Annotated in this window: 37 protein-coding genes (2 of these 37 cut by a window edge); 24 read left to right on the plus strand and 13 right to left on the minus strand. The window is 46.3% G+C overall.

Features of this window, described 5'->3' with window-relative positions; genetic code table 11:
- From L3C95_RS18310 to L3C95_RS18325, 4 genes are all read right to left on the minus strand, one after another.
- Positions 1-248, minus strand: partial view of an SDR family oxidoreductase gene (locus L3C95_RS18310; RefSeq protein WP_236389636.1) — the 5' end (the start) only. The gene continues 532 nt to the left of window position 1, outside the view; 248 of the gene's 780 nt are visible here — the first part of the coding sequence; its start codon is at positions 246-248; its stop codon lies beyond the left edge, outside the window.
- 55 nt (positions 249-303) lie between these two features.
- A complete protein-coding gene (locus L3C95_RS18315; protein ID WP_236389638.1) occupies positions 304-645 on the minus strand; it encodes a HopJ type III effector protein in 342 nt (113 codons plus the stop codon).
- A 144-nt stretch (positions 646-789) separates the two neighbouring features.
- Complete coding sequence (locus L3C95_RS18320) at positions 790-2,661, minus strand: amidohydrolase (RefSeq protein WP_236389639.1); 1,872 nt, start codon at positions 2,659-2,661, stop codon at positions 790-792.
- A gap of 250 nt (positions 2,662-2,911) precedes the next feature.
- Positions 2,912-4,909 carry a cellulase family glycosylhydrolase gene (locus L3C95_RS18325; RefSeq protein ID WP_236389641.1) on the minus strand — a complete coding sequence of 666 codons (1,998 nt, stop codon included), beginning with the start codon at positions 4,907-4,909 and terminating at the stop codon, positions 2,912-2,914.
- Positions 4,910-5,288: 379 nt separating this feature from the next.
- On the opposite strand from L3C95_RS18325, the gene L3C95_RS18330 reads away from it, so the two are divergent.
- Entirely contained in the window at positions 5,289-5,516 is a 228-nt protein-coding gene (locus L3C95_RS18330; RefSeq protein ID WP_236389643.1) for a hypothetical protein, read from the plus strand.
- A gap of 35 nt (positions 5,517-5,551) precedes the next feature.
- Here the strand turns inward: L3C95_RS18330 and L3C95_RS18335 are convergent, their stop codons facing one another.
- Positions 5,552-6,835 carry a hypothetical protein gene (locus L3C95_RS18335; protein WP_236389644.1) on the minus strand — a complete coding sequence of 428 codons (1,284 nt, stop codon included), beginning with the start codon at positions 6,833-6,835 and terminating at the stop codon, positions 5,552-5,554.
- A gap of 116 nt (positions 6,836-6,951) precedes the next feature.
- On the opposite strand from L3C95_RS18335, the gene L3C95_RS18340 reads away from it, so the two are divergent.
- The 3 genes from L3C95_RS18340 (at position 6,952) to L3C95_RS18350 (ending at position 11,228) form a co-directional block, all read left to right on the plus strand.
- Entirely contained in the window at positions 6,952-7,461 is a 510-nt protein-coding gene (locus L3C95_RS18340; RefSeq protein WP_236389645.1) for a hypothetical protein, read from the plus strand.
- Between the two features lie 120 nt (positions 7,462-7,581).
- Entirely contained in the window at positions 7,582-8,118 is a 537-nt protein-coding gene (locus L3C95_RS18345; protein WP_236389646.1) for a hypothetical protein, read from the plus strand.
- A gap of 326 nt (positions 8,119-8,444) precedes the next feature.
- A complete protein-coding gene (locus L3C95_RS18350) occupies positions 8,445-11,228 on the plus strand; it encodes a pre-peptidase C-terminal domain-containing protein (RefSeq protein WP_236389647.1) in 2,784 nt (927 codons plus the stop codon).
- Between the two features lie 92 nt (positions 11,229-11,320).
- Here L3C95_RS18350 and L3C95_RS18355 read toward each other — a convergent pair whose 3' ends face one another.
- Entirely contained in the window at positions 11,321-12,169 is an 849-nt protein-coding gene (locus tag L3C95_RS18355) for a hypothetical protein (RefSeq protein ID WP_236389648.1), read from the minus strand.
- Between the two features lie 215 nt (positions 12,170-12,384).
- On the opposite strand from L3C95_RS18355, the gene L3C95_RS18360 reads away from it, so the two are divergent.
- The 11 genes from L3C95_RS18360 (at position 12,385) to L3C95_RS18410 (ending at position 22,888) form a co-directional block, all read left to right on the plus strand.
- Entirely contained in the window at positions 12,385-12,948 is a 564-nt protein-coding gene (locus tag L3C95_RS18360; protein WP_236389649.1) for a Crp/Fnr family transcriptional regulator, read from the plus strand.
- 121 nt (positions 12,949-13,069) lie between these two features.
- Positions 13,070-13,459 carry a RidA family protein gene (locus L3C95_RS18365; protein ID WP_236389651.1) on the plus strand — a complete coding sequence of 130 codons (390 nt, stop codon included), beginning with the start codon at positions 13,070-13,072 and terminating at the stop codon, positions 13,457-13,459.
- A 330-nt stretch (positions 13,460-13,789) separates the two neighbouring features.
- Positions 13,790-14,410, plus strand: coding sequence for a hypothetical protein (locus tag L3C95_RS18370; RefSeq protein WP_236389652.1), 621 nt, complete (start codon positions 13,790-13,792; stop codon positions 14,408-14,410).
- A gap of 346 nt (positions 14,411-14,756) precedes the next feature.
- Positions 14,757-15,311 carry a hypothetical protein gene (locus L3C95_RS18375; RefSeq protein WP_236389653.1) on the plus strand — a complete coding sequence of 185 codons (555 nt, stop codon included), beginning with the start codon at positions 14,757-14,759 and terminating at the stop codon, positions 15,309-15,311.
- A 271-nt stretch (positions 15,312-15,582) separates the two neighbouring features.
- Positions 15,583-16,089, plus strand: a complete 507-nt coding sequence (locus L3C95_RS18380) for a hypothetical protein (RefSeq protein WP_236389654.1) — start codon at positions 15,583-15,585, stop codon at positions 16,087-16,089.
- On the plus strand, positions 16,086-16,925 hold the full coding sequence (locus tag L3C95_RS18385) for a tetratricopeptide repeat protein (RefSeq protein ID WP_236389655.1): 840 nt from the start codon (positions 16,086-16,088) through the stop codon (positions 16,923-16,925). Before L3C95_RS18380 ends, L3C95_RS18385 begins: the two co-directional genes overlap by 4 nt.
- A 65-nt stretch (positions 16,926-16,990) precedes the next feature.
- Positions 16,991-18,457, plus strand: a complete 1,467-nt coding sequence (locus tag L3C95_RS18390; protein WP_236389656.1) for a hypothetical protein — start codon at positions 16,991-16,993, stop codon at positions 18,455-18,457.
- Between the two features lie 259 nt (positions 18,458-18,716).
- The gene (locus tag L3C95_RS18395; RefSeq protein ID WP_236389659.1) at positions 18,717-19,997 is read left to right on the plus strand and encodes an epoxide hydrolase family protein; all 1,281 of its coding nucleotides are present in this window, start codon (positions 18,717-18,719) and stop codon (positions 19,995-19,997) included.
- Positions 19,998-20,169: 172 nt separating this feature from the next.
- The gene (locus tag L3C95_RS18400; protein ID WP_236389660.1) at positions 20,170-20,613 is read left to right on the plus strand and encodes a hypothetical protein; all 444 of its coding nucleotides are present in this window, start codon (positions 20,170-20,172) and stop codon (positions 20,611-20,613) included.
- A 345-nt stretch (positions 20,614-20,958) separates the two neighbouring features.
- Positions 20,959-22,218 carry an AAA family ATPase gene (locus tag L3C95_RS18405; RefSeq protein WP_236389662.1) on the plus strand — a complete coding sequence of 420 codons (1,260 nt, stop codon included), beginning with the start codon at positions 20,959-20,961 and terminating at the stop codon, positions 22,216-22,218.
- Entirely contained in the window at positions 22,205-22,888 is a 684-nt protein-coding gene (locus L3C95_RS18410; protein ID WP_236389664.1) for an RloB family protein, read from the plus strand. The genes L3C95_RS18405 and L3C95_RS18410 overlap by 14 nt, the downstream gene beginning before the upstream one ends.
- 7 nt (positions 22,889-22,895) lie before the next feature.
- On the opposite strand, the gene L3C95_RS18415 is transcribed toward L3C95_RS18410, so the two are convergent.
- Together L3C95_RS18415 and L3C95_RS18420 are read right to left on the minus strand one after the other, a co-directional pair.
- Entirely contained in the window at positions 22,896-23,396 is a 501-nt protein-coding gene (locus L3C95_RS18415; protein ID WP_236389667.1) for an RICIN domain-containing protein, read from the minus strand.
- 21 nt (positions 23,397-23,417) lie between these two features.
- The gene (locus L3C95_RS18420) at positions 23,418-24,383 is read right to left on the minus strand and encodes a hypothetical protein (RefSeq protein ID WP_236389668.1); all 966 of its coding nucleotides are present in this window, start codon (positions 24,381-24,383) and stop codon (positions 23,418-23,420) included.
- A gap of 563 nt (positions 24,384-24,946) precedes the next feature.
- Here L3C95_RS18420 and L3C95_RS18425 point away from each other — a divergent pair.
- A complete protein-coding gene (locus L3C95_RS18425; RefSeq protein WP_236389669.1) occupies positions 24,947-26,548 on the plus strand; it encodes a tetratricopeptide repeat protein in 1,602 nt (533 codons plus the stop codon).
- Between the two features lie 115 nt (positions 26,549-26,663).
- On the opposite strand, the gene L3C95_RS18430 is transcribed toward L3C95_RS18425, so the two are convergent.
- Positions 26,664-27,881: an alginate lyase family protein gene (locus tag L3C95_RS18430; protein WP_236389671.1), complete on the minus strand. Its 1,218-nt coding sequence runs from the start codon at positions 27,879-27,881 to the stop codon at positions 26,664-26,666.
- 856 nt (positions 27,882-28,737) lie between these two features.
- Here L3C95_RS18430 and L3C95_RS18435 point away from each other — a divergent pair.
- From L3C95_RS18435 to L3C95_RS18450, 4 genes are all read left to right on the plus strand, one after another.
- Positions 28,738-29,451: a hypothetical protein gene (locus L3C95_RS18435; RefSeq protein WP_236389673.1), complete on the plus strand. Its 714-nt coding sequence runs from the start codon at positions 28,738-28,740 to the stop codon at positions 29,449-29,451.
- 49 nt (positions 29,452-29,500) lie between these two features.
- Complete coding sequence (locus L3C95_RS18440) at positions 29,501-30,226, plus strand: hypothetical protein (RefSeq protein WP_236389675.1); 726 nt, start codon at positions 29,501-29,503, stop codon at positions 30,224-30,226.
- 325 nt (positions 30,227-30,551) lie between these two features.
- Positions 30,552-34,091, plus strand: coding sequence for a hypothetical protein (locus L3C95_RS18445; protein ID WP_236389677.1), 3,540 nt, complete (start codon positions 30,552-30,554; stop codon positions 34,089-34,091).
- Positions 34,092-34,120: 29 nt separating this feature from the next.
- Positions 34,121-46,063 carry an Ig-like domain-containing protein gene (locus L3C95_RS18450; RefSeq protein ID WP_236389680.1) on the plus strand — a complete coding sequence of 3,981 codons (11,943 nt, stop codon included), beginning with the start codon at positions 34,121-34,123 and terminating at the stop codon, positions 46,061-46,063.
- Between the two features lie 120 nt (positions 46,064-46,183).
- Here the strand turns inward: L3C95_RS18450 and L3C95_RS18455 are convergent, their stop codons facing one another.
- From L3C95_RS18455 to L3C95_RS18465, 3 genes are all read right to left on the minus strand, one after another.
- Positions 46,184-47,446 (minus strand): M57 family metalloprotease, encoded by a 1,263-nt coding sequence (locus L3C95_RS18455; RefSeq protein ID WP_236389684.1) that lies wholly within the window; start codon positions 47,444-47,446, stop codon positions 46,184-46,186.
- Positions 47,447-47,993: 547 nt separating this feature from the next.
- Positions 47,994-48,860, minus strand: a complete 867-nt coding sequence (locus L3C95_RS18460) for an EamA family transporter (RefSeq protein ID WP_236389689.1) — start codon at positions 48,858-48,860, stop codon at positions 47,994-47,996.
- Between the two features lie 259 nt (positions 48,861-49,119).
- Positions 49,120-51,516, minus strand: coding sequence for an ABC transporter permease (locus L3C95_RS18465; protein ID WP_236389690.1), 2,397 nt, complete (start codon positions 51,514-51,516; stop codon positions 49,120-49,122).
- Positions 51,517-51,738: 222 nt separating this feature from the next.
- On the opposite strand from L3C95_RS18465, the gene L3C95_RS18470 reads away from it, so the two are divergent.
- Positions 51,739-54,261 carry a glycosyl hydrolase 115 family protein gene (locus L3C95_RS18470; protein WP_236389691.1) on the plus strand — a complete coding sequence of 841 codons (2,523 nt, stop codon included), beginning with the start codon at positions 51,739-51,741 and terminating at the stop codon, positions 54,259-54,261.
- A 64-nt stretch (positions 54,262-54,325) separates the two neighbouring features.
- Here the strand turns inward: L3C95_RS18470 and L3C95_RS18475 are convergent, their stop codons facing one another.
- Entirely contained in the window at positions 54,326-55,606 is a 1,281-nt protein-coding gene (locus L3C95_RS18475; protein WP_236389693.1) for an alpha/beta fold hydrolase, read from the minus strand.
- 180 nt (positions 55,607-55,786) lie between these two features.
- On the opposite strand from L3C95_RS18475, the gene L3C95_RS18480 reads away from it, so the two are divergent.
- The 3 genes in view from L3C95_RS18480 to L3C95_RS18490 are tightly spaced (at most 51 nt apart) and all read left to right on the plus strand, a layout consistent with a single transcriptional unit that may run on beyond the window.
- Complete coding sequence (locus tag L3C95_RS18480) at positions 55,787-56,743, plus strand: NADP-dependent oxidoreductase (protein ID WP_236389694.1); 957 nt, start codon at positions 55,787-55,789, stop codon at positions 56,741-56,743.
- A gap of 27 nt (positions 56,744-56,770) precedes the next feature.
- Positions 56,771-57,223, plus strand: coding sequence for an ester cyclase (locus tag L3C95_RS18485; protein WP_236389695.1), 453 nt, complete (start codon positions 56,771-56,773; stop codon positions 57,221-57,223).
- Between the two features lie 51 nt (positions 57,224-57,274).
- Positions 57,275-57,671, plus strand: partial view of a helix-turn-helix domain-containing protein gene (locus L3C95_RS18490; protein WP_236389697.1) — the beginning only. It continues 509 nt past the right edge of the window; 397 of the gene's 906 nt are visible here — the first part of the coding sequence; its start codon is at positions 57,275-57,277; its stop codon lies off the right edge, out of view.

Consider the following 57,671-nt stretch of genomic DNA (forward strand, 5'->3'; position numbering starts at 1 on the left):
TGAATATCCACTTCGGCGGAATTACGTGGATTGCTTGCACAGTGAATAATGACATCAGCATTCGCCGCAGCCTCCTGTAAACCTGTTCCCAACGCAAGATTACCAAAAGCAGCTATTGCACCTTCCTCAACAACGGCATTTTCCCTTGACGTTAAAATAACCGGCGCATACTTCTTCCCGATCAATTGCTGCGCGATCTGTTTTCCTAGTGTGCCCGTGCCTCCGGTTATTAAAATATTCTGTTTCATAGTTCGACTGATGATGTGATTAAACGCAATAGCTTTTCACGCCGGCCCTCATAAACTATTTCGCAACCAATGCCTGTCCCTCAAACACCACTCCTGACCAGCCATGCTTCATAAATTGCCTGATATTCTGGTGATCAGCGGCCTCCGGGCTATTTAATACAGCCTGGTAATGCTCTGCAAATAAATATAAAGTATCTTCTTTACTCAGGTTATTTATCTGCGCGAAAGCAAACACCTTTGCGCTACCCTGATTCTGCGTAGCCTCATTATATGCCTCCCCATTCTTAAAAGCCGTAGGCTGATGCTGGTACCTGGCTTCTATAAATTCAATCACCTCTTTGAACGTGAGTGTATTCTCTTTTAATTTTCCGATCAACGTAATTAGTTCCCTTTCCATTCAGAATAACATGTTTTAAATTAATATCAGATCTTATTTAACGGGTCAAAAATAGAAATTTATTTCAGCGATGGAAACAGAATTTTTATGCATAAAAAAGGAGCCATTGCCCGAAAACAATGACTCCTTTTTATAAACTCACGCTTATATCACACTCATCTTCTTCACATCCTGCTTGCTATAAACCTGCAATCCTCCTACCCATGTCTCCAGCACTTCAATATTCCGCATATGCATATAAGGATCCTTCATGGTAAGCGGATCCTGCTTCAGGATCACAAAATCAGCAAAATGGCCTGGCTTCAGCGAACCGGTCCACTGGTCTGCATAACACTGCCATGCTGCGTCACAAGTTACTGCTGTTAATGCCTGCTCCGCTGTAATACGTTCCGCCGCATGCAAGGCTTGTTCTTCCGGATCGGCCTCCATTATCCGTGTAATTGACTGCTCCATCATTCTTAGAGGTCCCAGCGGACTTACCATATGATCGCTATGCAGTGTTATCTTCATTCCTTCCTTCAGTGCAGTATTACAAGGATCAAGGATAAGGGTCTTGTCCCCGAAAATAGCTTCTTTAAAAGCATATCCCCAATACCCAACATGACCAATCAGGAAGCTCGGAGATATCTCCATTTCCTTCATCGTTTTCAACTGGTCTTTAGTTATTAAAGAGCAATGTTCTATTCTGTTGCGTACACCAGGTTTTTCCTTCGATATATATTCCTGATACACCTGGATAACAAACTGAATGGCCAGGTTACCATTGGCATGGATCATCAGCGGCCAGCCTTTTTTTGTCATGATAGTATGTATCAGGTTCTTATAATCCTCCGGCACTTTCAAAGGTCTCGGATTCTCTCCGAAATTGAAGATACCATAGTTATCTTTAGGATTGCATAAATAGGCCTCAGACTGATACCCTGTCAATCCCTGGTTCGAGCCGTCTGTAATTACTTTTACATGCCCGATGTATACATCCTTGTATTCAGCAGGAGGAGTGTAGTCGGGTAAGCGTTTCGCAACATCTATTGAATCAACTATCTGTGCAGCGCCTATCCGCACTGCACGCTTGTGTACGAGTAAATAGGCGTCAAGTAACTCTTTCTGCTGACTGGTCATCCCGGCATCATACACAAAGGTGGTTCCCCTTTTATTGACCGTCTGGAAAATCTCCTTCAGGTGTTTAAATGTCTCCAGGAACATGGCGTCCATCTGTGGCTTGGGGATTGTTATGAGGGCAGGCTGCATATTGGCTGATTCCTGCAATTGTCCATGTGTGTGCTCCCGGTAATCTTTAAACTCAGGATACTTTTTCCGCAAATGCTTGTTTTTCTCATTGTAGTAAATTGCCTTCAGCGCGGGGGTATTTACATACAGCGTATGCATGGAGGCACTCATTATCATTAAAGGCACCTCTTCGGTAATAGCATCCAGCCGGTCAATATCTACAGTTATTAATTCCTTATTACCTTGTTGCAAAGGCATTAAAGCAGGATCGAGGCCTGCTCCGAGAATCCAGTGGCCCGGCTTCACATAAGGTATCTCCTGTTTAATGATCTCACTAACCATGTGCATATCATATCCCTGACGTAGATCCTGTTGATCAAATCCGCCTACATCCAGCCATCCCATTAATATGGCGGTAGGTATCAGATGAACATGTGGTTCAATAAGACCGGGCAGTAACGTGTGCCCATGTGGCAACACCCTGGAACTAAAACCAGGATGATGTTGTTGCATAAACTCCTTTACATGTTGTTCGGTACCGGTAACAACCACATTGCCATCTGCAAAGCCGATGGCAGGTACAGTTTCAACAGAGCCATTGATCATCGGCCTGATAGTTCCGCCGCTGATCATCAGCTTTTGGGGCTGTTCTTCTTTAACTTTATTCTTTGCTGTTGGTAGTGAGGCAAAGTTTTCCTTAGTAAAAAGCTCTTCTTTTAATATTGTCAGTATCGGATTGTTACAGGCACAATGCGTGCACGAATCATGGTGTACATGTTGGTTTTCCATATTGTTTGAGGTTTTGGTTGCATGATCAACGCTCCGGGAAAATCAACTTTATCCGGAACATTTCAGAAATTGAGGCTAAATCTAACTTAATACAACTGATGATATCAAATTGTTCACTGACCAGCGAATATAACTTGCGTGTAGGTATTGAAAGAAGAGTGGGAACAGCAAATTGAACAGTTGGGGCAGAATACAAAAAATAAAGAGCCCATATACATCTCCCATCAGAAAGACGTATATGGGCCGGTGTTTATTCTTTCACTATCTTCTTTGTCGTTTTTTTATTCCCGCTGATAATTTGTATGATATACATACCTGCGGGTAATTTGCTGACATCCATGTTATAAGTACTTCCGGATGTTGATCCGGACAAATACACCTTTCCATTCATGTCGTGAACACTGATCTGGCTCTTTTGCTGATGACCGGCAGGCATAGTGATCTGCACCTGATCGTGTGTGGGAACAGGATACACGGTGATGTCCTGCAGCTTATTCTTAACAACAGCAGCCGCCACGTTTGCCTGTCTAGCACCGGCAGTGCCATATACTTCAAGTTCATAGATCGAATAGCCATACTCCGATCCGCGTGCGGTTCCGTAGATGCGAACATATCTTCCTGTAGCAGATAAACCGGCATGATCGTTACTGAGCGATGTATTCCCCTGTATGGTTTTTACAGTCGTCCAGTTAGTGTTGTCGGTTGACACCTGTAACAGATAATCCCTTGCATAGGCAGCTTCCCAGTTTATTTTAACCTGAGAGATCGTGTAGTTACTGCCCAGGTCTACGGAGATCCATTGAGGGTCTGCATACATGGTGGCCGACCACCGTGTAGCGCTATTTCCATCAACCGCATAATTGCCTTCAAGTCCGGGTTCTTCCACAGAAGATACAGTCACCGGTTTATTCAGGGCAATGTTTGGCGTAGATACCCGCGTGCCATATACTTCCAGCTCGTAAATGGAATAGCCGTAGGTGGTACCGCGGGCAGTGCCATACATACGAACATATCTTCCTGTAACAGATAAACCGCTATGATCATTACTAAGCGATGTATTCCCCTGTATGGTCTTCACTGTTGTCCAGTTAGTATTATCTGTTGATACCTGCAACAGGTAATCTTTTGCATACGCAGCCTCCCAGCTTATTTTTACCTGTGAGATAGTATAGTTACTACCCAGGTCAACCGTGATCCACTGAGGGTCTACATACGACGCAGAGGCCCAGCGGGTAGATGTATTGCCGTCCACTGCGTACGCGCCAACGAGCGTAGCGTCTTCGATTGATGACACAGTAACGGCTTTACCCAGGGCCAGGTTATTGCCGGAAGAACCGAAATCATCAGCAGGACTCTTCATGTTGTTGCGGATGAAAACACCCGCTTCCTTCAGTTTATTCGTTGTCCATACGTTACCTGAACAAGTGCCACTGGTCCATACAGCACCAGTGAGCGGATTATCGCTATAGTTCCAGTTGGTCCAGCTGATCTTTTTATTCCGCAGCAGGTCCAGATATCTTTGACTCATGGCAAAGTCATTGGGGCCATCACCTGATGATTCCTGTGTACCAAATTCCGTTACGAAAATAGGCAGGCGATCAGAAGCCCAGTCCAGATGGTTCAGGTAAGAATCCTGGTGACTCTTCGCATAAAAGTGAAAGGTGTACATGATATTAGGATAGTTTAGCGGACTATTTATAATATCCTGTGCAGTACTGCCCTCTGACAGTCCAAGTGAGGACCATGCTCTTGTACCGACACAAATAACAGCGTCGTTATCAATAGCCCTGATCACGGGAATAACCTGGTCTGCATAGCTCTTTATACTTGCCCAGCTTACACCATTCGGTTCATTACATATTTCATACAGCACGTTATTATTATTCTTGTAGGTGTTGGCAATATCTGTAAAGAATGTGATGGCCCTGCTGGTGTTATAATTGGGATCGCCGGGAGTGAGCATATGAAAATCAATCAATGCATACAATCCCCGGGCTGTAGCCTTATTCACAAATTGTTTAACCAGGGAAGTGTAATAGGATGGATTCGTCTCGTAGCCATCTTCCTGGACGTACATAGATACACGTAATATATCTGCACCCCAGTCACGGGTAAGCGTATCCAATGACGCATCTGTGATACACCCCGCGTACCATTGAATGCCATGGGTGCTCATGCCCCGCAACTGAATAGGATAGCCATTCTGGTTACAGAGTTTTGTACCAACTACTTTAAGCTGGCCGTTCATTGACACCGGTGTTTGTGAATAGCCGCAGACGGCCGAAAGAAGGCTTACTAATAGGATAACTGGTTTGATTAAGGAGTTTTTCATTCTTGTATTTATTTTGATTATTTAAGGGACATAGGAGGCTCAGGTTGAAAATTGCCGATAGCACTGCTCACGTTAAATGATGATATGGTATAAAGCCGCAATAATGGTTATATAAAACAAATATATGATGTAAATTGAAGACACCTCTACTCATTTTAAGGCAATAAACAATGAGTACTTCCAAACCTTCGGCATTCTTTCCCTTTTCGTCTACACATTTACCTCCTAAATCTACAGCCCATGTTTCGGGCGCTGCCAATCAATAGCTTTGTACTGAATCAAATGTGAATTTATCATGAAAGCATCTACAGAAAGAAAGATTATCCGCTGGTTGCATATTCTCCTGAGCATACCCATCCTTGGCTACATTTATGGGCCGGTATCCACCATGCCTGCGGCTGCCAATGCAGTTCGTTTTGTTTTCCTTCCTGTTGTGGTACTGAGCGGGTTCTTTATGTGGAAACGGCACTGGTTCAGGAGAAAATCAGTTAACAGACAGGTACCCCGGGTCCGGCAGGCCTGATATCAGCGGCGGACGTTAGAGAAGCACATTCGCAATTATTGAAAGTCGTTTTCATAGACAACTTTACCATCAGGGCCTGTGAGCGAAATATCGTCGATTTCAAAAAGGCCGTTTGCACTGAATATCAGCCCGGTAATGAGGCCGGACGATTTTGTATAAGATCTGCTGAATATTTCTTTCTGATCTATATAGAACCGGGCTTCCTTATTTTTCACATTCACTTCAATATTATGCCATTGGCGAATATCACAACCAAAAGCAGACAGGTCGGTAGTTTTTCCGCTCATGTAATGCTCTCCCACATTTGCATCGATAGTACCGGTGCAGCCGGGAAGCGTTGTAAAGAAATATAATGAATTGTGCTGACCGCATATTTCCTGCATGATCATCGGGCACATGACATTTTTAAGTGCCGTAAACCGCATTCTCGCCCGGAACCGGAAGTCATCGCTATCCGCCTTAAATACTTCCGGAAAGTAAGTGTACGTATAAAAGTTTTCCTGCTGAGGATCTATTTTGCTGTTAACTATATCCTCGCGCGTCAGGGTTAATTTACCCTCTTTCACCGGTGTGGCAGCATGGATATAAGTGGGTAGTCCCCGGAAAAGCTCCGGTTTGCTGAAAAAGAACCAGTCGTTCGTCGGGATGCTTACATCAATGGTTTTGACCACCTTATTATTGACGATCAGCTTTGCATTATGATAACCCGGTTCATAGTATATATCAGTTAACGTATGACTATTTTTATCAATTCTCACCCTCCTGTCCCTATCCCATGACTGCTGGATAAAGAAACTGTCACCATCCACCTTGCTGACGTCATATGTAAATACCACTGTGTTGGGAATATCGTTGCTGGTGATCTTCCTGACTGAAAAAGAAACATCCTTTTCATTGACCGTATCAGTTTTCGAAAAATAGGTGTACGATACGATCATCAGGAAAAGAAGAACGGCAGCAGGAATAAACCATTTATAAGACACCCGGCGTTTCCTGCCTTCGGTTACCTCGTCCGGCAACGGCGGCGCTTCTTCCCCGGCACTATTCATCTTTTCTTGTTGCCTGCTCCTGAAATCCTGCCAGCTCTCATACCCAAGGTAAGTACTGATAGCATTCAGGGTAGCTACCTGTGGTAAGCGGTTGAACTGTCCGTTTAACAGTCGCTTGATAGTGGACACACTGATGAGGATACCTGTGTTTTTCTCGATTTCTCCGGATAGGTGCTCAAAATCCCGCTGCCGCAGTGATTCCGGATCAGAAAAGCCTGATTTACAGACAATTTCCAATAGGCAGATCTTTATCAGTTCCTTATCATTCATGTCAGATTGATTGCAGTTTGAACAACTTTGAACGGGTTTTGAACGAGAAATTAATACGTGGTCACCGATTTTTGGAAGTACGAACCAATTAAAAATAACGATTAAAATTGTAACCAATGAACCGATTCTGGAAAGCGGTACTCCTTACTACCCTGATCGCGGGTACGCTGGATATCATTGCAGCCCACGTTGATCAAACCATTCGCACAGGGGCATTCCCTCACAGGATGTTTTATGTAATAGCCGGGGGCGCTATCGGGTTAAAAACCGCCTTAAACGGAGGTCCCCTCATTATCGCACTGGGCGTTTTCATCCACTATTTTATCTCTTTCTCCTTCACGCTTTTCTTCTTCCTGCTTTATCCTGCAATCAGCAAGGTGTCGTCCAATAAATACCTGAATGGCTTACTATACACCATATTTGTATGGGTGATGATGAATTTCATTGTGTTACCGCTTACCGCACTTCCTTCCCGACCATTTGTTTTTAATATACATCAGGTAACAGGTTTTCTGGTCCTGGCCGTCGTATTTGGCACGCCTATATCATTATTGGCTGCTAAATACTATACATCGCAAATAGCTGAGGGTACAATACACAGCAGACAGCAGGCAGGGCTCATTTAAAGGTAACAACCACGTCTGGTGGCCCTTACTCCGTATGTGAGCACTTGCCTGCTCATGCTGAAATATTTTTAACGGCCGATTTCTAATACATTTCATATTTTCATACTATAATTAACCGAAATGAATGTATTAATCCGCCTTCAGTTGATCCTTTCGATAGTTGTTTGTCTAACCTGTGCAAAAACCTATGCTTCGCAGGGAACAATACAAACAAATACAGATACCTCAGCCGCTATAGCTGCTATCAGAACAACCTATAGAAACATAAACACCGCTCCGCTCACCACACAATTATTTAAGTACGAGTCTGCCGGTTGCGCCGAGGATGGACAGGTCAAATATTTCTTTAACCAGAAAAAAGAGATCGTAAAGATTGTGGAATCAGGTAGTATAGGCGATGGTTCCTGGAGCCGCGAATTTTATTTCGAGGCGGGCAAGCTCATTTTCAGTTATGAGTTCCAGATCGGCGGACCAGCTGATGGTCCGGATACCAAAAGCGAGTTCCGTACCTATGTAAAAGGTGACCAGGTACTGCGTTTTATGGACGGTAAGAATATTCTCCCTGCCGCTGAGAAATCAGCCGATGCATTAAAGGTCTCTTATAAGCTTATTAAGGCGTATACAACCAAAAAGTTTGCGGAAGCCCTGTGTGAGTAAGTAACGCTCTTTTTCAGGATGTAATGAACGAAAAGAAGGTGTTTTCAGCAATGGAGACACCTTCTTTCTTTTTGACTAGAATAAGGCTGCGCCAGGGCCTCATACAGATAAATGACTACCCGACGCCATCATACCGGATAAAGGCAGCCGTTCAACTCCCCCCCTCTCCTCCCTTCCCCAAACAGACATGATATACCGCAGCAGTGCTCTCCGTTAACTTCGCATAGCATACCAATTGAGGCACCGTGTTCTGACAAACCCTATTATAACCCATCCATCCCAGGAAAATATATGCTGTCTCTTTTAAAACCCTAAAACACCTCATTATGAGAAAACCGTTATTCTTACTGTTATGGTTGCTGTTTGCATGCCATATATCCAACGCCCAGGTGAGCAGAGGCGGAAGACCCTATAGTTATTCAGCAACGTTGACAGAACAGATCACTACCAAAACTATCCCTTCATTATCACAGGAAAATCTCAGAAAAGAAGATGTGCAGCGCGAAAAACAGGGATTACCTTTACGCGTCGGTATTATCGTGCCGACAGACTATTCATTGAATAATACAGGCACCTGGAGCACATTGTCCAATGGCGACCGTATATGGCGACTGAAGATCGATGTACAGGGGGCTTTGGCTACTTCCCTGTATTACAACAACTTCCATTTACCGCAAGGCGCCTCATTGTACATCTATAATGAAGACCATTCGCAGCTGATCGGTAGTTATACAAGCGCCAACAACCAGGAGGGCGGCCTGTTTGCTACTGAAATACTCAAAGGCAATGCCTGTATCATAGAGTATTATGAGCCAGGTGCAGTAAGAGGCAGAGGCCATTTCACCATCAGCGGCGTGAACAACATCTATAGTGAAAGGATCCCGGAAGCAAGACATAACCAGCAGAAAGACTTCGGAGATGCCGGTAGCTGTAATGTGAATGTGAACTGTCCTGAAGGCGCCAACTGGCAGAATCAGAAACGCGCTGTAGCCCGGATCTTACTGAGACTGGGTGGCGCAGCTTACCTGTGTTCAGGCGCCCTGGTAAATAATGCGCGCAGCGATTGCAAGCCGTATTTCCTGACTGCCAATCACTGCGGATCTGATGCCTCTGCTTCAGACTTTAGTCAGTGGATATTCTATTTCAACTATGAGGCCCCTTCGTGTGCCAATCCTGCCAATGAGCCGGTGAGCAACACTATCACCGGTTGTGTGCAGCGTGCCAGATCGGGCGATACCGGAGAAGCAGATGGATCAGATTTCCAGTTGCTGCAATTCACTTCATCTATTCCTGCCTCTTACAACGTATACTATGCAGGTTGGAATGCTAATGATGTAGCCAGCCCCAGTGGTGTGACTATCCACCACCCTGCAGGCGATATCAAGAAGATCTCCACTTATACCACTCCGCTTACAAACGACAACTTCAATACAACAGGTCCTCCCTATACTCACTGGAAAGCAGTATGGGCACAGACACAAACTAACTGGAGCGTAACCGAGGGTGGATCTTCCGGTTCTCCCCTGTTCAATAGCGCAGGACAGATCGTAGGACAGTTATCCGGAGGTCCTTCCAGCTGTACAGCATCTGCAGCTAATAAGAATGACGAATACGGTAAAATGTCTTACAACTGGACCTCCAACGGTACCGATATATTACACCAGTTGAAACCCTGGCTGGACCCTGACAACACGGGTATACTATCGCTGGCAGGCACCAACTATCCTTGCGGTGATACTACTGATCAATCCTGCACAGATCTTTACGAGCCTAATAATACACTGGCAACAGCCTATACTATCGTAACTGATACTGATATCAGGGGAACTATCAATACCCCATCTGATACAGATTACTTCAAGGTAGTAGTGACGGATAGCTCTTACCTGGGAGCCTACCTTGATAACCTGGGCGCTAATTTTGACCTCCGCCTGCTATCGGCTACAGGTAGTCAGCTAGCCAGTTCACAGAACACAGGCACCACTCCTGATTCTCTGTTTTCAATCGTCGCGGCAGGTACATATTACATACAGATATACGGCCGTGATGGTGCTGTATATGACAGTATCTGTTACAGACTGCATACGTCTTCATATATAATAGGAGGATGTACCGATCAGCTGGAAAGCAATAATACCCTGGCAACTGCAGGTGCCATCTTCACCGGTTCTACACTCACGGCCCTGATCGCATCTGCCAGTGATGTGGATTATTACCGCATTACAACCACAGGTACCAACACTATCACAGTCAACCTCTCTAATCTGCCGGCAGATTACGACGTCCGGTTACTGTCTTCTACAGGAACTCAGCTGGCTGTATCACAGAATGGTGGTACCAGCGCAGAAACGATCACCTATAACAGCGCAACCGCTGGTACCTATTACGTATATGTATATGGTTACAATGGTGCATTCAGTGCCAGCAAATGCTACCATTTACTGGTTACCGCCACTCCTTCCGTTGCGTGTACAAACACCTTCGAGCCAAACAATACGCGGGCAACAGCTGCAAGCATCGGCGTAAACACGGAAATCAGTTCACAAGTTGCCACTTCAACAGATATTGACTGGTTTAAGTTCACGACTACCACAGCACAGCCACATATTGAAGTATTGCTCAGCAACCTGCCGGCAGACTACGATGTCTATCTGTACGATTCTACCGGCACACTGCGGGGCAGCTCTGAAAACGGCAGTACCAGCAGCGAGAGAATTGTGTATAACAATGGTCCGGTAGGTGCTTATTACATACGGGTAGTTGGCTATAACGGTGCATCCAGCACCAGCGTATGCTACAAGCTGACCGCCAATATCAGCAGTACACCGAAAAGCGCTGCCGTAAGTAAAAACAGTAAAACCATTGGCCGCGAACTGCATGTATACCCGGTACCATCAGCAGGTAAAGTCTATACAGAACTGAACAGCACAGGCAATAAACTGCAATATATTACTGTGACAGATATGACCGGTAAGGTAGTGTTTACTAAACAGTACAGGGTTGTATCAGGTTATAACCGTCTTGAAATAGTATTACCATCGTCTTTGCAGAATGGTATCTACATTATTTCCGATGGCACGAATGCAAGGAAAATAGTATTGCAGCGATAATATTTTAGACGGATGGATGGAAGAAAAGGCGGTTCAGCAATGGACCGCTTTTTTTTTAAAGCTACTAATATTTCATATCCCCTCCCTGATCGTCATCTGGGTAAACGCCTTAATAGCTTTTCAATGCGATCAGCTGTTTTAGGTCCATTGTCAGTAACTTGCGCGGCAAATGCACGAATGTCTTCAACATCGGCCGGTACTTTGCTATAGTCCAGGTGTCCAAGAACGACTAATGTATTATAAATGCCATTCTGATTGTCCTTATGGCCGCTGGCATAACTCAATAACGATGGAACTAATTGCGGGGATTCAGCATAATTTGTCATGAGATCATTATAGGCCGCACCGCGAACAGAAGCCTTTGCACTAAACAGCTCTTCTATAACAGTATTTAAGGGCTTCCGCGCAACAGTCCGCACCCGCGAAGAGGGACTGGATGAGCGTAAATCAATGGCGGTAGCGTTGACATCTTCTCTGAGTACCTTCAGCGCCACATTTGAGCCCAACTGGGCGTTATCCAGTTCATCTGAGATCTTTTCAATGTTCCTGGTATTTCGCGCAAAAATGCTATCCAGCCGTCTTACTTCCATCCCTAGCGAATCACGTTTTTGACTGAGCTGCCGTACTTCCAGGTTGGCCAGATCCTTTTTCCTTAAAGCACTGTCTAACTCGTTCTGTGCTTTGACGCTTTTAATCTCATACAAAACACCTTGCGTTATTACACCGCTTACGGCTACAAAAATAGCGACCAATCCTGTCCAGGTACTGATTTTCTTATACTCAGACTTGTTCAGCTCTCTAACTTTTAGTTTAAGTTCTTCTATTCTCAGTGATTGCTCTACTTTATCTAAGGGGTTGTCTACGTTAGTCGTTTCTGCTTTCTTGATGTTTATGTCGGCAACAGGAGGCTCAACGTTGAAATTGTCAGTTTTATCAACCATAACCTTTTCTTTACAATTTAAATTGGGCAAATAATACTGGCAATACCAACTAGTTGGTATTTTTATCCGTTCACATGCCATGTATGTGGGCGCCAGCATTCGCCCCATATTGAACCGGCAGGAAAAAGTGTTGAAAATCACACCTGATTTATATTACTTTGCCATTGCAATTATCCGATAATACGGTAAACCTGAACTCATGCAGGCTTTAACTTATGCAGGAAAAACTGAGAGAACATATAGAAAAGATCATACCGCTCACTGACGATGAGTTTGCGCTCGTGTTGACTCATTTCACTTCCAAAAAGTTCAGGAAACATCAATTTCTTATTCAGGAAGGGGATGCTGTAAAGTACGCTTACTTTGTACTTTCCGGGCTTTTAAAGCTTGTATATACTGATGCTTCAGAAAAGCAGCACATTGTATCCTTTGCAATGGAAGACTGGTGGGAAAGTGATTATTATGCCTTTTATACGCAGACTAAAGCCACTATGTCTTTAGAATGTCTTGAAGATACGGAAGTCCTTTGCCTTTCCTTTGAAGATTACAAAAAACTGTGCAATTCGCTACAGAAGATGGAACGTTTCTTTCTTGAAAAGACTAACGCTGGCTTTCTCGCAGCACAGCGCCGCATCATATCCCTGATAACATCCAACGCCAAAGAGCGTTATGAACAGCTCCTCAAACAATACCCGGCACTTATTCAGCGTGTGCCCAAAAGCCTCCTTGCTACCTATCTGGGTGTTTCCCGCGAAACCCTGAGCAGATTATCCTCCTAGTGTGACAAACATCACTTTTTATTCGTGCGGTTTGTCAAAAATTAAGTCCTCCGGTATTCGGAATTTTGACCCGTAAATGTCAAACACAGTGCCGCATTGGCACAAACAAAAACCGAATAAAATGGAAATAAGAAACATTAACCCATGGAAATGGCAGGACGCTCGTAGTTATTCGCAGGCTGTTGAAGTAAAAGATGTACAAGGTACCCTGTATTGTTCAGGCCAGGCCGCTATAGATGCTGATGGGACATCAAGTAATGCGGATATGAAATCCCAGTTAATTCAGGCAATACAAAACCTGGAGCAATTAATCACTGAAGCTGGGTACGAATGCAAAAACATTGTGCGGCTCAATATCTATACGACTGCCACAGATGAGCTTTGGCCTAACTTTCCCATTCTGCAGGATTGGATCGCAAAGCATGGCATCAGGCAAGCTGTTACTATGTTAGAAGTGAAAAGCCTTTTTGAAACGTTAAAGGTCGAGCTGGAAGCTACTGTAGTAAAGTAATTGCAAAGAACTGCTAACAGAGACGGGGCTGACCAGATAAGTAATGGCCAGCCCCGTCTCATGCTGATCACCCATGAACACCTTTGAGTCATATACGAAGTCTTCAGTCAACTTCTAGGTCAGCTCAGCTTTTCTAAATCAGGAGTATGATTGACAACATATAGCCCGATGTCTATGTACGGATGCGCACGTTAACCGTTCACTTCTGAACAGTTTTACATGCTTCCTGCAGCACACATTTCCGGCCATTGCGGCTTTGTAAGACAGGCATAGTCATTGCGGCCGGTAAGAACCCTGGCAGCTTATCGCCCGGACATAAATTCAATGACTATGAAAAAAATTCTCCTTTTACTATTATGTCTCTGGTCCTTACACTCTTTTGGCCAGGGACAGGCTAACTTCAATCCGGAAACATGGAAAGCACCCTACTCTTTGCCTCTTGAAGGGTGGGATATTGAGCGTTTCCCAATACCCATTGATTTTGCCCCCTCTATCCCTTATAAAGGCGTCGAGGATATCCGTTTTACAAAAGGCTGGGGCGAAGCTGGCAGCCCGGAATACTGGTCGTATTCCTTTTTATGGTATCTGGAAGGGTCACAGCAGATCAGTGCTGAAACTATTGATAAAAACTTAAACGCCTATTATGATGGTCTGATTGGCAGGAATATCGAAAAACGCAATATCCCTGCCGACATGGTCACTAAAACAGTTACCCAGGTAAAGAAACTGGGAAAACCACAAGGCGGTGATGAAGCTACTTATTCCGGCACAGTCAGCATGCTGGATTATATGGCTAAAAAACCTATGGTGCTTAATTGCGTAGTGCATGTTATTAAATGTCCCGGAATGACTAATACGCTTGTTTTCCATCAGCTATCTCCACAACCGCTCACTAGTCCGGTTTGGGCTAAAATGAAAGAACTGAGAAAGCAGTTTGATTGTAAGAAGTAATACCTGTTCAAAATAACTGCTCCGAATGCACTATCGCATATAGTGATATTGCTCAACAATTTAAGCGGTTGTCATCCCATAAAATAGCAGATATAATTGCAGGATATTACTTCTACCGCCGACCTACTGGTTCACCTTCATAAATATCTCACCTTACCGGGAAAAGGGCTCAAAAATGAGTCCTTTTTGTTTTATATTCGCCCCGGTTTACCATGTGAACGTTTGAAACAGTGACCCTACAGCCATCTGAGCACAGCAACAACTCCTGTCTCAGCATTGTTAACTGTCACCCAATGTGCCAACAAAAATGTTTACTTAATATAAACATATCTAAATACTGACTGTAATGTCACAACTGAATTCTTTATACGTAAGATTAAAAATTTCAAAAGATAACCTGGAACGATTCTTTCAAGCCAAACCGATAGAAGCAGCTGTTGATCAGGATTGGACAGCATGGTGGGATAGCCGCGACATGTACAGCAAGGAACCGCTGTCGAAGATCTATTTTTATGAAAAAGACACCAACCGTGACATATTGCAAATCACGCCCAATGATGCCAGAATTGGAAAAGATGAGCAAATGGAGGAAGGTGATGAATATTGGACATTCTGCGTTGTATTCTTCAGTGAAAATTACACAGAAAGCTTAGCCATGTTCACCTGGCTAAGAAGTATTGCGCCCTACATGGAGGCCGATGGAGAGGGTGTTGCCCTGCTTTACGACTTCTTCTGGGGAAGTGGAGTGGTAATGGCACATTTAGCGTTTAAAGGGCAAGAAGTATCTTTCAAATTGACTGCAGATACTTCAGCACTTGATCCTGCGTTACTGGAAACAGCAAATAATACATTATCGACCGCCTTCGACGCTGTCAGTGCATATTATGGCGAAACCGATTAGCAGGCAGCAGCAATATCACTATTGGACATCCGTAGCTAATAAAAAATACCAACATAGCATTAAAAAGGCTGTCTGAAAAGTTGAGCAGCCTCTTTTTATTCGGGTACCTGGCGGAATCAGGCAGTCATTTAAGTGGTTCTGAGAACGTTCGTTTATTTTTACGCCTTCTCTTTGCTTTACTAAGCCTGCCTTAAAAAAATAACTGCATTTTCTACTTCGACAGAATAGAGTTATTTATATTTATGTATAAGTCCCATTTACCTTCCCCGCTATGTATCAACTGAAAAGCATTATACTATCCTTTCTCCTTTTGTGCATTTTCATACATGCTATCGCGCAAAAGCAGACCTTTCCGGACAATGTAGGTGATATTCCCTTCGATAGCCTGCAGGATGATCCCGGATTTGTTGTATGCAATCCTAAACAGGTGTTCCAATACTACAATACAGCATCATACTACAAAGACCACAAAAAGGAGATCGTAAAATACCTGCTTGATAATTTCAGCACACAGAATGACTTTCAGGACCAGAACGGATTTCTTACCATCCGGTTCATTATCAATTGTAACGGCAACACCGGCCGCTTTCGTCTCCTGGAGATGGACAGCAATTACCAGCCCATTCATTTCAAAGAAGCATTATCCCAACACTTACTCAAGCTGGTAAAACAGTTGAGTGGATGGCAACCCGCTGTCTACAAAGACAAAGTATATGATAGCTATCAATACATCACCTTCCATATCAGGAATGGTAAAATAATAAGCATCAGCCCATGAAGAAAACATACCTGCTCCTGTATTGCTGTCTTATTGGCCTAACTGTCAATGGCCAGCAGAACTGCAGTATATATACAGATTCCCTCTGTAATCTCGCCTGTAAATTACGCAACCTGTCCAGTTCCTTCGCACAAGGCTCCCGCAGCAGCCAGGAATACCTCGACAGCGCCGCCCGCCTGTGTCCTGATATGGCAGATGCCTGGCGGGAGATAAGTGTTCCTTATCTGAAAAGAGGCGATTTTGTAACCTGGCGTAAATACCTGGATAGAGCAGTTGCCCTGCAGCCTGCCAGAACCCTGGATGTCAGAGGCTGGTGCCGGTTCAAATTCCTGAGAGATTATGAAGGCGCTCTTGAAGATCTGAAAAGGTTCGACAGCCTGACCCACTTTGCGTCCAGGCATACGGGAGACGGTACTTATAGCCTGAATGTAGTAATGGCATTGTGCGAGAGAGAGCTGGGGAATTATGACAATGCAGCGCTTTATTTCTCCAAAGGCATCGACAGCATTTTTTATACCAAGGGCAAAGACTTTATAGGGTTATTCGACTTTCTGCACAGAGCTGTGTTAAAACTAAGACAGCAGGATTACAGCGGCGCCTTATCCGATCTTCATCAACAGGACAAATTGTGCAGGAATTACGTAGAAACGAGTTATTACAAAGGCATTGCTTACCGTTCTCTGGGAAAACGTAAGCTGGCGGAACAGCATTTCGAAAAGGCCGCCCGTTTATACAAAGAGGGGTTTCATATGTCCGACGTTTATTGCGAAATGCTGGATGCGGTATATCCCTCGGATGTGGAGGAGGCATTGGCGGAGATGGAACGACAACGTTGACTGCGCTTTTTTCTTATCTTTAATATCACCATCCTATACTCCTGACCCGATAAAGCAATACCAGTATGACTTCCTCAAAAGAAATACGTACAGCGCTTCCGCAGCAAAATCAACGCCCCGCAGCAGAAGAAATTGGAAATAATGCACTTTCTTATCCGGCGGTAACCGCGTTTCCTGTACTACAGGCAGCAGGTACGAACAGTTCCATTCCAATCCGCCAGGCGGCCGCAGCTTTGTCCAGCCATACAGCAGTTGTACAACGACGGGTAGGTGTTGAAGTTGAAACAGGCATCCCCGTGTATAAGCCCTATACCGGCACGACCTATGGCAACGATGCTAATCTTTTAGGACTATGCTTTAACGGGTCGTCCTATTCACGTACTACGCGAGGCGATGTAAATGGCGTTGAGCTGCATGCGGACAGTGGTGGAAACGTATATAGCGTGGCAGGACGATATTATGAGGAAAATATAAAAAATCGTGTGAAAGGTGTACCCGACAAGCCAGGCAAGTCCGGCATAGTAGAATTTGTCACCAGCGAAGCGGGCCTGGTAGATGAACTTGAACCTACTAACGGTAAACAAAACCTTATTAATCACCTTAACGAGATACAAACCCAGATTGGCCAGATGGAACAGACAGGGCCACATGTGGTAGGCACAGCCGGATACAGGGCTGGTGTTTCATATACCTGGCCCTGGGGCGACGAATTTAAAGATGCTATGAAAACGAATGGCTATTCGCCGCAGGTTAATATCGGAATAGATCTTGGAGGACTAGCCGGTCTATTTGCCCAACCTATCGGCAGGACATTAACCAATGGATTCTTCTGGGGTATAGGAGAAGCGCAGAATACACATGCGGAAATTGCAGCCCTCATGTCAAAGATCCGCACTTTGCCCATTGAACAAGCTAAGGACGCTGCCCCCATAATGCCAGGCAACCGCTTACTGAACTCGCTGGAGGGAGTATTGAATGTATTACTGATGTATTTCAAAGGCGCTGCGGCTGGTCATAACACTAAAGAAACTGAAAAAAATGAAGTACCCTATATGCTGAAAGGCTCCTTTCAGGCTTTATGGAAAGAATTATTAGAACAGTTCCCGGAAGAACAGCGGAATACCGACCCTCGTAAGTGGTTCAAGCGAATTGAGAGCCTTATCGAAACCATTGACGATAAATATCGCCTACAGGCTTCGCTGGCATCGAAAATGGACAACCACGTAACCGTGTCCAGCGCATTCAGAACACTGGTGGATGGCGGAGACATAGCCACCTCTATTGCCTCCGGCGAAAAACTGGATAATGATGAGGATTCCGAAATCAATAACCAGGTGCGGGATAACTTTCCGGAGCTGATGGCAGATGCAAACCGTAGTGTTCCGATAGTAGAGATCCGGCATATGGCTACTGTTGGTAATCCAGCCGGTGTACAGGAAAATGTGATGCAGGTGGTGGAAGAAATACTGGACAGGCAGCTGGTCCAGTTTGGCAATGCTGCCGCTACCATTAAAGCCAATGCAGGCTGGTAATAGCCGGTCTTATGCAGATAACTCAACAAGCCACAGGCGCGCCTGTGGCTTGTTGCATTGAGCAATGCACCAGCAATAGACTACCTGCCCCTTCCTTTAGCTCGTATACAATTTAAGTGATCCACCTGGCCCCAACTTCACGCCTGAAATTGGCCACTTCGACAACTACTTCGTCCACCTACCCTCCCTCCCTATTGTCAACCGCTTCCAACAGGAATAATTTTACGCCCGCATTCCAAAAACATCAAAACATTAACTAATGAAAAAGATTAAAATACTTAAGGTTGCAATGGTTGCAATAGGTCTGCTGATGCAGAGCGCATTCAGCAATGCACAAACCGATACCACATCAGATAAAAGCATCCGGCCCTTCCAGGTGCATATCCCGGAAGAAAAACTGGTTGATCTTAAACGCCGCATCTTAGCCACACAGTGGCCGGAAAAGGAGATTGTCAACGACGAATCGCAGGGCGTACAGCTGGCAACCATGCAGGCGCTTGCACAGTACTGGGCAACTGACTATGACTGGCGAAAAATAGAACAGCGGCTGAATGCCTTACCACAATTTGTAACGAACATTGATGGCGTTGACATACATTTCATTCATGTTCGTTCCAAACATAAAAATGCTTTGCCTGTCATTATTACGCATGGCTGGCCAGGTTCTATCATTGAACAACTGAAGATCATTGGTCCGCTGACTGATCCTACCGCTTACGGCGGAAAAGCGGAGGATGCTTTCGATGTGGTAATACCTTCCATCCCCGGCTATGGCTTTTCAGGCAAGCCGACTGTTACCGGCTGGGATCCTGCACACATTGCGAAGGCATGGATCGTGTTGATGAACCGTCTTGGCTATAAGAAGTATGTTGCACAAGGTGGCGACTGGGGTAATGCTATTTCCGAGCTCATGGCATTGCAGGCGCCTCCTGAACTGCTGGGTATCCATACCAACATGGCCGCCACTGTTCCGGCAAACATTACAAAGGCACTACAGTCAGGTGGTCCGGCGCCAGCTGGTCTTTCGGCTGATGAAAAGAACGCCTACCGGCAACTGGACTTTTTCTTTAAAAAAGGACTTGCCTATGCACAGGAAATGGGGCTTCGTCCGCAGACGCTCTACGGGATCGCTGACTCCCCTATTGGTCTGGCAGGCTGGATACTCGATCATGACGCACGTAGCTATGAACTGATCGCCCGCGTTTTCAAAGGACAATCAGAGGGTCTTACTAAAGATGATATCCTCGACAATATTACATTGTATTGGGTAACAAACACCGGCGTCTCTTCCGCCCGGCTGTATTGGGAAACAGTGCAAACTGCGAAAGGCGGCTTTTTTGATCCGCGTCATCTCACCATTCCGGTTGCAGTAAGTGTATTCCCTGATGAGATTTATGCTGCGCCAAAGAACTGGGCAGAAAGTGCGTATCCGAAACTCATTCATTACAACAAGCTGACAAAAGGTGGTCACTTTGCTGCATGGGAACAACCTGCACTCTTTACACAGGAGCTGCGCGCATCATTTAAATCACTTCGCTAATTAAAACGTATACAGAACCTGCAGATAACACATACAGGCTGTCATCTATACTGAAAACAAGCCTTGAGAACAAGGTTAAAAAACTTCAGGCTGGTCATTTTAGGCCGGCCTTTTTTATTGGATACGTTGTTGAGTAAGTATAATCAGTACTTTTAACATTATTCATTACTTTATGGAAAACAACCTGACTGAAATAGCAAACCAAATCGATACCATCATCCGGCATGAAAGACTGTGGTTCGATTTTACTGTCTTTCACTACGATGGACGCAAATTGATTATTGCAGGCAGTGATGACCTGACCTATTATCATCAACTGGAAGTAATATTTGAAGATGTTTTCTTCTTTAGCGGATATTTCGATGGATGGAAGTCAGAAACACAGGAACCTGTCTTTATTCTTCCCGACGCCGAGACGGCATTAGCACTGAATATAGAGTATGAGATTGTTGAAGGATATCACTTATTTATTTTTAAAACGGAAGACTACAGGAATGACGTCATCATTGCTGCCGGAAATGTCTCCTTCAATACAGATACGGTTCTGTATTATTTCAGGGAAGACCTGCAGGAAAATCAACGGCTTGCGCATTTCGTAAAACGAAAGGAACGTTAGAGGCTATACTTGATATCGTACAGCAAATACCAACAAAATCGGCCAGAATTCGTTATGCAGCAGCATGCTCCCTTTCTGCGTGGCTGGGCAATGGCAATAAGCAGCCTTCCAGCGGTCCCATACTATAATACCTCAGCCAGATATTACTAAAGATTACCTATACTGATAAATTATAACGGCCAGCAGGAAAGATTGAAAGGTGCTTAGCTTACCTGCAAGTCCAGATCCAAAAGGACAAACAACTCTTGTGAAAACATTCTGATTTTTGCAGAAAACCTGCAAAATTCAGCACATTTTTATTGCCCTTACAGTTAAAATACCGTTATTTGCACAAAACCCGTGCATATGCTAGTGTATTTTAAGGCTGGAAACTACAAATCAATTAAAGACCCTATAGTTATCAATTTTGAGGCAACTTCTATAAGTGAGCATCAGGAAACTAACGTGATAGAAAAAAGTAAGACCAAATTGCTTAAAACAATATTGCTTTATGGGGCAAACGCGAGCGGTAAGTCAAAAATACTGGATGCATTTGTTACTTACCGCGCACTTATTTTAAGATCAACATCATACCATAGCACCACTTTATTACCGGTCGAGCCTTTTAAGCTCAACACCGAAACTGTGAAGTTGCCAAGTTTGTTCGAATCTGAGTTTGTTATCAGGAACAAACGGTACAGATATGGTTTTGAAGCGTATAGAGGCCTTATTAAAAGTGAATGGTTACTGGAAGTTAAGTCAACCACCGAATCGCCTGTCTACCTCCGTATCGGACAGGATTTCCAGGTGAATTATAAAAAATTTCAAAACTCCGAAGGTCTTGAAAACAAGTGTAACGAAAACGTATTATTTGTCTCTGTAGCAGATCAATGGAACGTTCCATTGGCGAAGGAAATCTACAGGTGGTTCTACGAGATGTTTACCATTCATGGGCTAAATGATACTGACTACAAAACCAGAACAAATAAATTATTTGAGATACCGGAATACAGAACAATGATCAACAACCTCATGTCACATGCAGATCTTGGAATTAATTCTGTGAATGTGATAAAATTGGTGGAAGATCAAAGGGAAAAACAAGAGGGACAAGCATCTTTGTATCCCACGGAATTTGATAACAAGAATCGCGTGGTTACCAATCATTATGTTTATAATAACGAAGGTGAAATAACCGGTGAAACATCCTTCGATATGTTAACACATGAATCTGAGGGAACAAAGAAGTTCTACAATATTATTGGCGCCATTCTATTTGCAATAAGAAAAGGGCAATTTGTAGTTATTGACGAGATTGATGCCAGATTCCATACTTTGCTTACTAAAGCAATCATGGGACTTTTCAATAGTGAAACCGTAAAAAGCGGTGCTCAGTTATTAGCTGCAAGCCATGATATTGCGGTTGTAGATCACGAATTATTGAGAAGAGATCAAATATATATTGTGGAGAAAGACAACTTGGCTGCGACCAGGGTGGTAAATCTTGTTGAATATAAAACCGTCAGGAAAGATACACCTTTCGGAAAAAACTATCTTGAAGGCAAATACGGAGGTATTCCATTTATTGAAAATCTTGAAAATTTCCTGAAGAATGGCGAAGAATAAGAGCAAGGAACAAAATAGTTTTAATAAAATGCTTGCCGACCTTAAAGCCTCGAAACCTACAGTTCCTGTAGTTGGAACCAAAGCGGACAGGAAATACTACCTGATCGTAAGCCAGGGGACTGAAACTGAAATTTTGTATTTTAAGTTCCTGGCTACACTGTTGCCTCCAAGAACAGTCATAGTTGAAACAAAGGGACATAGTAAAGAGCCCAAAGCAGTAGTGAATAAGGCGATCGAACCAAAAGAAAGACGCCGAAAAGACCGCAGCATACCGGACTACCATGAGGTGTGGGCGGTGTTTGACAAAGATGATTTTACGGACAGAGATTACAATGATGCCATACGACACGCTGCTAAAGAAGGTATAGAAAGCGGCCATTCAAATGAATCATTTGAGCTTTGGTATGTTTTACATTTTGCAGATCTGGAAGCAGCGCTGGGACGGAAAGTCTACATTGAGAGACTTTCAAAAGTACTGAACGCTGCGTATGAGAAAAACCTGGCGTCAATTGCAGAAACGATACATACCAAGGGAGATGTAAAACGAGCTATTCAACGCGGCAAAGCATTGGAAGCTTTGCACACTGGCAAAAGTGCGGCGGCATCTACCCCTTATACAAGAATTTACGTTTTGGTAGATCGATTGATGAGTCATTTGGATAACAGATGATATGTTTCTACATCGTAGGATGCTGCTCCCTCAACCTCCACTTCTGAATATCCGAATCTTTCTTTACCTGCAATAAAACAGGTTCATCAACCGTCCCATTCTCATCTGCCGGCGTAACAAACAACCCCTTCTTCCTTTGTTTAATGAAATAGGTATCATTGCCAGCCGGAATAAGTTCATACACCTGCTCTTCCGATCCGTTCACAATGCTTTGTTCTTCAAGTCGCTTTCCATCATTTGATGGTCCGAGTGTTTTTTCTGAGAATAGATTCTTCAGCCTGTAGGCTCCATCTTTGGTTTGCTGGAAATCCCAGGTCACACATTTCCAGTTGACAGGAGAATAGGATACGATCGGCGTACCATCCTGGCTGTTCGCATCTTTGATCCTCAGTACTTTGCCGGTCACCACATTGACAATAGCATAGCTGTTTTCTTTGATCTGCGCAGACACTGTAGCAGATGCAAATGCCGTTAAGCTTACTGCAAATATTACTTTATACTTTTTCATGGTGGTTTTTGTTGCGCGTGTTCAGACCAGAAACTGGTCGCAATCATGTTGAAAAAAAACGTTTAGTGGAGGACCCTCTTGCGGTATGTTTACCGATTCCCTTTGAATCATCTTCTTTCTTCTTTCCTCTCTGTGTACCGGCACAGGTATTGCATTTTGCCGGTTGACAGCCCGCAGCATATCTGCCGCAGAGCGGCTCTTCTTTGCAATCCGGGATGTTTTGGCTGGTTGCTGCGGATCTTTTGCTTTTTCTTCCAATGGTAATACCGGTTCCAGTACTGCTGTCACAAATGCCTGCTCACTGCCGGCTTTATGGGAAGTCTGAATTCCTGCATTGGCATGCAGGAAGCGGATCTGCAAAAGAACGATCGTAGCAGTGGCCCTCGCCGGTGCAACCGGCAACAGCAGGGAGTGTTGTTTTTGTCCCAGCCGAACGCAAATAGCGGCCGTTGTGGTGCCAAGGCAGGTTTGCAGCTCGAGGTCCATGTCCAATGCCACGGCCTGGAGCTGTATATAACGGGCCCCTTTAGGCGGTTTCAGCCAGTTTTGCCATTTGGCAGGCAGCTTCACCAGCACATTGCCATTCTCCTGGCGGATAGTATCTATCCCGCCAATAGTCATAACGGCCTTCTTGTTATATCTGAAGCCTTTGAGATGCTGATGCAGGGCAGCGGCACTGAATACGCGTTTCCCTCGAGGATGCTGGGAGTCTTCTCTCAATGCCGCATAAACGGCCTTATTTAGCCTGAATACGGTCGTTTCGTCCCGGGCAGGAGTCCATATGCCATTCAGGGCCGAACGGATCGATTTTGCGGCCTTACTGGCCTTTGCGAATTCGCGGCTGCTTTGTTTGCTGGCGGCGGACATGCTGTCCGGGCCGTACTGGGGCATTTTACGGCAAAATGGTTTGCCGTTCCGCTCGTAAAAGATAAGGTCTCCGACATGGCCGGACAGACCCTGGGTAATAATGTTGAAGTTTTGGGCCATAACTAGCAATAGATTATTGTACAATTTACGAAGAAATAGCCATTAACAAGCTGATAGTTAGCTTCTTTGTTCGCTTATGTTTTTATTCTTTACCGTCACTATAAGGGGATAAAAAGGGCTCTTTTATATCTCTATAACGCCATTATAATGTACTTATAATCAGCCTGTAGTGAGCAGAAAGAATAGAACTTGAACCGAACATGAATCGGACATGACCTGGACTTAATCAGAAGAAAAGTGTTGTTATGTGGTGGCGGAGCGGCTTAGTATATGGACGCCTTACAGGCAATGTCACAAACCCCGGGCCATTCATACTGCTTATCCGTCTCATTGATCCATCTGAAGAGGCAGGTTCTACGTTACCCGGACAATTGAGCAATCATCGACCCACCCATTGCAAATTACCTGAGAATCATTAAATTAACATAGGATTGTTCTCCATCACCCATCAAATACCACACATGAAAATGTTATGTATATTATATTGGGTGCCATGTTGCTTATTCCTTGCCGGATGCTCCGGCAGCAATAATAAGATGCCCGAAAAAACGGCGATCTCCGCCATGAATCTGAAACAGGGCAAAACAATCCTATGTGGCCCTCCTGAGAAGCAACTCGGCGCCGTATCATTCGAAACATCCTGTTCCGGAAAAGTCAGGAAAGCATTTAACCTGGCTATGGCCCTTCTTCACTCCTTCGAATACGACGAAGCCGAAAAAGTCTTTGCAGACATCATCCGCGAGGAGCCTGGCTGCGCCATGGCTTACTGGGGGATAGCTATGAGCAACTTTCACCCACTATGGGCGCCACCCAACAAAGAAGAGTTTGAAAAAGGCAGTAAAGCAGTCGCCATCGCTCAATCCCTTCCGAAGTCAGCGAGAGAAGCCGCCTACATTAATGCAATAGCTGAATGCTATAAAGATCCAGGGAAAACTACCCATCCGGAACGCTGTATCAACTTTGAAAAAGCGATGGAAAGGCTCCATATGGCTTACCCCAATGACAAAGATGCGGCGGCACTCTATGCGCTGGCACTCGATGCAGCAGCCGATCCCGCCGACAAAAATTATACGAAACAAAGAAAAGCCGGTCATATATTGAACGCGCTATGGGCCCGCCAGCCTGATCATCCGGGCGTGATCCATTATATCATCCACAGTTACGATTATCCTGCCCTGGCAGCTATGGCCCTCCCGGCCGCAAAGAAATATGCTGCCGTTGCCCCATCGTCAGCGCATGCCCAGCATATGCCCTCTCATATCTTTGTGCGGCTGGGCCTGTGGGATGAAAGTATACGATCTAACATAGTGGCTGCAGCCGCCGCAAAGTGTTACGCAGAAAGCGCCGGAATAAAAGGGCACTGGGATGAAGAACTCCATGCGATGGATTATCTCGTTTACTCCTATCTGCAAAAAGGCGACAACAAAAACGCCAAAGCGCAATGGGATTCTCTTAAAACTGTCCGGGAGGTTTATCCTGTGAGCCCTAAAGTGATCTATACCTTTGCTGCGATCCCTTCCAGATATTTGCTTGAAAACAGGATGTGGACCGAAGCAGTGGCCCTGCAACCGCAAACAATTGCCGGTGTTGCCTGGGAGAAATACCCCTGGGAAAAAGCAATCATTCATTTCACGCGGTTACTTAGCGCCATTCATCTCAATCGACCAGACGTTGCGCGTGCAGAGTTCCGCATCCTGAACCAGCTGCACGATACACTCGTTGGGAAACAGGACGTTTACAAAGCCAACCAGGTATTGGTACAAGTGAAAGCGGCCGCTGCCTGGCTATCGTTTAAAGAAGGGAAAAACGGGGAGGCATTGAAACTGATGAACGAAGCCGTTGCCCTCGAAGCAAGCACGCCCAAGCCGCCGGTTACGCCGGGTGAAGTGGTTCCAGCCAGTGAATCGCTGGGAGATCTGCTGATGGCGATGAATAAACCGGCCGAAGCACTGGCAGCATATGAAACCAACCTGCGGGACCACCCCATGCGGTTCAATGGATTATATGGTGCCGGGCTTGCCGCTGAAAGATCTGGCAATTCAACAAAGGCAGGTACCTATTACCAGCAATTGCTCAACTCATGTAATACGCCCCGGGCAGACCGGCCGGAGCTGGCTGCGGCCGAGGCGTTTTTGAAAAAAAATCTTGCATTGTCCGTTAATTAGCGGTTGGTCAAATCAATCAACGGAACCCGCCGTACTTATCGGTATTCATTGATATTGGGCAGGCTTATGCCCCGGTAACAAAGTTGGCCGATTCCCTGCTGTCGTCCCGCAATCATCAATTCCCAATCGTACAGGTTAATGTGCCGTAACCAAGTTGGTCGAATCCGCCGCTTGTATTACCATAACTACCTCCACCACCTTCAGGTCTCACCTTGGCAGCGAAACGTTCTGTATAAGGCGCAGAAAGGCCTTTACGCTTAACGTAGTGATTATATACCAGTTCCCATACAGGCCGGATATTTCCCCTTGAACCAGCGCCTATCACCGTCTGGTTAACACCCAGACAATTGGTGTATGGCGTGTAGGGAACATCTTCCATGAGATTGTATTTGGCAACATATTCGGCTCCTTTCAGAAAACGGTTGTCGTCATAGCCGTACAGGTCATCTCCCTGGTTCCACGTCATTTCGCAGAAGGCTCCCATCAAACCTATCCCCAATACAGTATGTCCCTGGTCACGACCGCTTTCCTGCCATTGTCCCGATCCATCTTCATGAATATAGTAAACAGCATTTTTGATATTGCCATTACCTGCGCCATACTTGAAATACTGTATACCTTCATTGTAAATACTACGGTCGTCGCATAGCACACCAATAGCCACCACCGAACACATATTGCAAAGGTCCCAGTTAGCATAAAAATGCGCCATACACCTTTCCCTTCTTGTCAGGAAGGCATGATTGATCGGATAGAATATGTTAAGCATCATACGCTGGAATCTTGCGAAATCCGAAGCAGACCAACCTTTATAGGTTCTCATGATCTCTCCGGCATTAGCAAACTGATAGCCCTGTAATCCGGCGCAAAGCACGGAATCATTCGTACCACTTATTCTTTTCAGCGTAGATGACCAGGCATTCATGATAGCAATTGCTTTCATGGCATATGTATCATCTCCGGAAACTTTCCAACGAAGCGCATGCGCATATGCTGCTGCGATATCGTTAAACAGCTTTGAATAATTCTCTGCGTTCACCCCATCGTATCCGCGGTAAACGATCGGTACCGGATTGGATACATACGTCAGAGACGCATGAGAATTGGTGATTAATTTGCCCCACCCCGACAACCATGGCTCAGCGCCGGCTGCGACTTTTGTTTTCATACGGGCAAAATCCCCATCTGTGTGTAACAATCCCGGATGTACGAACGCCGTGTCGTGGTCATTGAGTTCCAGCGGAGCGGTATAGGCTGCTTCTTTGTCTTTTTTGCATGCGGCAGCAAGCATCACCCCAAGTGTGAACAGGAGCGTAAATAAATTGGTTTTCATTGGTTCAACTGTTTATGATGTCGTTATTTAATCAGGTAACAGGTTTCTCATTATATGGACGGTATCAATGCCAGATATACTAATAGTGCTGCAAATATATAGAAATAAAATAATGAATTGTCTTAAAATTGTCAGTTTGACATTATTAAAAAGTAAACACATTCATACACGTGTCATCAGGAAGACGCGATTAAGCGCCAATACCAGACAGGCGATAAAGAAATTCCTTTGAGAAAGATTATAAATCAGGAGGCATCCGCATCAATGTACATACTCTCCGGAAACTCAATTGAGGGCAGATACCAGCGTGACAAAGAAATCCCTTTGAGTAAGAGTGTAGTTTAAAGCGTTCACATCAACATATTCTACTCTCCCGGAAAACATAATCGGAGTCGATACCTGCGATGATAGGGCTATCCTCAACAGCATCCACATCAATATAAGCCTTCTTCTCAGGGAAATAGTTGATACCGCGCAAATGAAAAGTCCTTTTAAGTGAAAGTATAATAAGCATCCACATCAATACAACCGGAAAACATATCTGAGCCCAACACCTGGTCCCCGATCATAAAGCTATCTTTCTGAGTAAGATTACTTATTTGCATAAAAATCAGAACTATCCGCTTACTTCCTTGTTAGGATAATTACACAACAGGTATTTGTCAGGTCCTGCTAAACAACGTGCGCAAGTGAAACCCTAAATAATAACAGAGCAGCATCATGTAAGGCCCTACAATATAGACCACGTTAAGAAAATATACGAACAAAATAACCTTAAAAAAACAATCGAATTTAGCGGCCACCAGGCCTTCAGTGTAATTCCCCATATTATTCACACCAAAACAATACATGTACTATGAAAAACGATGAAGTACGCCAGGGAACCGGACTCGCTGAAAAAACAACCTCAGCTGACCAACGACTTGCGGTTGGATTAGACTCAACAAACCTTGACCTCTGCTCTGTTGCTGTTACTTTTGTTGATGGAGAAACAGTAGTAGTAGACTATTCAGGACTACCAGGCAATCAGCCTGCGACTTACAAAAACTTCGTCGCTATATGGGAAAACTCCGTGATACCCTGGACAGCCCCGCCCCTGTTAGCAGTACCGATATTAGAAAACGGTCAACAGGGTTCTGTTACTTTCGAAGGACTTACCATCACAAGGAATGCGTATATAGTAGGATATGCAGTAGGTCCCGAAATAACAAACATCTGCTGCAGTAGTATCATATCTGCCGGCGGACTTCTTGCTGCGCCAACACAAGTAAGCATCAGCCTGAACTTTGTAGGCACAGATATGCTCTCTATTCATTATCAGACACTCGCAGGTTACCTGCCGCTGCAATACAATAACTGGATCGGCTTATGGAAAGGATATGCCTCTCCCTATAATGCCGACACACCGCTGGCAATTGCTATGATCAACAGCAACGCAAGCGAAGGCACGGCAAATATGCCTAACGTGCTGCTGGAACCTCATACCAACTACTCACTCATTTATTTTATGGGGAAAGAGCGTACTATGGCAGCGGCCATACTCAACTTCAACACTTCTGACTATCTATAGTCAATAAGATCATTTCTTCTTTTTTATTAACCAAAAACACCTTCTACAAATGGAAACACAAAATCTAGTTGCACCCAAAGTACTCACCACCGTTCCAACAGAGAACGCGCAAACTACAAAACTGACCGTCTCCCTGGTATCTGCAGATGAAATTGATGTAGACTATGAGACCATGCCAGGCAATCAGCCACAGACTTATGGCAATTTCCTTGCTATCTGGCAGAACCCTGATTCCATTCCCTGGAATACGGACCCTCTTCAACCCATCTTTTACATACAGACCAACACACCTTCCGGTAGTGCAGCCTTTACCGGCCTTAACATAAACAACAACAACTATATTATCGGGTATTCTACAGGTCCCGTTCTTACAGGCGGTGGCAATGTGCAGAAGTATGGTAATGTATGTGCTACCGCATATATTCCGAAAAAATCTGAAGGCGGACACGGTGCCATCTTTACACCTACCATTTCCAACATCAATATCGGCACTACTTCCGTTTCCTTCCAGTTTGACTTACCTGATGGTATCCTGCCATTAAGTAATGGCGCCTGGGCTGGTATGTGGAGAGGTGCAAATCCTTCTTTCTTCACCGTTGCTCCACAGTTCATCACTCCGATCTCACTGGATTTTTCCTCCGGCAGGGCTGCATTCAATAATGCAAGCATAGGAAGAGGCCTCACCTACACTATCGGCCTTTTCATGAGCGGATACAAATCATCTGGTGGCAGCACACAGCGCGCACTGGCCTGCTCTGCCAGCTTTACCAATTAATTTCCTGTTGATGCCAGTCCCGTACTACACAGGTAGTGCGGGACCTGGTTTATAACTATTACAGGTATGCCGTGATTGAAACGGCAACCGGTACTGTGCTGTTAGCACCGGTGGTAGCATGCTGTTGTACCATGATCCTGACCATGCAGGTCAGATCAGCGGCAATGGCATTAATACATCCGCCAAAAATACAGGGATGCAGCGCATGTGCTACCTCCCCCGCAAGCTGGTAGCATGCTGTATCAGAGAACCTTTACGGGCCTGCGCCCGGAGGATATTTTTTTGCCTCTACCTCATTTTCTTCATCACATGAAATCTCAGCGTCATGGCTTTCTTCAGTAAACAATATATTGACCAGTTATATATCGCAGAAAATACTCCCGGCGATGTTGGCTTCATTGCATTTGTAATACCGCCTGGCATCACCGCAACTGATACAATAGGATTGAAGGAAGCGCTGGGCAGTACAACCTATTCGGGTACCTTTGTGTTTGCAGCGCAGGCTCCTGTTATTACTGACATCGTCAGCGCCAATGCATTCATCAACGCCATATATGGCGTCCTGAATAAAACCGGTGCCAACCGTGCCTTTATATGGCTGCAGGATAATACTAATATTAATATCAGCACTGCTCCCCTGATGGGCATCAGCAGTGATGGCACTGCCGTCAACAGCGGCTTACAGGCGCCGCTTACCACTAGTCTCTCTCTCACCATAGCCAGTGGCATGGCGCTTAAGTGGCAGGACGACACTACGCTCCTGCTTGATGGTTCCCTATACAATTACACGATCGGATTCTCTGGTCCGTCTGCCCCACAAACACGCGTCCCCAATACAGGCACCATTGCCTTCAACGGACCGCTCAGGGGCACTATACAGTTTACCATCAGCATACAACGGTTATCTCTCTATAACAACTTTCAATGGGGTTTCCAGGCCTTATGTCCCATCACGGCCGCGTACCGTACAGCCACCTCGGAATGGCTGCCGCTAGCCGACACAACAACGGGCGCAGCGGACTTTATCGGGTTTGCTACCAGTATCGATCCGTCTGATGTATTTAATACAGCATACGACCCTTGCAACGCCGGCACCTGTACTATCAGCGGCGCTTATGCCAGCAGACGTACCTGGTTTAACTTCACCGGCACCAATACCGACAGCGCTCCCACGATACTGGCCTCTTATTTCAGAACAGTATTCGGCGCTGCCATCAACCTGCTGCCCGAAGTATCAGGTGCAAATACGCTGCCCGCCAGGCTCGTATTTACCGAAGGTGAATTCACTTCATCCACCACACAACGATTTATCGTCACTCCGGAAGGAGACTTTACCATACAGATACCAACAGCTCCTGCTGGTCCGCAATACATGATAGGCGGCTTGCAGGGCACCGAATTTTTCAGCGTCACACCAAAAACAGATACGCAAAACGGCGACAGATTCCGCTTCCTTGCCAATCAGCCTGCCTATGCACCTAAGTTCCCGTTTGAGACCGCTTCGCCGGTGAAAACACCGCAGGATCCAAATGCGCCACTACTTGACAACACCTACTCCTCTGCCTGGGCTACACTCGTTGCTGGTGAGGGCAATGCTATCTACTACATAGCACAGCCAAAAGGCGCTGCCTTATTTGGAAGCGATGGCATTGTTGCACCGAAATACACCGACCTCTTTGGCCATACTATTCCTGGCTTTAAATATGAGGCAGACGATGTCGTTACCTTCCCTATCGTGCCTTATTACGGCGCCACTGCCGGTGATGGTATGAACGCTTTTTCACAGGAACAGATTGTCACCTTCGAAGAGCAGGTGTTAAGTCCTACGCGGAGAAAAAATGTAGGTAAACGCTCTACGTCCAACTCTTTGGTCTCTGGTGCGAGAACACTGCAAGATGGAACACAGCAAACATCTACAACGCCATCAGGGCTGCTTGCAACGATCACTACTTCCACCTCCGGCGAACAAATGCAGTGGAATGAAGTCCTGCTGGGACAGAACACTGATAACGGCACAAACTATTGCCTCAAATTCGTCAAGCCGGAAGCGGAACTGATAGAGGCTTTGCAAACGGGCGATCTGATGCTGGTGGTTGCCAACGCGGAATATCTCGGGCAGCTGAATGGCACCGACCCCAATCAGGCATCATTCTTAAACAAGATGGGGATCGGCAGCTGGGAAATGACCGCTAATGTGGGGCAGCAAAATAAATACAATGACTACCGGAACGTGATGCTCATTAAAGCCAAAAAGGGGAAGCTGTACGATCCCGCGGATATCACCAACAGTCTCCTTGCCAATCCATCAAAATGGACACAGAAAGAGCTCTTTGCTTCCCCTACCAATACCAGCGACGACGGCATCATATCGCCTCCCGATGCTGATCAGCAGGTAATCCTCTCACAATGGCTGCAGAGTTACTTCAAGCAGGCGATGGATCAGGGCGCTAATAAATACTTTACGAAGTTCAATACCATTGCACAGGACGAGAACTGGACAGGGATCCTGTTCTTACGTATGGACATCAGCAATCTTCCTAAGAACCTTGCCGGCATCATGGCCGGGGTGACAGATCCCGCCGCTTTTAATGCACATCACCTGGCAGTGGAAATAAGCCCCGTGAAAAAGAATGGCGCAAATGCGGCGCTGGATAAGCCCAGCACAATATTCGGCCTGATCTACTATGTAGACCCTGACTTTACAGATGATGGATCTGAAACGACAATTGCCCCGGTTACCGCAACTACTTATGATTTCCGGCTGCTCACACTGAAAGTACTTTTTGAAAACACGGCTGTACAAAGTTTCGAAAGCCTCGCGCAGCTCACTATCACCGAATTGCTACAGATGCCGGTAACCGGTATGGGCGTTCAGGACAATGTTTATCATAACATATTGCTGAAGGGTAGTCTGCAGATAACGGGCAACCAGACCTTATATAACCTCTCCAGTCAGGGTGATAACACCTTCTACTTCAATAATAACATCATTCAAAAAATACAGATCTCGAACGTTCTGCTCAGTACACTCAATACAGATAAGAACGGCAATATACAGTCATGGTTCGGCATGAGTGGCTTTATAGCCTATTACGTTGTCGGTGACGAGGGAACACCTTTATTTGACATCTTCTCTTTCGGTAATAAACTTACCGGTGATCCTGAACACCCATGGGCTATTGAAGACAAACCCAATATGGGACTCAAGTTCAATAACCTCGGCATATCGATGACCTTCCCGGAATCTGATCCGATGTCAAAAGTAATGACGCTGGACGCAACACAGATCAGCTTTGATACCAGTCACAGCACCCCGAGAGACGGCAGCATCTATCTCAATTTTGCGCTCGACCTGCAGGGACTAGTTATTTCGCCGCCGCTTACTACGCTGTCTGACAAAGGTTACCTGACCGTGATACCCGACCTCGCACTGAATGATGTAAGCGCCGATAGCTGGTATGGCCTGCGTTTTAAACTGAACATGGGCACACCGGGTGAACTTGCCGGAAAGATAAGCCTCGACTCCTATCTGCTGATTGCATGGTCGCCCAACAGTCAGGACGATACTTACATAGCCTCCATAGGTCTGTCATTACCAGGCGCAGGTGGCGGAGGTAAGCTTATCAGCCTGCAGAGTGTGATGAAATTATCCATAGGGCAAATAAGGCTTACCTATGATGCGCCAAAGACTGCGTTCCTCCTCATGTTCACAGAAATAGCCTTACAGTTCCTCGGCATGCTGAAAGTACCACCAAACGGATCCACACTCTTCTATCTCTTTGGCAATCCCAACGCCGGTGGCAAAGCCAGTGGCCTCGGATGGTATGCGATGTATAAAAAAGATACAGCAGCAGCGACAGTATAATAAAATCCTAACTTCTAATACCTCATACAATGGTCTCATTTCAGGATATAGTAGCACAATTGATGCAGGGTGCAGATACAGTGGATGGACATACCGGCGATTCAATCCAGGAAATGCTCAACCTTATAAAGGAAGAAGGCGAATTGCGTTTTTATGTGGATGACTCGCCCAACTACGGACATCAGGCGGCAACGGTCAACATCATGAAACGCATTATCAATACCACATCCTATACAGGAAACATTGTAGTATACTATGCCGGCGAACAAGCTACCGCCAATAAACTCGCTATACTGTTATCTGGTCTGGATCCTTTACAGATAAATGCGACGGTAATAAAATATGGCACCTGCCAGAACATCACGTTCAAACCATTTCCGGCTCCCGCTAATACCCCGCAGATCAAGTTCGGTTTTACGGGAGGAGCAGACTTCATGACAACCAATTTTGCCGACGAGCTGAAGGTGAACTACTTCCTGCGGCTACAGCCCTATCTCTGGGAAATGCTCAGAAGGTTTAGAGTAACGAGTGCAGTGCAGACACCCGGTAATGTGAACAAATTCAATCTTTCGGAGGCATCCCGGCCATTCAACAAGCTGGCATATAAGTTCACTTCCGCCTCTGTTTCCAGTGTGTTGCCGGATGTATGGACATGGTATAGCACTTCACAAAGTTTCGATGCAAATTTATCCACGCGCACAAAAAACGTAAAAGCTGTATACGACGCATATTCTGTCAATCCGGCCGCAATGAGCCTCTGGCCTGTTTACGGATTACACCAATTCGAACAGATCGCCGGTGAAATGAGCCTTAACCTGACATTATCATCACTCGATGTGATACGGCTATTGGAAAAACCATTAGTCATTTTACATTTCACCGATCCTTCAAGAGCCGATATTTTCGAGTATGTGGATGCGCTTAGTACCGACATTGATGCGAGAGATAAAAAACTGACCACACTGCAAAAAGCAATATCGGCCACTTACATTCCACCGGGTGCTGCCATGCAGGAATACTCATCTTCCAACCTGCAGGCATTGATCAATAAATTAACAGAGTATGTAACGCCGGTGATCGACAATACGATCACTATCGAGCTGCTGAAAGGGTATAATAACGGGAGTTACATTGACATATCTGCAGACATTGCCACTAAACTGGCCAATGCAAGCGGTAAACAGATCTTTGTGATCTCCATCGGCACAGTACCGCAGGATGTATATAACTACTTTTATGCGAACGCCACGCTGCCAGGCATATTTGAAGGCCAGGGAACATCCAGCCTGATGATCAGCCTGGGCAGACCATTTATGCAGGTACCAAAGAAAGGCGAAAATGATGCTGCCAATTATCCGTCAATCCTTGCGGCCGAGAACTACGACACCATTGCACAAGGCTGTAAACAGTGGGTACTGGCTTTAAGAGATCTTTCTTTTCATTCATTCCTGAAAACCAGGGGACCGCTTATGCCCGATGTGTATCTGGAGCAGCTTGACACCATTGTGGCTTCTACCCTTGCATCGATTAATTCCACATATTCAGTCAGCCGCTATTTTACGGCCCTGGGAAATTATTATCAGCAGGACGTACACGATAAACTGATGCTGGGACTGGTAGGAACACGTGCTGTAATTGAAGGTGATGCAGCCACCGTATACGCAGAACGTCTGCATGTTACCGCGGGAACACAGGAAGCGCTTACATCACAGCGTCGCCGCAACCGTTTCAGGGAACATTTAACCTCATTCAGGAATAATGGAGGGAGTTACGCACCAGAGCTGGATATTGCAGAAGACGAACCGGGCCAGCTCACCCTGCAACAGGTATACGAACAGCTCACAGACACATGGTCAGACGGCAGTATCAATTTACTAAAGGCGCTTCCAAAAACTTATTTCAGCGACTTCTTTGCCAAGGTAACCGGCAATATATTCTCCATTGCAGTACCGAAAGAAAATATTGTTGCTGAAAAGAATGGTGACGGCGCCATTACCAAAGTGACTGTTACAGGTGCTACTACCCTGGCGTTCGTGAATGTAAAGATGAATATAAGCCTGGTTTACACCGCAGCATCAGGACCAGTGATCACCCAGGTGACCGCTACGGCAGACCAGGTATGGACAATTGACAATATCCCCTGGATATTGTTCCGGAATCCTGGCTTTTCCATGAAAATAAACGAAGGTGGTTTCCCCGTAGGAGGAGGCATATTGGGTACGATAGAAAACAACGGTACAAGCGTCGATCTTCAGATAGAGTATCCGGTGGGAGAAAATACCTGGTTGCTTTCTGCAGCGTTTGAAGACAATTATCCGGGTATTGCTTCTATTTACCAGGCCGCAGGTGGTGTTAACCTGGTACAGGTACTCCCCACTCCACTCAACCAGCTGGCAGGTTTCGGTCTGAAGGAAGTACAGCTGATGTATAACACGACTTCCCTGAGCTTCGACTATATGTCGTTTCAAATGACGACGAACAGTCCATGGACTATTTCGCAGACGCCGCTGCTCACCATAGCGCCGACTATCGATGTCAGTATTTATGACGTCGCCGATGTCAGCAAACGTACTACTAATTTCCTGGCTACAGGATCATTCACCATCGGTAATGGCACTATTACCATGGTAGGCGGATACCCTGATTTCTCACTCTACGGCGGCCTTACAGATGGTACTATACAGCTCAGCGACCTGCTGGCATTGTTTGGCGGGCAACTGGAGCTGGCCACTTCCGTTACGGAGTTCAATTACAACTACTCTCCTTCGCAGAAATACTATGAGATAGATGCGCTGCTGGAACCCGATAAACCGCTTACTGTAGCGGGTATATTCAGTATTGATAACCTCAGTTTCAACGTCAACAGCAATAATTCTATCAATACGGTGTTCCTGGGTGGTCAGATCACGGTTTTGCCTGACTCGGCAAAGATTGTTATGGCGGTCAGCGGCCGCTACGCCACAGGCGCAGGCTGGACATTCGCCAGCAAACAGACCTCCGGTGTGGTGAAGATCGGAGATATGCTCTCCTATTACATCGGCAACAGCTGGACGCCTCCTGAACAATATAACTATGGTATCGACGGACTATCCTTTACCATCAATACGGCCACCTCTTATTGGGAATTTGGCGCCAAAACAGCGGGAGAATGGAAGATCGATTTCCTTGGCCTTACGGCTACAGGGCAGGCCCAGATAGGCTACGGAAAGAAAACGGAAGACGCTGCAGCGGGCAACTATGGCACCATCTCAGCAGACCTCAAGTGGAATAATATCAATATCACTGCCTTTTATAATTTCAATCCGAACTACCAGGCGTACGGTGTTACCTGGGGTTTACTGACCGGCGAAGTGGAAACGAAAGATGTAGGCGGTACCCCGCACCAGATCGCCACATTAAAATTCAAAGACACAACTACGATAGGCAGCCTGGTTGAAACAATGGTGACCTGGGCTACGGGTACGGCTTTCGGGTTAGCGGCCCCCTGGAATGTGTTGAACAGCATCCCGTTGAATAATCTTTCGCTGGTGTATGACTTTACGGTCAACAAAGTAAGCTTTGAGGTCAATATAGGCCCGATCAACCTTGGCTTTGTTACCATCAAGGGCATTATGGTTTCGTACGACGGCACCGATTCCAAAAACCGCCAGGTAATCGTTACCCTCGACGCTACTGCTGCCTGGGGTGAAATACCCAGCTGGAATGCGGCCAAACCAGAAACCACTCCTGCTCCTCCGGGACAAGGCAACAAGTACATCGACCTGCGCATGCTGGCATTAGGACAGCATGTAACGCTCGACTGTTTTAAAACGGCCGAAAATGTACAGGCGGCCATCGCGTGTATGTCTACCTTAAAGCCGCCTGAACCCGGAAAAATACCTGACGTACATTTTGACGCCAACAGTTCCTGGCTGACCGGCATGGACTTTGGCCTTCTGCAGCTGAGTGGCGACAAAACCAATGCAGTAGCACTGGCAGTAGCAACAGCAGAAGCTACCCAGTATTTTATTACTATGCAGATCGTATTCAACGATCCTAATCTCTATGCCTTACGTCTTGCACTGGCAGGTGCGCCTGCCAAGATATTCAAGGGGCTGGACTTCCAGATCATGTATAAAAAGATCAGCGACAGTGTAGGTGTATACCAGGCAGAGATCGTATTGCCCGATGTGATGCGCAAGATCAATATGGGACAGTTTAATATCACACTGCCTGTATTCGGTATTGCAGTATTTACCAACGGCGATTTCCAGGTAGATGTAGGCTTCCCATGGAAACAGGATTTCTCCCGCTCCTTTACCTTCCAGACGCTCATCTGGACACCGGTAGGTATACCTATTCCGGTAATGGGCTCTGCGGGCGTTTATTTCGGTAAGTTGTCCAGCGCCACAACCAATAGGGTACCCGCCGCCACTAACGGCACGTTCAATCCTGTGCTGGTATTTGGTTTCGGTATGCAGTTCGGCTTCGGCTATTCTTTCGAAGCAGGTATACTCCGTGCAGGCTTCAGTCTTACCGCCGTTGCAATTCTTGAAGGCATACTGGCCAAATGGAATCCTTACCAGATCACTGATGGCAGTGGTAACAATACACAACTGGAAACCTCTTATTACTTCTGGTTCCGCGGTACCGTAGGTATCATGGGTAAGCTGTATGGCTCGGTGGATTTCGCCATTGTGAAAGCAGATGTGGATGTGGCAATCAGCCTGCTGGTACAGATCACATTCGCGCCATACGAACCCATAGAGCTATCTCTCACCGCATCAGTGAGCGTATCACTGCGTATCACTATCAACCTGGGTCTCTTCAAGATAAAGATCAGCTTCAGCTTCTCAGCAAGGATACAGGAAAGTGTCACCATCAAAGCTATTGGCGGTACAGCACCATGGACTACCAACGAACAGCTGCAGCTGCTTAGCGCGGGTGTTACTGTGCTGCAAAGAAGAAGCCGCAGGTTGTATTACGACCAGAAAGAACTCATGGCCGTGCGGGATGCGCTCAACCCTGTATGGTCTAACTTGCAAAAGGCAGCAAGCCCTGCTCCGCTTACTGCATATGCAGGCCTTGGTCTTACCGTGGCGGGAGATAATGCAACAAGCGTATCCCAGCAACTGGCATGTTATGTTGCGATGCTCTTCATACAATCCGTTCCACCACCGCAGGACGATAAGCAAAACGGTCAGCTGAAGGCATATGGTGCAGGCAATGACACCTCGTTTGAACTGTTAAGCAAGCAGATTTTCCGTTGGGCTATTGCAGCTATACAATCAGGACCAGTCACCAGTGAACAGGTGGACGCCGCTGTTGTAACAGACCTGCAGCTCGCAGCCCTGCTGGATTACCTGAGCGATACCGCCAATCCGACGCCGATCACGCCGGAAGATGTCAGTGCATTTATGACCAACCAGTTTACGCTTACCGTCAATGCACCTGAATCAGGAGAAACGGATGCTACTTACTTCCCTGTTCCACCGGAAATGTTGCTGACACTGCCAGACTATACCAGCGCAGGTTATAAAGGCGTTTCCTATGAATTTGGCAAGTATAACAGCACCTCGACGTCTTATACAGAATACCTGCGGCAGTACTTTAATGAACTGGCTGTACAGGTAGAAAAAGAAGAAGATGCCAATAATCTGAAAGCGCTTATCATGGATGATGCAGCAGGTCTCTCTATGGCCAGCTTCATCTATAGTGATTACTTCCTGCTGATTTGTCGCCAGATGCTGCAATCAGCCAGAGAGTCGCTCAAAGACTTCAAATATTACCTGCAGGACAATCAGACCGTAAATGATATTGTCAACTGGGTCAATACAAAAGCAGGCACCAACCTGTATACAGTCGAGGCACTGTTTACAGATAACGTTTCAGCAACACTTAACGCAGACAAAAAGCTGCGTATCACAAGCAGTACCTACATTGTACAGGCAACAGATACGTTCGACAGTATTGCCGCACAGTCTATTTACTACGCAGGCTTTACAGGTAAGCAACTGGCTGCTGCCAACCAGGATACCGCCAATACATTATCTGCAGGCGTGACGATCAATTACCCGCAGAAGGAGGCTTATAAAACAATGGCAGGACAGTCGCTGAATGATGTGGCAAAGGCCATAGGCGTATCGGCAGACGACCTCATTAACAACGGCAATATTACGAACCTCGCCGGCTTACTGCTGCCGGTGGCTACATTGGCCATTCCTTCATTCGATAGTACGACAGCAAGTGGAGATACACTGAATAAGATTGCCGCTAAGTACAATATTACACAGCAACAGCTGGCAGCTCCTGCTGAAAACGGTACGATCACGGACCTATTCGATAAGACGGTGACTGGTTATATCAACATCGCTAACCTGCAGCAATTCCAGGTGGGTGAGCTGATCAGCGAAATACAGGCCACCAATGGTTTGCAGCATCTGTCGGGTATGACCTCCCGGTACTATATGGCTGGCCTGCGACTTCCGACAAATGGCATTACACCAAACTATCCTGGTATGTGGGTGACAGACAACGGAGGTGTGTTGACACTGCCTGCTTACGCGGGGCTGTACTCCCTCACGGGGCAACAATTCCCATTACCGGATCTTGGCACAGACAATTTCGATATTCAGCTATCCAAAACATCTGCGCTGACCTGGCTGGCGTTCTCCGGTGATAATCCGGATCAACTGGTGCTGGCACTTGCGCCAGACTCCTACGACGCACAACAGCTCAGCGCTGTGAAGGCATATGCTACCAGCAATGTTCTTGACATACCGCTTTCTTCACTGGGTGCGCAGGATGCCTTTATCACAAAAGCTGCTACCTATCCTTTTAACTCACAGATCAACTGGAACAGTGCTTCTGCCTTTACGATGCCTTATGGTGGCGTTAACGGAGGCGTACCGGCGCTGAGCCTCTGGCAATTGCCGGATACACTCCTGCAATTACCCGATCCGCAGACACGCCTGGTGAATCCAAGGGTAAAAATGCAAATAGGCCGCTACGATGAAGCCAGTCGTACCATGGTCAATACACCGGTTACTTATTATGGTTATGGATCAACGGTATCATTCACTATTAAGAAAGTACCGGTAGTTGCCGACAGTCCGAATACATTGACTACGTATGAGATCATGGGCGCCGATGGCAGCAATGTGGAAGTACTGGAAAAAATGGTAAGCGGTGTTGGGAACGACAATTCCCTGATCGCGACCCTGACCGTTGCCTATGGTGTAGATGCCAATGGTACTACCACACAGGGTATACAGACGGATGCACTCAACAGTCTGACGATAGGCATTGCACAGGTGAACCTGTCTACAGAAACCCGTCCTGACACTAGCCCCGGTACTATCTCCCTGACAGCTGAAGAGCAGCAAGCAATGGTATTGCTGAACGAACCGACTGACTTTATCCGCCTGTTATGGCAGGCAAGCATCACGAGGGGCGGCGGATATTACCTGTATTATTACAATTCCGGCAGCAGCAGCGGTCTGCCAGACAGGATATTTAACGATAACAATGAGGCGACACTTTCCCTGCTGGTATTATATAGTGCACCACAGGATGAGGCATTACAGAACAACGTCACCAATTACATGAATGTGCTGGCTACGGGTGAAGCGATCGATACATCACATGCGGTATTATTTGCAGAAGCGAATCCGTATCAACGTAATCTGCCTTCAGATAGTACACAGACCTTGTCTGACCTGGCGTACAACTATTACGGCAACGTAGCAGACATTGTTACAGACAACCAGACGCTCACATTAAGGACTGGCAAAGCATTGCTGGTAGATGAAGGCGTATATGAAGTAAGACCGGAAGGACGTGCGCCGGGCGGCAACGTGGATGCCATCGCTGCTTATTTCGGTACGACGGCTGATGCCATCAAAGCTGCCAATCCGCTACAGACAAGCTGGCCGGATGTACTGCCATTGTATACAGCACTTTACCTGCCTGTACTCACAGTGACCATCGGCAGCAGTAACGGAGGAACTACATTTGAAAGTATCGCCGCCTACTATGGAGAAGACCTGGCAGCACTGGGTGGCAAAAACCAGGCAATAGCGGGTCTCTTTGCCGACAATCAACAGATCATCATCAAGGGAGGACCAGATATCCGTACATCTACTGTAGCACCGGGCGTGGCCGGCATTGCTGCAGAACGTCCGGTACCGGCAGCAATACCTGATAATCCGACAGACCAGGACTACGGCATGCTCTTCCTGTTTAATACCTACAACATGTTGTCTTACCAGGTGGCTGAGAACAACTATTTCTCAGCCAGCAACCTGGGTCTGCCTGCCACACCATCCGCAGATACAGAAGACCAGCAGACAAATGACAAGATGCGCTATCCTAAGGCACTGACCGAAGGCGATATGTGGAGCTATACGCAATCTATCCCATACAGCCGTTTCGCAAAGAACGTTCAACAGACAGCCGGCGCAATGCCTGATCAGGCAAACAGTCCGTATCGTGGACTCGGAGGCCTGCTGCAGATAGACTATGCATGGCAGGACCTGTATGGTAACCGGATCATTACGACACTATCTCAGCCGTCAGGCAACAGCCAGCTGAATATGCCGCCAATGCTTACCGGGTACACTGATCCGCTCATAGGACTGAACCAATGGCCTTCCGTGGCTGCGTCCTGGGAAGTGAATACTGACAATAATGCAAAACCACAGCTACAGCTCGACCTGTCATTCGGCGACAGCTATTACCAGGGTCTGATGTGGGCCAAAGCTGCAGGAGCTACCAGCATTACAGGATGGTTTACTGAACCGCTGGATGAGGCATCAGCTACTGATCCGTTGAACTACAGTCTGGACCAGAGTATCAGCATCAAGGGCATCACCCTGGGCACAGACAAGCAAACAGTGACCATACAGGTGGATAATGTACCGGAAAATCTGCTGGTAACCTTAAGCATCAACAATATCAGTAACACCGACAAGACGCAGACATACACGGGTGTTGCACAGTTCAGCTATCCCGATGTTCCGCAGGAAGCCACTTCAACTATCATTGAACAGGCGAAGAAAGACATGGCGGTGTATGAACAGTTGTGGTACCAGCTCACCGATCCTAATGGCATTGCTTACACGGTAGATACTACCTTGTTACAGAAGGGATATACGCTTACCTCTACCCAGGTTTCAGACCTGGTGGACGACTGGATCTCATCCATCTACCTCTTCCTCGAAAACAGGGCAAAAGGACTCACAGACGTTGCTTCACCTGCTGCAACACACCTGCTGACCTTTGCCATTGACACTGCCAATCTGAATCAGGAGCAGATATTCCGCCTTGACCTCAGCTTCACGATAAAACGTATGAAGAATGCGGCCGCAGGTGATCTTGAAACTACAGGAGGCATACTGCAGGCTGTGACGGAGGTATCGCCACTCTCTGATACCGAAGGAGGAAACACTCATAGCCTCAATACATTTGCGGCACGGTTTGAAGCAGCACTGCTGCAAGCCGGTAAATACCAATTGCGCATTGCAACGGGTACAGACCGGGAAGATGCGGGTAACAATAAGGAGACATGGGCGGTAAGGCTGGGACTTGATAAAGGCAACCTGACGCCGGTAGCATACACTATCAATGATCCGGCTGATCCGGATATGTTTGCACCGCGTCCGATATCCAACAAGCTGGAATCGCGTGAGCAGGTACCGATCTACGATTATTCACCAAAAACAGGCATAGATTTCAATACGCCATCGGCTTATGTTGATTTTACCGGTATTGATATGGACCAGTGGGGCAATCAGTTCTTCAACAGTATAGATGATGTATTGTCGCCCGAATTTACAGCGGCCATCCAGCTGGTGGACAACAAAAAACAGACAACCTACCTGCAGGATCTGCTGGCAAATAAAGAAGCACTGGCCGACATTGTGAAAGAATGGATGATACCGGTCTTCCAGGATGAAACAGCCAATGCAGATGCGGTAAAAGAAGCGTTTAAACAATCGTTACTGGTGAAACTTGGCAACGCCTACGCCACACAGGCGGGTATCCAGTTCCATGCTACGGTAAGTGCAGACGCTGCTGAAAACATTGCGCCACGTCTCTATGGCAGTATTAACCGGAACTTCAAGTTCGAAGGGGCCGCTGCTGATGATACAGACAAGACGATCGTTTACCTGATATTTACTAATCCGCCTGACGAGACAGGGGCTAACACCAGCAGTAACTTTACTGCGAGCGATGGACTGAGTGTGAACAGTTCCGCTGTAGATCCTCTTAATAACAGAAGAGTGATACTCCAGCTGAGCGGACAAGCGATACCCGGTAGCACACAGGTGACAATAAACACCGGCTTCAAAGACATGACCGGAAATATTGTTATGCCGCCGCTAAGCCAGGTGGTGCAGACAGAGATCAATGAGGGCAATAACAGTGATTCCATCACACTCACGTCTACCAAGCTTTCGCTGCAACCGGCTAACGCTGCAACACTTCCATTCCTGATCTCATCGCCACAGATCGTGAGAGGCAGTAGTAATGAGCTATTACCGTATGTAGATCTTGATCTCAGCTTCGCAGGCAGTTCCATCGAGCATCAGATCAGTACATTGCCGAACATTGAAGGATATGAAGCATCGACCTGGTTAAGCTTCGTTACACCGCTGTCTGTCAATGACAGTCCGCTGACCCGCGATCTCGGCAAGATACAGGTACCGATGCCGATACGGGAATTCCCGGTAGCGCCATCTATGGTGAATCAGTCGGGAGCTTCCACTGTTCCACCAGATCCTTCCGATATCAGTCAGCTGCTGAACTGGAACTATAGTATTGCATATTCTCTACCGATCCATTATCCGCAGGACCAGCTGGACTTCACGATCAACTTCAATGTAGCCGACAAAGCTGGTGACATGTTACTGGGTATTGAAGATGCCTTCGCACAACTGGCTGAGTTCATTACGGTATCGCCGTCAGTATATGCGGTGCTGGAGAAACAGCTTACCCTGGTGACTGCCGGCACTGCTGCTGATGATCCGCTGCTGGATACAGCGTCTATCGCGCTTGCATCGTATACGGCACTGGTATCGCAGGTGGTGAATGTGGCTAAGAGCAACATGCTGACAATGCCGCAGGGTAATACGAGATATACAAGTACAGATGTGCTGCCATATACTTTCTATATACAGGAAGGCTCGGCGACAATAAATGATACACAGGCGCTGATTGTATCGGTACATGGGCTGCCGCCGGAAGGCATTGGGCTACCGCTTGTAGACATCGCAGGATACCAGCGCCAGGTATATACAGATGCATGCACCGGAGATTGCTGTTATTACTACACGAAAGACGGTCAGCCATTACCGGCAGCAACTGGACAGGTGATACAGGACAGAACGGTGATCATTCCGGCAATGAATATTCTTGCGCGCCAGGATGCAGCCACCACAGCCTTCATCAGAAGGAATGTGGAACTGGTGCCTGGTAAGCAAAGCAGTGAACCGTTCATCTATACAACAGGTATGGTAGCGTTTTCAAATCCTTACCATCCTACTACCGACTGTGACTTACCGGTAGATATATCAACGATCAATGCGCCATCGGGGCAGCACAATTATGCGCCGCTCAATACGCAGCTTACAAACCTGTTCAATGCCTTGCTGAAGGAGAATTCGCAGGATACTGTCAGTGTCCTGATGAGTTGTCAGTATACATATCCGCTGAACAACAGCACGGCGAGTGTAGGTCTGCCGGTGATCATGCAGCCGATACAGTCTATACAGGTGAAGCCTGATGCTGGTACCGGCGACAAAAAACTGGCAGATATGATTACCGATTGGACGGGTAGTATCGGGTTGTGGTACAAGAGCCGGAATCCGGTGAGCAGTAATGCAGCCTTATGGTTCGACCTGACGATCTTCTCTAATCTTACAGAACAGCCATTGCCGCTTGTAAGGTTAAGATCTTTAAATCTGGGTACTCAGTATATCACGGGGATGTAATTGACTAGCTCCCTGAGACCGGCGTAAGATCGATGGATTTTGCGCCGGTATTTTTTTGAACAGTACCGTCTGCGCGACAGTCAAAAAGCGGGCCTCACTCCCACTTATACATCAGCAGGCTCAGGGCGCCTGGATAAACCAGCGTTGATTACCGCCGTTCAGCCATGCCCATTGCTGCAGGATGGCGCCATCGTTGCCGATAGTGTTGGCATCTACATCCAGCACTTTGCCGCTGCGTTTGTTGATGAGCGCATAGGAACCATTGCCCTGCGGCTGCAGCAACCATTGCTGGTTATCGCCACCCAGCCAGTCCCATTGCTGTATCCTGGCGCCGTTAGCAGCGATAATATTCGCATCTGCATCCAGCACTTTACCACTAGCTGCGCTGGTGATACGATAGTAACCACCGCCCAGGTAAGTGAAGGACCATTTCTGGTTAGCGCCGTTCAGCCAGCTCCATTGCTGTACTATGGCGCCGTTGTTACCGATAGCGTTCGCATCAACGTCCACTACCTTTCCACTGGCTTCGCTTACGATCTTGTAAGTGCCATCAGGAATCGGATTGCTACCGGTGATGTTGCCATACAGGTAGTTCAGGGCTACCTGGTCGTTGGTATTAAACGGACGGTTCTGACCAGTGCCTATACAAGCCAGCATCCAGCTGTTAGGATCGCCTGCAGTGGGCGTACCAGGAATATGATCAGCACCTACACCGGCAACACCTTCGTTACCACCTGAACCGCAGCTGTATGCACGGTTGAAGTAGTCTGTGTGACGGAAGCCGATGGTATGGCCTATTTCATGCGCGATGATCGTAGCCATCCAGCCCTGATTTGGCGTACTGCCGATATAAGCCGCATTCAGCCTGATCGGGCTTGGTGGGTTACCATAGGCATCAGGGAAGCCGGCTGACTGTCCCAGTACACCTGCACCCAGGTTAGCGTTGATAATATCTATCTCACCGCCGCTGGCTACACGCTGAAAAGAAATACGCAGGCCCATCGCGTTGTAACGGGCGATGGCTTCATCTGCTGCAGCGGTATAGGCGGCAGGCAGATTGGTAACAGAAACAGTGATCACCCTGTGGCCTGAAGTGGCAATGATATTCCAGGTCTGATATTGTTCTTCTTTAGCGATCACCAGGCTTCTGGGGTTCGCTTTTTCTTTCAGCGATTTGTCTGACAGGAAGATATCGCCTTCCACAACATAACCGTCGTCTACTCTTCTTACATCCTGTGTACTAAAGCCCATGGCTTTGATCTGTGCGATCACGTCTTTTGTGATCTCGTTAGGGGATTGCTTTTGTACCTGATCTTTCTTACAGGAAAAAAGGATAAAGCTGCATACGAGGGTGCATAGGAATGCCTTCAAGAGATGCTTCATTGTGTTGTTCATTTGGGTTTTGGGTTAAAAAGACATCGTAACTAAAGGGGAAGGTGAGGCCCGGGGTTACTTTGATTCTGGTTATTTAGTGTTCAACGCCGCCGAAGATACAAAAAAAGTGAATAGTTCAAATTAATATCTGTCAGGGTGATATGTCCGAAATGAGTGTTATTGTGACAGGCTGTTGCTGCTATCGCAGTCAACGGCAAGGACTATATAATTGCAGATGTTTCTACTTGCCTGTTGGGTTGATAGCACTGGAATGTTTGGGTAGTGTTGGGATTGACGCTGGAGATCCGGAAAGCGTTGCGGTTTCAGATGGGACCGCGGTCGGCGCCTCTTTGGCAGGATGACTATGGGACCTTACCAAGCGTGTGGACATTGGAACGTTATTTAACTTCATCCAGCGTGGGTCAACGGAGCCGAAGGCCCGCGATCTCCATCTGAAACCGTTCCGCTACTTCCTGACTCCCAACGTGGCTTAGGGTGATGAGCCGCGGTGCTCAGGAAGGTGCATCAGGTTGTTGATGCACCTTCTGTTTGAGGATTAATCCAAGGTTACCGGTTTCCTTGAAAAATAAGTGGCCCCTGCACTGGCAGCAATAACACAGGCAACAGATACCCATTGTGCTATGCTTAAATGCTCTCCCAGGAAAAGCAGTCCTGAGAGTGCGCCAAATGCAGGATGTAAACTCATCAAGATACCGAAATGCGGTGCAGACAATTGCTTCAGCGCCCTCATCTCAAGGGTGAATGGAATAGCGCTGGTTAGGAGTGCGACAACAATCCCCAACAATATTAGACGCAGGTCCAGTACTGTCAGATCGCCACTGAAAATACCAATGGGTAGAACAAACAGGCTGCCAATGCACATCCCTATCGTCACGGCATCTCCGCTTTTCATTAACCTGGAAACCTTTCCACCCAATACTATATAACTGGCCCATAGCACCCCTGCCAGTATGGCCAGGGCTGCTCCGAGGACATCTATGCTGCTATGTTGCCAGGGAGCAATTAATGCGATTCCTATGCAAGCTAATAATGCCCAGAGCAAATCAAGTGGTCTTCGTGAAGCGAACAGTCCCAGTACCAGCGGACCAGTAAATTCAAGCGTTACACCAAGGCCAAGTGGTATACGCCTGATGGCGAGATAGAACACGAGGTTCATTGTTCCCAGGCAAATGCCATAGGCCAGGCAGGCCAACCATTGTTTCTTATTAAGCCGGAAGTTGGGTCTGAAAACCGCCAGCAGCATCAGTGCTGAGAAAGCAACCCGTAAAGTGGCAGTACCGGTTGCACCTAAGACAGGAAAAAGGTATTTAGCGATAGAGGCGCCGCCCTGTAAGCTTATCATGGATAGCAGTACTAATGGTACTGCAGGAATAATCAGTTTATTCCGGGAATATTTAATCATTTCGTTGTTTTAAATGCTGCGAAATCCTTTTAAAATCAAGAGGACAGATGCATGCAAAACAACCTGGGCTCCGATACCAGCGTAGGTATGGAGAGAACCTGCCTGAAGCAGGATAACCTTACTTTCGGAGGAAAGGCCTCGTTATTTTGCACGCAAAACAACAGGAGGCGGAGGTGTGCTGGTGAATCTAAAGCCCATAGTGAATAATTTTCAAAGGCGAATATCTGACTTTTATGTTAAAAATAGTAGCAGGAATCCGCTACTCACTCCTCAACGCATCCACAGGGTTCGCCATTGCTGCTCTTATAGTTTGAAAACTTACCGTCGCCATGGCAATAAATATGGCCATCCCTCCGGCAACCAGAAAGATCCACCAGCTGATATGAATGCGGTACGCAAAGTTGTCCAGCCAGTGATTCATCACAAAGAAGCTTAACGGCGAAGCAATCAGGAAAGCTATGACTACCAGTTGCAGGAAATCTCTTGATAATAAGCCTGCAATACCCGCCACTCCTGCCCCCAATACTTTACGTATCCCTATTTCCCGGGTACGCTGACGTGCGGCTAAATATGAAAGGCCAAACAGTCCCAGGCAGCAGATGAAAACTGACAGTATCGTCACGTAAGCGATGATCTGCTGCCAATGTTTTTCGTCGCGGTACTGACGAGCAATGTCAGCATCCAGGAAACTGAACTGGAAAGGGCTGTCCGGCAGGTATCTTTTGTATATCTTTTCTATACCGGCCAATGCTTCAGATGCCTTTCCCTCCCGCGCCTTTACGATCAACTGTTCATAATCCTTCATTACCAATACCTCAGGACCGATCTTTTCTTTAAGCGAATTATAATGGTAGTCTTTCATCACACCCACTACCGTCATATTCATATCTCCATCCCATTCACCCATCAGTTTCACTTGCTGGCCAATAGGATCTTTCCATCCTGCCTGTTTCACAAATGTTTCATTGACTATAACCGACTTTGAAGAATCAGCTACAAATGCAGCTGAGAAGTTCCTGCCCTGCTTTAATGGAATATCCAGACCAGGTAAATAAAACTCATCTCCCCTCACCTTATGGCTCAGAATGGTCTTATCATTTACTTTCACAACGTTATTATCTCCCCATGAATTAAAGCCTGCTACCTGTACCACAGAAGGCAACGCGGTCAACTCTGTGCGGAAAAGCGTTACCAGCCGGTCTGGATTACGTTGTGCAGGCAGCTTGATCTTAATCAAACCTACAGTATTATAGCCAAGCGCTTTATTCCCGATGAAGGTCATTTGCAGATAATATATCAGCGAGCCTGTAACAAAACAAATAGCCAGTGTAAACTGGAAAACGACCAGGCTTTTGCCTAACCATCCCCTGCCGGCACGTGTTTTTTGTTTACCATACAGCACTTCTGTTGCATTGAATCCCGACAGCACAAAGGCGGGGTATAATCCGGTCATGATAACACTTACTGCGAGAATACCCAGTCCCACTATCCATATCGTTGCGTCCTTTATCAGGTGTAACTCAATGTCCCTGCCTGTAAATGAGTTGACTACCGGCAGTAATATCCGGCTAAATGCAATTGCCAGCACGAAGGCCGCTATACATAATAAGGCAGCTTCTGTCAAAAACTGGCTGATGATCTGCCACCTGTTACTGCCGTTCACTTTTCTGATGCCGATCTCTTTGGCTCTCTGCAGGGAATGTGCGATAGTCAGGTTTACGAAATTGATACAAGCCATCAACAAAATAAATGCGGCTATACCAGATAAAAGATACAAGGCAGTAGACAGACTTCCGTTGAATATGCCGCCTTCGCCCTGCACTGCTCCAGTATTGAGGTACAGACCAGCAAATGGCTGCAGGCCGAACGAGAGTTTTGTGGAAACATCCTCCCGCTGTCTTGCCTCCTGTATTTCCCTGCCTGCTTTGGCCTGGAAAATACCAGCAAACTTTCGCTCTACTTTCTTTGGATCGGCCTGGGGATGCAGCAGTACAAAGGTGCTCACATATTGATTTAACCAGCTTCCATCTTTAAAGAATGTCTGAAGGAATCTGAAAGGCAGTACTACATCAAAACGAATAGAGGAGTTGGAAGGAAGTGCTTTTGCTACTGCTGTTACAGTAAGCGTCTGCATACCCTGTTCTTCTATTTTTAAGGTCCTGCCCACCACGTCTGTTCTTCCGAAATATCTCATAGCAGACTGTTCTGACAGTACAATAGAATGAGGATCTGTCAGGGCACTAGCAGCATTACCATACAATAAGGGAAATGAAAACAGTTTAAAGAAACTACTATCTGCGAATAGTCCTTCTACCTGAAAGGCTTTTTCTTCTCCTACAATATTAAATCCACCAACATTCCAGAAACGGACATAATCAACTATCTCAGGGATCGCCTCTTTAAAAGCAGGTCCCTGTACCTGCCCCGACCCGTTGCCACTCGTCGTCTGTCCATGTTTATCCGTTATAGTAGTGGTAATAGTATACAGGTTCGGCGCTTTTTCATGAAAGGTATCGAAACTCAGTTCATTTTTCACGAATAGCACCACCAGCAATACACAGGTTAAGCCAATGGCTAATCCGGCTACATTAATAAATGAGAACAAGGGGTACTTACGGAAATTCCGCCAGGCTAACCTGATATAGTTCTGTATCATAAGGGTCGATATTGATAAGTTAATATAGTAAAAACATATATAAGACTCCCCGCCTTTTATATATCCGGTCCGCCTTATTTTTTATCGCCTTTAAGAGATTATGTATATCTTAGGATTAGACGGCCGGCCCGTCCTGTTATGAAAACTCGTTATTTTATGAACGGCAACGGACCAGGTGCCGGAACCCAGACAACACTGGCCCTTTAGACTCATTTTTAATATATGCAACGGATAATCTTCCTGGTAATGGCGAGCCTGTCGGCTCTTTGTTCCTATGCACAATCGATCGTGACCGATAAGGCATCACAGGATGCATTTTCCCTCCGGAATGCGGTCATCTGCGTTGACCCGGCAGATGATGAACTGGTACGGCAATCCGCCATCTGCTTACAGAAAGACATTGAGATGGTTACCGGCGTGAAGCTGCCCATATCAGCGGGAACCTGGTCCCAACCTGTCATCATCATTGGATCAATAGAAAAATCCTCGCTTATAAAGGTTCTCAAAAAACAGCTGAATCTCAGTGCCTTAAAAAACAAGTGGGAAGCTTATCTTATCAAGAGCTCAAGCCATAGTATTGTTATTGCAGGTAGCGACAGAAGGGGTACTGCATACGGTGTATTCGAGCTATCTAAACAATTAGGAGTATCACCCTGGTACTGGTGGGCGGATGTACCGGTAAAAAAGAAAGCGGACGTCTTTATCAGGAAAAACGTTACAGTCAGTGATGCACCCAAAGTGAAATACCGTGGCATCTTCATTAATGACGAAGCACCTGCTTTGTCTAACTGGAGCAAGGAAAAGTTCGGCAGCTTTAACCATCATTTCTATGAGAAAGTGTTTGAACTGATCCTGCGACTAAAGGGGAATTACATTTGGCCTGCCATGTGGGGTAACGCTTTCTATGACGATGATTCATTAAACATCAAAATGGCGGATAAGTATGGGATAGTGATCGGCACTTCACATCATGAACCACTGATGAGGGCTCATGATGAATGGAGAAGATATGGCAGCGGGAAATGGAACTATGATAGTAATGAAGTAAGATTGAAAACATTCTGGCAACAGGGCATTGAACGGGCCTGGAATGAAAAGATCGTAACAATTGGCATGCGGGGCGATGGCGATGAGCCCATGTCAAGAGAAACGGCTACCGCCTTGCTGGAAAGGATTGTTGCAGATCAGCGGAAAATAATTACCGATGTAACGGGCAAGCCTGCAAACGCTACTCCTCAGCTCTGGGCCTTGTATAAAGAGGTACAGGACTATTACGACAAAGGCATGAGGGTACCGGATGATGTCACTTTATTACTCTGTGATGATAACTGGGGCAACATCAGGAAACTACCCGGCTTAAATGATAAGCCGAGAACAGGCGGATATGGTATCTACTATCACTTTGATTATGTTGGCGGTCCGAGGAACTATAAGTGGCTTAACACAAATCCGCTGCCACGTATCTGGGAGCAGATGCATTTAGCCTGGGAATACAATGCAAGACAAATATGGGTTGTAAATGTGGGCGATATCAAACCAATGGAGTTCCCTATTTCCTTCTTCCTGGACTATGCCTGGGATCCCGAAAAGATTGGCGCCAACGACCTGCAAGCCTATAGCGAGCAATGGGCGGCTAAGCAATTTGGTGCGGCGTATGCAAAAGACGTTGCACATCTGTTAAATCAATACGCCAAATTCAACTCTCGAAGAAAGCCTGAGTTGCTTGATGCCAGCACCTATAGCCTTGGTACCGGGGAGTGGCAAAGGGTAGTTCAGGACTATAATAATCTGCTGAAAAAAGCGGAGGATATTCGTCGTGCGTTACCGATGGAATACCAGGACGCTTATTTCCAGCTTGTATTACATCCTGTAAAGGCCTGTGCTAACCTGAATGAGCTGTATTATAATGTGGCGTTAAATAAAGACGCCTATGCACATAAATGGATAGTCGCTAATACCTATGCTGATAAAGTAAAGGTATGTTATGTCAAGGATAGCTTAATCACCCTGGAATACCACCGGCTCAATAGCGGGAAATGGAACCATATGATGAGCCAGACCCATATTGGTTATACTTACTGGCAACAACCGGAGCGTCAAAAGATGCCTGCTGTTTATTATGTATCTACCGATTCTGTCGTCGCGAAAAACAGGGACGAGCAAAAGGTACTGACCAAATCTACCATTCCGGCGGGGACAAAGGGAAATGTATTTTACGAGGAAGCACAAAGAGGCGTTTCCATTGCAGCTGATCACTACACAAAGGCTATCAACACCAATAACATACATTGGCAGATCCTACCAGACCATGGCAGGACTGGTTCGGCAATCACCGTCTTCCCTGTCACTGCTGCTACTCAAAACCCCGGTGGCAATACACCTCATCTGGAATATGACATCTATACTTATAGCGCAGGCGATTTCAATATCAATACTTATCACTCCCCTACCCTCAATTTCCACAATACGGAAGAAGGGCTGCAATATGCAATTTCGGTAGATGATGGGATGCCTCAGATCATCAGTATCAATAAAGAAGATAAAACCAGCATCAATGGCATCTGGAACAAATGGGTGGCTGAGAATATTATTATAAAATCCAGCAGGCATGCCATCAGCAAGCCGGGGAAACATACTGTCAAATACTGGATGGTGAACAGCGGGGCAGTGTTACAGAAACTGGTATTGGACTTTGGGAATACTGAACAGTGTTATCTTGGGCCAACTGAAACTATTTATAAATAGTACTGTCGATAGATTTGATGTGCCGCTACCGACACATCAAATCTATCGACAGTTTCCTGTAGTGTTACTGTTTTCCGAAAAAGTCAAGCACTTCCTTGTTGAATGAGGCTGCATTCTCCGTGGGATAATAATGTGTTTGCTTAGGAGCGATCAGCAGTGTACTTCCCGGTATATGTGCTGCGATCTGTTTTGTATGCGCTGGTTTTATAACATCTTTTTCCCCGGCCATTACCAATACCGGGCAATGGATCACACCCAGATCATCAAAGGCGTACCTGGGTTCAGTTAACATCATATTGATCAGACGCACCCTGTTCTTCCCACTGAGACTGGTATCGTTCTTTAATTCCTTCAACTGATGGTCAAACTCTTTAAACACCCATTTATCGAGCACCGTTTTATCTATAAAGATGTTGGCCCCCATGGTGACCAGTTTCTTCACTCTGGCAGGATACTTCATGGCCATGATCAGGCCTGTATTCCCACCGTCGCTCCAGCCTACTATATGCGCGCTGTCAATATGTAGCTGATCCATCAATGCATTCATATCGGCGGCAAACTGGTCATAAGTATAGCTCTTACCATCGTCGCCGGATTTTCCCTGCCCACGTGTATCAACCGCAATTACCCTGTACTTTTTGGCAAACGCCGGTATCTGTGCACTGAAGGAGTTGATCGATTCCGAATTGCCGTGTAGCACGAACAGTGGTTCTCCTTCTCCATATGTTTCATAATAAATATTTATGCCATTAACCGCCGCATATTTCCCGACGCTGTCGTTTGCACCAAAAGCCGGCGCAGCCTTAAATGCAGCTCCATCCACTTTGACAGACTTATTACCATGAAAGGCCGTATCATTTGTCAGGTCAATTTTAAAGGCTGTACGCCCCTTAAAGTTAGACCAGTGTTGCAATGAGTCTTCTTCGAAATCGCCGTTAGCAAGAGGAATTTCTTCGAATTGACCTTTACCCGTCTCTATCCACAAACGAAAATAATCGAAATAAAAAATACCCCGGCGTGCAAAGAGACCACCAAAGGACAGGTTGACCGCGTCTTTATCTATTTTGCCGTTTATCGTATAAACAGCCCAGTGGTTGGAACGAATAGGCTTATTCATCATATTGTAGAAAAAGCCGATTTTCTTATCCGCTTTATCAACCCTTGCCCATACCTCCGCTTCCGCAGTTGAGTCAATGAGCTGTACCTTCACCGCGGCCTCGAGTTTAAATTTTTTACCGGCAAAATCAGTAACCTTTACCACCCTGGTAAAAGCATCCCAGTCATTGGGTGATTGCGCATAGACACAGACAGGGAAAATAAGAAGAAGGCAGGATAACAATTTCATATATAGGTTTTGAGATAATTATAACGATGTAGACGGGCTTCACATTGCCAAAATACAAAAGTTGACTAAAATTTCTGTACAGTTAACCATCCTGATGTTTGAAATCTACCACTTTTCGTTTCATTCTCCCTACACCCCAGGCCCTACCTGATTCTAACTTTGCTTCCACAAAACAAAAGCATGGAAGCATATATTCTAACACAAAACGGTGGTATAGAAACTCTTCAGAGAACCACCCTGCCCACACCACAGCCAGCAGCAGGAGAGGTACTGATCAAAACGAAAGGCATCGGCATCAATCCGATCGACAGCCAGGTAAGGAGTTCGAAAGAGATGCTGAATATGATCACTAATGGAAATACACCGGACATTGTGGTGATCGGCTGGGATATTGCCGGTATCATTGAACAGGTTGGAGCAGGTGTTGAAGGTTTTACGGCGGGCGACGAAGTATTTGGTCTCATCAACATGCCCGGACTGGGGAGCACTTATGCTACGCATGTAACTGCACCTGCCTCCCAGATTTCCCTGAAACCGTCAAAGCTAAGTTTCACTACCGCCGCCGCTACGCCGATGGCAGCATTGACGGCCTGGCAGGCAGTAGTTACGTTGGCAAAAGTGCAGAAAGGTGAACGCGTATTGATTCATGGCGCATCCGGGGGTGTAGGTCATCTTGCGGTACAGCTGGCGAAATACCTTGGAGCATATGTTATCGGCACCGGATCAGCAAAAAATGAAAGTTTCATACTCGGACTTGGAGCTGACGAATTCATTGACTATGCCACTACACCGTTTGAACAGCAGGTAAAAGAGATGGATGTCGTGATAGACACTGTACATTCAATCCCACATGTGCTGCGATCTATTACAGTTGTTAAAACAGGCGGCAGACTGATTTACCTGCAACCACATTTTCAATCCGCACTCTCTCCCCTGCTGGAAGCTGCACACGTAGCCGGACATGGTGTCTTTGTACATTCATCCGGAAAAGAACTACGTGAAATCGCCAGCTTGATAGAAAACGGTTACCTCCAGCCCCATGTATCTACCGTCCTCTCCTTTGATCAGCTGCCGGAAGCACATAGATTACAGGAAAATGGCAAGCCTGCAGGAAAAATTGCCGTAGCAGTCAGCTAATGATCTTACAGTATAAAACAGCACAAAATGACAAACAACAGCACGGAAGAGTTGGTAGCCGCACTCACGGCAGAAGAGGAAAACACCATCCGCGGTTTTTACAGTGTTTTCAGCAATAGAAACTATGACCTCGTTGACAAGGTACTTGCGAAGAACTGGGAAGACATTCCCCTGGCTCCTGGTCAGGTGGATGGTGCGGAAGGCTATAAAGAACTGGTAAAGAACTTCAGCGCCGCCTTTCCGGATATTACGATAACTATTCATGAGATTTTCGGGACACACGAAAGGGCGGGCGTCAGGGCTGAAATGTCTTTCACACACAGCAATGCATTCATGGGCATAGCTCCGACGAATAAGCAGGTGACAATCGCCCTGCATGAATTTCATCATTTAAAAGACAATAAGATCGTAAAGACCTGGCACCTGGAAGACTGGCTCACCATGCTGATTCAGACAGGCGCATGGCCCGTAAATGCGTAAATACAGGGAATCGTTTGCGCCAATCGTATATTTGCACAAAAGTAGCATGAGATGCAGAAAGCTTTATCGCTCGAAGAATTTTATCGCAACACGATAGGTATATTACCTAGTGAGATATTCAAAAAAATAGGGCACTTCAACGTCTTCCGTATGGAAGATTTTGAAGGGGTGGAATTCCCTTATGAGATGCCTTATAGCCGGAAAGACTACTACAAGATTGCCCTCATCCTGGGACCACACAAGGTAGCGTATGCGGATAAGACCTTCGACGTAAAACATAACATGCTCATGTTTGCCAATCCGCAGATACCCTACAATTGGATGCCGGCCACACTGAGTCCCCGTGGTGCTTATTGCGTATTTACGGAAGAGTTTATTAAAGACTTCGGAAATATCAGGGAATACCCGCTCTATCAACCGGGCGGGTTTCCTATTCTTGATGTGACAG

It is taken from the genome of Chitinophaga filiformis, from assembly GCF_021646545.1.
Lineage (GTDB): Bacteria > Bacteroidota > Bacteroidia > Chitinophagales > Chitinophagaceae > Chitinophaga > Chitinophaga filiformis_A.

Excerpts from the sequence above, each read along its gene's own strand:
- L3C95_RS18430 (WP_236389671.1), bottom strand. The coding sequence starts at position 27,881 with ATGAAAACCAATTTATTTACGCTCCTGTTCACACTTGGGGTGATGCTT.
- L3C95_RS18485 (WP_236389695.1), top strand. The coding sequence starts at position 56,771 with ATGACAAACAACAGCACGGAAGAGTTGGTAGCCGCACTCACGGCAGAA.
- L3C95_RS18370 (WP_236389652.1), top strand. The coding sequence starts at position 13,790 with ATGAAAAAAATTCTCCTTTTACTATTATGTCTCTGGTCCTTACACTCT.
- L3C95_RS18400 (WP_236389660.1), top strand. The coding sequence starts at position 20,170 with ATGGAAAACAACCTGACTGAAATAGCAAACCAAATCGATACCATCATC.
- L3C95_RS18480 (WP_236389694.1), top strand. The coding sequence starts at position 55,787 with ATGGAAGCATATATTCTAACACAAAACGGTGGTATAGAAACTCTTCAG.
- L3C95_RS18345 (WP_236389646.1), top strand. The coding sequence starts at position 7,582 with ATGAATGTATTAATCCGCCTTCAGTTGATCCTTTCGATAGTTGTTTGT.
- L3C95_RS18320 (WP_236389639.1), bottom strand. The coding sequence starts at position 2,661 with ATGGAAAACCAACATGTACACCATGATTCGTGCACGCATTGTGCCTGT.
- L3C95_RS18325 (WP_236389641.1), bottom strand. The coding sequence starts at position 4,909 with ATGAACGGCCAGCTTAAAGTAGTTGGTACAAAACTCTGTAACCAGAAT.
- L3C95_RS18475 (WP_236389693.1), bottom strand. The coding sequence starts at position 55,606 with ATGAAATTGTTATCCTGCCTTCTTCTTATTTTCCCTGTCTGTGTCTAT.
- L3C95_RS18315 (WP_236389638.1), bottom strand. The coding sequence starts at position 645 with ATGGAAAGGGAACTAATTACGTTGATCGGAAAATTAAAAGAGAATACA.
- L3C95_RS18350 (WP_236389647.1), top strand. The coding sequence starts at position 8,445 with ATGAGAAAACCGTTATTCTTACTGTTATGGTTGCTGTTTGCATGCCAT.
- L3C95_RS18405 (WP_236389662.1), top strand. The coding sequence starts at position 20,959 with ATGCTAGTGTATTTTAAGGCTGGAAACTACAAATCAATTAAAGACCCT.
- L3C95_RS18330 (WP_236389643.1), top strand. The coding sequence starts at position 5,289 with ATGAAAGCATCTACAGAAAGAAAGATTATCCGCTGGTTGCATATTCTC.
- L3C95_RS18390 (WP_236389656.1), top strand. The coding sequence starts at position 16,991 with ATGACTTCCTCAAAAGAAATACGTACAGCGCTTCCGCAGCAAAATCAA.
- L3C95_RS18375 (WP_236389653.1), top strand. The coding sequence starts at position 14,757 with ATGTCACAACTGAATTCTTTATACGTAAGATTAAAAATTTCAAAAGAT.
- L3C95_RS18445 (WP_236389677.1), top strand. The coding sequence starts at position 30,552 with ATGGCTTTCTTCAGTAAACAATATATTGACCAGTTATATATCGCAGAA.
- L3C95_RS18415 (WP_236389667.1), bottom strand. The coding sequence starts at position 23,396 with ATGAAAAAGTATAAAGTAATATTTGCAGTAAGCTTAACGGCATTTGCA.
- L3C95_RS18440 (WP_236389675.1), top strand. The coding sequence starts at position 29,501 with ATGGAAACACAAAATCTAGTTGCACCCAAAGTACTCACCACCGTTCCA.
- L3C95_RS18455 (WP_236389684.1), bottom strand. The coding sequence starts at position 47,446 with ATGAAGCATCTCTTGAAGGCATTCCTATGCACCCTCGTATGCAGCTTT.
- L3C95_RS18450 (WP_236389680.1), top strand. The coding sequence starts at position 34,121 with ATGGTCTCATTTCAGGATATAGTAGCACAATTGATGCAGGGTGCAGAT.
- L3C95_RS18335 (WP_236389644.1), bottom strand. The coding sequence starts at position 6,835 with ATGAATGATAAGGAACTGATAAAGATCTGCCTATTGGAAATTGTCTGT.
- L3C95_RS18435 (WP_236389673.1), top strand. The coding sequence starts at position 28,738 with ATGAAAAACGATGAAGTACGCCAGGGAACCGGACTCGCTGAAAAAACA.
- L3C95_RS18460 (WP_236389689.1), bottom strand. The coding sequence starts at position 48,860 with ATGATTAAATATTCCCGGAATAAACTGATTATTCCTGCAGTACCATTA.
- L3C95_RS18420 (WP_236389668.1), bottom strand. The coding sequence starts at position 24,383 with ATGGCCCAAAACTTCAACATTATTACCCAGGGTCTGTCCGGCCATGTC.
- L3C95_RS18470 (WP_236389691.1), top strand. The coding sequence starts at position 51,739 with ATGCAACGGATAATCTTCCTGGTAATGGCGAGCCTGTCGGCTCTTTGT.
- L3C95_RS18465 (WP_236389690.1), bottom strand. The coding sequence starts at position 51,516 with ATGATACAGAACTATATCAGGTTAGCCTGGCGGAATTTCCGTAAGTAC.
- L3C95_RS18360 (WP_236389649.1), top strand. The coding sequence starts at position 12,385 with ATGCAGGAAAAACTGAGAGAACATATAGAAAAGATCATACCGCTCACT.
- L3C95_RS18355 (WP_236389648.1), bottom strand. The coding sequence starts at position 12,169 with ATGGTTGATAAAACTGACAATTTCAACGTTGAGCCTCCTGTTGCCGAC.
- L3C95_RS18365 (WP_236389651.1), top strand. The coding sequence starts at position 13,070 with ATGGAAATAAGAAACATTAACCCATGGAAATGGCAGGACGCTCGTAGT.
- L3C95_RS18395 (WP_236389659.1), top strand. The coding sequence starts at position 18,717 with ATGAAAAAGATTAAAATACTTAAGGTTGCAATGGTTGCAATAGGTCTG.
- L3C95_RS18410 (WP_236389664.1), top strand. The coding sequence starts at position 22,205 with ATGGCGAAGAATAAGAGCAAGGAACAAAATAGTTTTAATAAAATGCTT.
- L3C95_RS18380 (WP_236389654.1), top strand. The coding sequence starts at position 15,583 with ATGTATCAACTGAAAAGCATTATACTATCCTTTCTCCTTTTGTGCATT.
- L3C95_RS18385 (WP_236389655.1), top strand. The coding sequence starts at position 16,086 with ATGAAGAAAACATACCTGCTCCTGTATTGCTGTCTTATTGGCCTAACT.
- L3C95_RS18340 (WP_236389645.1), top strand. The coding sequence starts at position 6,952 with ATGAACCGATTCTGGAAAGCGGTACTCCTTACTACCCTGATCGCGGGT.
- L3C95_RS18425 (WP_236389669.1), top strand. The coding sequence starts at position 24,947 with ATGAATCTGAAACAGGGCAAAACAATCCTATGTGGCCCTCCTGAGAAG.